This window comes from Falsiruegeria sp. JB4-1 (assembly GCF_055693495.1).
The window spans coordinates 1-57,671 of record NZ_JBVFTZ010000003.1 but is presented as its reverse complement, the minus strand read 5'-3'; the positions used below and the strand labels follow the sequence as shown (position 1 = coordinate 57,671).

Sequence of the window (57,671 nt, the reverse complement as noted above, 5' to 3'; positions counted from 1 at the left end):
TGCGGGCAATGGCCAGCTTGCGCGGGGTGATCTCGACCCCTTCCTTGAACTCGACCAGTTGATGCAGTCCGTCGTTCCAGGACCGCTCCGGCATCAGGCGACCAGTATATTCATCGACAATCACAACCTTGCCCTCTTGCAGGACATATTGATCACCATGTTGAAAAAATCGATGTGCCGTCAGGGCCTGACACGCGGCTTGCTCGCGTTGGACCTTGTTCTGCCACAGCGGCCCAAAGGCCTGTGCCAGAGTGGCCAGGTGGTCCTTGCCCAGATCGGTCAACTCGATCGTACGCCGCTTGGGGTTGGCCTTGTAATGGAGCCTCTCATGCAGGCGGTCAGCCAGTGCATGGGCAGTTTTGGCCCATTCGGCCTCGGCGGCGATATCGGTCTCTTGCGACAGGATCAGCGGGGTTCTGGCATCATCGACCAGAACACTGTCGGCCTCGTCCACGATGGCAAAATGCAGCCCCGTCATCACCGGGCGCCGATCAGGTGTCCCGGCCAGGCGCTGCACCTTGAGCCGCACCTCGCCCGCCCCTGCGCCCATGCGCAGGGTGTCGCGCAAGTAATCGAACGAGATCTCTTTGTTCGAAGCATAGACCACGTCACGTTCATAAATGTCCCGGCGTGCCTCCGGAGTGGCGTCATGCACCACGCACCCCACCCGCAGCTGCAGCCAGGCAAAAAGTGGCTCCATCTCCTCGGCGTCCCGTTCGGCAAGGTAGTCATTGACGGTAACCACGTGGGTCGGGATGCCCGCCAGCCCCGCAGTGGCCGCGGCCAATGCGGCGACCAGGCTTTTGCCCTCGCCTGTCGCCATTTCAGCCAGGCAGCCATCCAGCAGGATCAGGGCCGCGCGGATCTGAACGTCATGCGGCCGCAACCCCAAAGTGCGCCGGGTCGCTTCGCGCACCACAGCAAGCGCCTCACACAGAGGAGCTCCTCGCAATCCGCTGCGCACCAATTGAGCGCGGACCTGTATCAGCTGCGCGCGCAGTTGCGTGTCATCAAGGGCTTTAAAGCGGCCCTCAAGGCGGCAAACCGCACGTTCGCGGGATGCCACCTTGAGGCGCTGCAACAGGGTCAGGCGCCCCCGCACCTGACCCCAGGCTAACTGTGCCGCCTGATCAAATTTGCTCAGGCGCTCGTCGCGCCGGGCCGGAAAGACATAGGTCGATACCGGCCCGACAATGGGGCCCCCGGACCCCATTGGAATGCCTGACGCGCCGGAGCCGTCAGGCATCCGCCTCTTCGGTCTCCGATCCGGCTTCGTCCGCGTTCTCCGCGCGACGGAACATCAGATCTCCGTCAGCACTGTCCGAAACCCGATCGGCCACCTGTCCGAAATGGCGCAGCGAGGCCAGATGCAAGAACACACATTCCAATTCATCGGTCCCCATCATTGCAGCCAGTGTTTCGGAATCGAGTGCTTTCAGTTTTTCACGATCCACGGTCAGGAAACCGGTCAGCGACCGTCTTTCACCGCCAGGAAGCGTGAATTGCGCCTGCATCGGGCGCAGCAGCTCAAGATCCGCCAGACGTTTGCAGAACGCCTGACTGCGCGCAAAGCGCGCCTGGTAATCCTGCAGGAACGCCAGCACGTTCTTCAGGTACTGGGTCTGGTTCCCGTCACTGTCGAACAGACGCTCGCCGCGCCCGTCTTCGTTGCAACCCTCAAAGCTTTCATCGATGTGCAGGATCAATTGGTTTTCACTGGTCTCCTGGCTGAAGACAAATGGATAACGCCGGATGAATGCCGGAATATAGCGTCCACCCCAGCCGCCTTCGCTGGACACGAACGCGTTCTCTTCTCCGGCCACGCCCAGAATGGCGGTCGGGATGACGGCGTCTCCCTCACCGGCAAAAACGATTGGATATTCTGCCCCGGCCTCGGCAAATTCTGCAGCCGTCAAGGGAACCGAATTGACCTTGCTGGCAAAGGCATAACTGTCGCCTGCCTTGACGCAAAGCTTTGCGTGTTTCTTGGCACTGACTGGCACCGCATTTTCGTAAAATAGTAATTGTGTCGCCATAATTTCCTCCCTGGCGTTGGGTTGTTCATCTGCAGAATTCACGCCTGCATAAAGAGCTTCTTTCCCTTATTGAGTGAGCATATTAACAACTGTTGCCGCTCCACTTGAGCAGATCACCCCGATTTTTGCCAATGTTATATGTTAAACTGCCGTAAAAAAACTTGTCTGATGCGGCGGTAGACACGTTCCCCCAAGGACATGGGGTCATGCGCGAAACGAATAAGGACTCTGTCCCCGATTGTTTCAAAATCGTGGCTTTTGTCCAGTTTCAGGTCCAGATGCAGCAGGTTTTGCAGGGTTCGCAGGCCTGACGAATCACCTGGATCAAGCACGATGTTGCCCCCGCCCTGAGTTGCCAGCGCCAGGCTGGGCAAAGAAGCCTCAAGTGCGGGAACCTCGCGAATGACACGCGCCACATAGCTGTTTTCGGGTTGCGTGACGAAGCGCACGTCGATCCCCTGGTCCGCTGCCGGACAAAGTCGGCATCTTGTTCGGGGACCACGGCCCGGATGACGGGATCGCTGAAACTGCTGATGTATCCCAGCAATTGCCCCTTGTTGACAAACCGCCCCGGCAGGTCGGTGGTTTCGATCAAGGCAATCCGTCCAGAGATACCGGCCCGGATGTCGAGCGCCTGTTGCCGTTCTTTTGCCAGGGCCAGGTCGGCCTGCGCGTGTTCCAGTTCACTTGCCGCAATGCGAGCCGCCGCCGGATCGCTGACGGCCATGCTGGCCCGACGCAGGCCGGTTTCTGCAACCGTGGCTTTTAGCAGATCAACCCTGGCGGCCAGCAAAGGATCCTCCATCCGGATCAGGATCTGCTCCGGTTCAACAGCTTGTCCCTGGCGGACGCTCACGGCGGTGACGACCCCACCCTCTTCGGCATGGACGGCGCCGTCTCCCGGCACCCAGACCACGCCTTCGGCAATCGTGGAATAGGGCAACGGCACAAGAAACAGCACCGCACAAAGGGCACCGACAGCACTGACCACCACGCCAAGCGCCCGGGTGCGCCTGTCCCGCAATTTCGGAGATGCCAGCAGGAACCACAGCTGTTTGGACAGCGGGACACCAAACATCAGCACCACGGACCAGATCGCCAGTAAGATGCCCAGTGAGAAAAATTTTGACGACACCAGCAGGATGATCGCCGCGGTGATGAAAATCCGATAGATGAAGGCCGCGATCCCGTAGAGTACGAACCAGCTCCGCTCTCCCCGCGCGGTCGCCGGATTGCGCGCATCCTTCACCCCCAGAGCGTAGCGCTGCACCAGATAGCCGATGTATTGGTTGGCCCGTGCGGCCAGGTTGGGAATTTCGAGCAGATCGCTCAGCACGTAATACCCATCAAAACGCAGCAGCGGGTTGCCGTTGAAGAACAGCGTTGAAACGCCACTGATCAGCATCGTGTTGAACGCAAAGGCCCGCACCAGACCACCTTCGGCATTGACCCAGATGATCATGGCCAGTGCCGCCAGCCCCAGCTCGACCAGAATGCCCGCTGCCGCGACAAAGGCCCGTCGCCACTTGCTGGGAAAGGACAGGCTGTCCGAGGCATCGACATAAGGCACCGGCATGAACACCAGGAACATCACGCCGATTTCATGCACTTCTCCACCCCATCGGGTGATCGAATAGGCATGCCCCAACTCGTGGATGGCCTTGACCACCGGATATGTCACCAGCAACAGCAGCAGGCTTTCGGCACTTAGCACCCGGTCCAGCACGTTTTCGGTCAACCCGCCCCAATGGGTCACCACCAACGTGCCGCCATAGGCCAGCAGCGCAAGATAGGCGATCAGCCCAAAGATCGAAAACAGAGGCCGGACCAACGGCATGGTCACCTTCAGAAAACCTTCGGGGTCCAGCAGGGGAATACGCACGGCCAACGGGTTGAGAAAACTCATGACCCGTTTTTTCCGGCGCATCTTCTGCCCGCGTTCGACCATCTCGACGATATCAGGGGCGCCATCGGCATAGAGCACGTCTGCATTGTGCAACTGGCTGAGCAATTGCAGGATCTCATCCTGTGTCAGGGCATCCTCATCGCTCAACGCGTCGTAGGCAATCTGCCAGATCTCGTCCAGTGTATGCTGACCATCAAGCAGCGATGCGATGAAATAGCTTGCGCCGGAAAACCGATGAAAGCGACCCGATCCACGGTCCTGCAACACATACCAGATCTGCCCGCGGTATTCAGTGCGAAAGAACCGGGCGTGACTGCGCAAACGCGGTCGCTTGTCTTTGACGCGGTACCAGTGCGGGCTATGAAAACTCTTGCTCATGGTGCGCAGATCACGGGCTGAACTGCCAGGCTTTCAGCCGCAGCCAATCTCTCATCCGGCGGGTCCAGACCGCGACCACCAACCGGCTGTCAACCTCGACCCGCGCGACCCCTTCCATGCTGGGGCGCACCCAGTTCTGGCTGTCGGTCAGGCTGGCCTCAACCCGAAAGAAGTTGCGCCCGTCCCGTTGGCGGGCAACCGGGGTGATCCGCTCGATGGCAAAACTCAGACCCTGATCCGGACTGGCCGCCAGCCGCAGCTCGCCGCTTTGTCCGAGCATGATCTCGGCCACATCGGTTTCGTCCACTTCCAACGCCACCCGATAGGCGTCCAGCGGTGCGATCCGAAACAGTTCCTGACCCCGCTCGACTGAGGTGCCAACCAGTTGACTGAGGTCCCCCGATACCACGATACCGTCAAAAGGGGCTGCAATCCGCGTGCGCGACAGCTGCGCATCAATCAATGCCAGCTGGGCGTCAGCCTGGTCGATCTGACTGCGAATGATATTGGCCTCGGCCCGCTCGGCATTGGCCAGGGCCCGGCTGTATTCGATCTCGCGCTGGCTGCGGGCCGTGGTCAGGCGCAGGCGTTCAAGCACCAGATCCTGATCATTGAGCACGGCCAGAACCTCGCCCTCTTCGACCTGCGCGTCGGCGCGTGCCGTTTCGGATTGAATGTAGCCATTGAACGGGGCAACCACGGTCCGCTGCACCGCCCCTTCGACCCGGGCAGGGGCCGTAATCTTGAAGTCGGTATAGGTTGTGGCCCCCAACCAGACCAGAACCACCATGATGATGGTCGCCAGCTTGCGCCCCAGATACCGTGGCCCCAGCAACAGGGTGATCTGTCGCCAGATCGTTGCGAATATCTTGGTAATCAGCCAGCGGTCGTTTTTGCGTTTCTCGGCCAGGATCGGGGCCACCATACTGGCAACCACATCACAAAGCTCGACCGTTTCCTCGTCGAAAGGCCTACCTTCGGCGCGTTCGAAGGTCATCGCACCAAAGGGTTCATCATCAACCCTGAGCGGGATCGTCAGCACTGACCCGACCTTGTGCTGGCGCACCAGATCCTCGTGCATGCGCGTGATCCGATAATCCCAGGTCTCGGGCAGCGGCGCGAGCACGATATCGCCCTGATCCATGGCTTCGTCCATGGCCAGACCCAGATCGCGCACCAGGTTCATACGGGTGCCAAAACCCGAAACATGGCTCAGGGCGGCGACTTTGCAACGCTTGCGGCGCAGCAGCCCCAGCCCGACCTGTTCGCACGACAGCCGCCCGGCCAGTTCGGTCACCAGCGCCGTGGCAGCCTCGTGAAAGCTGCGATGTTCAAGAACAACGGAAACGAAATCGAGCGCTTCCATGGTTCGGCCCCTCAGGGCACTGTCTATGGCACTCTGGTCGCGGCGCAACAGGGCCTCAAGCCACCCTGCCCCCCAACGCAGTTGCCGCAGAACTTCAACGGGGCTGGGCCCTCCCGCCCCCAGCCGGACAGCGACTGCGCCATAAATCCGGCCCTCCATCTCGACCGGCAACGACAGCGTGCGCTCATCCTGCGCGGCTTCGACCACGACGCTTTGGCGTTTGGTGACGGCTTCATTGGCGGCATGCAGCAGATCGGGTGACAGGTCATCATCGCGCGGCCAGGCCGCAACCGGGGTGAACGGCCCGGTTTCGGGTTCGCCCAACACGACGGCCGAAGCCTGCGCTCCCGAAATGTTGCGGCATTGCAGGGCCAACCAGGCCTGTAAGAACCCTTCGGCGGTTTCGGCTTCGTGAAACTGGGCCCACAGCGATTGATCCAGAACGGCAACGCCGTCGGATTGTGCGGCCTGAACCAGGCCCGCGCCCTTATGTGCCTCGCTTCCGGTCATACAAAAACAATTCGCTCAAAAATCAAAAACCATCTCCGGGGCCGTTTCCCGCCCGAAGCTGGCTATGTGATGAGCAAAACATTGCAGGACGGATCGCGCAAGTACCGGTTTCCCCAGCGTCCGCTTCAGGGAAACCGGTATGACATTTGTGCCGCGGCCCATTAACAACCCCAAAAAAGGCCCCGGAGCCGAATGGCTCCGGGCGCGCGCGCGCTAGGGGGGATCAGGATCTGAACAGTGCCGTCAGGCGGTTCATGAAACTGTTGGTCATGCTACGCCACTGACCCACGCCACTGCCATCGCCCGCAGGCGCGCCAGAGGACAGGGTGATCGGAGCAGCGTCACCACCTTCCGAGACATGGCTCAGGGCATCTAGGCCGCGGGCCGTATCCGGATCGACGAATGTTCCCGTGACCTCGTCAAAGACCAGGGTCGACGGAGCATCGAAGCGGGTGCCCGTTTCCAGGGTTTCGCTCATGACGTGGCCCGCATCGGCCTGTTCCAGATGGTCATATCCCAGAGCGTGACCCAGCTCGTGGCTGAGTGTGCTGAGCAGATCCATCCGGTTCTCGGCCTCGCTGCCATCGACAGCGCGCAGAATGCCATCGGCATCTTCGGCAAAGGTTGCAGCCCCGTCCGGACCAACTTCGACGAACCAGCCATGACCAGCAGCGGTTGCATCCAGCTGGATCACATCCCCATCGGTCTGGGCCAGAACCAGGCCATCCAGATCGACAATCTCAATGCTCAGACCATTGAGAACTGCAATCTGCCCGGCGTCCAGATGACCGCTATCGGCCCACAACGTCCGCGCAGCGGCAAGACCGGCTTGTGCGGCCTGGACATCCAGAACCTCAGTCGGGCTGTCTGCATTCGCCAGAGAAGCTGCCGTCAACGCTGCCATTTCAACGGCGTCGTCAGGGCATTTCTCGGGCGCCGGAATAGTGTCGATAAAGGGAACGACCTTGTCCCGCAGAGGCTCGCCATTGGCCGGAACGAAGACGAAATCACTGCGGCCAAAGTCCGCCTCGAAGGCCGTCAGCATGGTCGCGATCAGATCGTCACGTACTGCCGGATCAAGGTTCTGCGCCACTTCGATATCACCAAAGCTGCCGTTGATGTCATCGGGTCCGTCACCACCAACGATGGTGTCAATGCCACGGCCACCCCGGATGCGATCACTACCTCCGCTACCGAAGAGCAAGTCGCTGGACATGTTGATAAAGCCCTGCTCTCCGTCGGCTCCGCCGCCGAAGATCAGGTCGTCGCCTTCTTCGCCATCAACCAGATCGATGCCATTTGACAGGCAGATGTCATCATTACCGGTCCCGCCAAGAGCGACATGACGCCAGACGGTGAACTCATCGGCACCCTCGACGAAGAAGTCCTCGTCTCCGGCGTCCAGACCCATCCAGATCTTGTCGTCGCCCGCCCCGCCATCTGCAAAGTCATGGCCAGCACCCGACATCAGCGTGTCGTTGCCACCCAGACCCATCAGGGCGTTGTTGCGGTCATTGGCCCGGATGATGTCGACATATTCCGAGCCCACAACATCTTCATAGGCGTCAGCCGAGAACAGGCGCACGGCGCCGTTCATGTCGCCCCGGATGACGTCGGTGTTGTAGCTGCGCATTTCGACATTCTGCAGGCGAATGTAGATGCCATGCTCGTAGTCGGAGAAGTCCAGCAAATCACCAGTATCATTGGGCAGGCCAATCGGCACATCGGTCCCTTTGACGCCGTCGCCGTCATCGTCAGGATCGCTGTCGTTGGCCGGGAATGTTCCCGCCTCGACCAAGCTGTCAGAGCCCAGACGCTCACCGGCGAAGATGTAGTTGTCATCGCCAGCGCCGCCCCAGGCCCAGTCGTCACCACGACCGCCTTCGATCACGTCACCCCAGCCCGACGACACATCAATCAACTGCATGCCAGTGGCTGCAAACGGATCAAAGTCGGGCGAGTCCACCAGGGCGCTTGGGTTGCGCTTGGCTTCGTCTGCCACATTGATCTGGATGACCTCGCCGCCGAACAGACGCACGCGGGCGTTGTCACCGGCGGTGACGTCATCGCCCATCTCGGTGTGGATGTAATCGGCACCATCGCCGCCCACAACCACATCGCCATCGTCGCCGGTCAGGATCACGTCACCCGCATAGTCGATGCCACGGGATTCTGACGCCATATCAAAGACCGCGCGGTCCATGATCCGGACATACCCCTGATCACCCAGAACACGATCACTGTCGACATCGCCTTGGGGAACGATGTTGTCCTTATCGGTCCCGCCTACGATCTGCAGACCCGAGATGCTCGGACGGTTGCGTTCGCGGCGATCATAGCCAGCCTCGTCCTCGCCAAGGATCCGGATTTGGAAGGTATCGCCGACCACATCGCGGAACACCACGACATTGGCCCGCGCCAGCGGATCACTGGGATCATAGGCGTCGAAATCGCCTTCGAAATCAGAGGCCCGCAGGGTGTCGACCAAATGCTCGGTGCCGTTTTCGTCGATCAGGACGATATCGCTCGAGAACCGGTCGCGGTTCCCCTGGAACACGACGTAGAGATAGACGTCATAAGACTGATCTTCACCAAAGTGCTGATCCAGCTGTCCGACGTTGATCCCCAGCGTGTCACGGTAGCCAGACCTTACGTACCCGTTGTAGAGGCGGCCATTCTGGGTATCCGGGTCGATATCATCCTGCGCCCAGGTACCAGCGGATTTCGGATCATCACTGTCAAGGCTGTGACCAACCAGAACCGAAATACCCTCGGCGGTGGTGAACAGCTCCGGATTGGCTGTCTTGATCCCGGTTTCATTGTCGATCCCGTCTGTCGGATCGTTGGGATCAGTAAAGCTGCCGGTATCCAGGTTGTTCCAGCCGTTGGCTGCAACATAGCCCAGAGTTCCTTCAACAAAACCTTCGTCCATACCGGCACCGAAGTTGATGCCAACCGAAGTGACGTCGTCGCTCGAGACAGCATCATCGACCGCATTGTGTCCGCGGGTGTCCCCGGTTTCGATGCAATCTTCGCCCTGCCCGCCAATGACGATGTCATCGCCGTTTCCGGTCAGGATGATGTCGTTCATGTTGAACGTATCAAGCACCGAGATGGTCTGCATATTGCGCAGCTCGCCCAACTCGCCACCAAGATAAGTCTCAGGCGCCTGATCCCGCATCAGCGTGGCCCGACCATTGTCGCCAAAGACGGCGTCAAAGTCGGTCGCACCCATATCCGCATCCCCGGCGGTGTCGATCCAGTCGCTGCCGGTGCCACCAAAGACCAGGTCATCTCCTCCACCGGTGTAGATGGCATCATTGCCCCCCACTTCGGCGTCAACGCTTTCGGCCCGGTCGATCGGGTTGGACTTACCAACGATCTGGAAGCCGGCGATCACCGGACGGGAGCCCTTAATCGATCCTTCCGGTACGGACAGTTCAATGACCAGCCTGTCTGTTGTCAGACCACCCACTGCAACATAGTTGCCCTGGGTCGGCGCATTCGGATCCGTCGATGTGGCCTGAATGTACTGCCCGGTAAAGTGCACATTCTCAGGGTCGCTGACATAGTAAGTATTGTCAGGCCCGACAGAGACCACGCGAACTGCGTCACCGCTGTTGGGGGTCTTGCCGTTGTCCGCATCCAGGTAGATGTAGATGTCATATTCCGAGAAGTGCTGGGTCAACCCTTCGAGAACGATTTCAATCGTCTCTTTGCGCGTTACCGTTGTGTAGCCTTCAAAAAGACGATCATCCGAGGTGCTATTATTGTTCTTGATCTGGTTGTGCGCGTCAAACCGGGCTTTGTTTTCTCCGAGATGACGGTCCTCATCAAAGTAGTCCTCCTTGTCCCAAAGCGCATCACGACCATCGTAATCAGCATCGGTATAGCCAAAGCCATCTGTCCGATCATCATCGTCATAGATCGGCAGATCCTCGTTCTTCTGCCGCCACTGGAAGGTGATGCCTTCATGGTGGGTGCCATTCTCGTCGGTGATGAATTCACCGGCTTCATTGCCCCATGTGCCGCCACTGGTGGTGAAATTCATCCAATTGTCGGCGCGTGGCGCAGGTATACCATTGGTTGAGATCGAGTCATTGGTGCCGGCAACGCCGTCCACCGTGGCCTGACCCGGCTTGCTGTCGAAGTTGAAGCTGAGGATCGAGAACTCTTCGCCCGTCACATCCGCTTCGCTTGGCGCATCGAACATCTCGGTGCCGTTCAGCGTCACCCGACCGTTGTCGCCAAAGACGACATCACGCAGGTTCTGCAACAGGCCGGTCTCGATGACGTCGTCGCCCGCACCACCCATCAGGATGTCGCTGCCTTCGCCGCCAAAGATCACGTCATTGCCGCCATTGTCGGAACCAACGCCGATAACCTCGGTCACCAACTCCAGATCCGTGGTCTGGATCCGCTGCAGCGGGATCGGTGGCAGGTTCGGATCCTCGACATTCATCACCACGACACCATGGTCGCCAAAGATGATGTCACGGAACGGCTCTTCGGGGGCCTCGGCGCCACCATCGGTGCTGCCCGGACCATCGCCATAGATCAGGTCATCGCCAGCAACCAGGCTGTCACGCACCGGCGAGGGTGCCGGTTGCAGCGTGGTGCCATCGGACTGGATCGACGGATCCACCGTGGGCAGCGGGCTCTGATCATCCGTGGCAATGTAAAGCGCACGGGTCAGGATATCGACGTTCACACCGCTGTCGCCATAGATGTGATCCGTGCCGCGCTGACCAAAGATGATGTCATTGCCCGATCCACCGGCCAGGTGGTCGCCCGCCTGGCTGCCGATGATCAGATCGTCGCCGCCGCCGCCATAGGCGGTGATGCCGACGCTGGGCAGCTCATCGCTGTCCAGACCCGCAAAGAGCGCGCTGGCGTCGATGATGTCGTTGCCGAAGTGATCGAACGGATTGGCCAGTGGCATGACCCATTCGTCGTCCTCGTTGTCGCCATCAGGCAGCTGCGGGAACGGATCGAACGGTTTCTCGCCATAGTCATAGCCCAAGACAGAGAAGGGCTGACCGGCATACCAGTTGCCGTCCTGGCTGGTGTCACCATAGATGACCAGCGGGCTGTCAGGCCCTGCCCCGCCCAGAACGGTGAAGGTATCGCCACCGATCTCGATGCCGCCATCAAGCCGCGGCTGCAGTGCCGAGACCGTGACCACACCTTCGACGGTCAGACCGATCCGGTCATATTGCGCCGTCAGCGTGTTGCCATCGATCGAGATAACCTCGGCAGTGCCCGGGAAACCCTCGATCGTGATCAGCTGACCAACCTCGAAGCCGAGGGAAGCCCAGTCGTCTTCGCTGACCAGTTCCAGAGTGCCTTCGCCCTTGTCACAGCAATCAAGATCCGGGGTCACCTCGGTCGAGATTTCCTTAGGCTTGGCCACGTGGATCTTGGCGTCTTCCAGGGTTCCGGTTGCTGCCAATGGGCCGCCATCCAGAACCAGTACCGCACCGGCACCCCAGCCACTGGAAGGCATCGTCCGGCTCAAGGCTCGGATCAGCATCGATGATCGCGGTGATCTTGCGGGTTTCGCTTTCACCCTCCAGCTGGATGTAGTCGCCAACGGTGTAACCGTCACCAACCCAGTCGAGCCCGTCGATGCGGGTCAGCTCAACGCCGCCTTCGACATTCTGACCGTCCAGGTCGATGCACAGCTCCAGCGGACGGTTGCCGCCACCATGCAGGACCGTCAGGCCACCATGCGGACCCTGAACCGACAGTTCCAGATCCAGCGCAGAGCTGTCGGACAGCGTTGCGTTCTCCAGAACCAGCGTGGCGCCATCGTCCTCGATGTCGATCAGGCGGACGGACTGATCCTGTCCATCGCCCTGCACGCGCACCAGGTGACCGATGATGAAGTTGTCATCCTCCCAGTCGCCGCCGTCACTGCGGGTGACGCGGGTTTCGGTTCCAGTTGTGGCCACGGCAAAGGTGCCTGCGGTTTCCACCAGAGCGTCTACGCCGATCACGGTGATCTCGCCGGTCAGAACCGGCAGCGGATCACCCGACAGCACCAGGATTGAGTTGTCATTGGGGTCCTGCCCTTCAGGCGTGACCACATCGTCAACCGATTCAACAGTCCAGATTCCGGTCTGGCCTTCGATCTGAATAGTCTGACCCGGCAGGAAGCCCAGGCTCAGCCAGTCGATGCCTTCGCGCGAGATCGTGCCACCATTGCTGCCGTTCGGCGTGATGGTGAATTCGCCCGTGGTGTCAACGCCCGAGACGTTGTTCAGCGTGCCTTCGACCGTCAGGCTGTCATTGCCTTCGCCCAGCATGACGTTGACCACCTCGATGGTGCTCTTGCCGCTGTCGGTCTGGAAGCCACCGCCACCCAAGGTGATCCGGCCAAAGCTGATGCCACCCGGCACCACGGTCGGCTCGCCGAACTCGTTGGCCGATGTTGGACCGAAGTCCAGCGTATCCGCCATGCCAAAGCCCGTCAGCGTGGTTTCGGTCATCAGACCCTCGCCATCTTCGACCGAACTGTCGTTGAAGATGTTGAGCACGTCGATCTGCTGGCTTTCAGGCGGCTGTTCACCGATGGCAAACAGGAAGTCATCCGCCTCGCCCGGCAGTTTCAGGCCGTTCTGCAGCGACCGGTCTGCACCGGTGACACCACCTTCGACCTGAAGCGGTCCGCGCAGGTTCGACAACAGGTGTGCCGACGCCGGGAAGACCTTGCTGCCTTCGCGGGTGATCGGCACATCAAAGTCGCCATCCGCTTCCAGCACGACAGATTTCTGCAGCCAGTAATCGGTGCCATCAAAGCTGACGCTGGCCGCGATACGTTCGATACGGACATTGTCCGCGCTGCCATCAGTCAGCCAGGCAGGCACAGCCACCGTGCTGGTGAATTGCAGCTTTTCATCGTTGTTGTCGTTGTCGCCGCGGATCAGTTCGATCTTCAGCTCGATCTCGTTGGCAGGATTGTCCAGATCGGTGACCCGGACCCACTGTCCTTCGAGGAAGCCATCGGCCAGCCAGCCAGAGCCGTCATTGCGGACCAGCTGTTCACCGTCAAAGGTGCCGCCATCATCGGGGGCGTAGTTCACCTCGCCCTCGAAGAAGCCGATACGGGCCAGGTCGGACAGCAGTGCAATCTCGGACGCAGCCTGACCAGCACCTGCAAAGGCGTCTGTCAGGGTGATGGCCAGATCGGTGACCGAGGCCACGACATAATCACCATTAAAGCCCGCACCAAGGTTTTCGACCCGGATCTGCTGACCGGCTTCGAACCCTTCATCGATGAAGCTGCCATAGGACTGGGCCACACCATCGCGGGTGATGACCCCGACGCCGCCGCTGTTTTCAGCCACGACCTGTCCCTGGAACTGCTGTACGGCACGCAGGCCGCCCACGGCCACATAGTCATCCGGAGTGACGGCCACGCCGTCCACCTCGACCACATTTGCCAGACCATCGGTCAGCAGCGCCACATCGACCTGCGCCGTCGGCGCTCCGGTCAGACGGATGGTATAGTCATCCGTCGGGGCCAGCAGCGTTTCGCCGCCCGACTGCTGCACCAGCGCACCGGCGCTGTCATTGTCCAGAACACGGACTTCGAACAGGCCATTGCCCGAGCGCAGGTTGGGGAAGACATAATCGCCGTCTGTTGTTGCCACCGCGTCCAGTTCAAAGGCAATCACTGCCCCGCCCGGATCCTCGACCCGCGCATCATCGCGTGCCTCGACCGTGACCAGAACGGCATCATCCCAGTTGGTGTGATCAAAGGTGATCTTGGCCACGCCATTCACGATGTTGAAGCGGCCATCAAGGCTGGACAGTTTGATGTCCTTATCAGCCTCTTCACCCAGGTTCAGATCGACCACGACCACGGTGCCATTGGCCGGCGCCTTGGCCAGCTTGACCAGCAGCTCGTCATTGAGCTGGGTTACCGCGTCACCTTCGATGACGGTGGTGTCCTGATCCTCGACGAATGTGCCGTCGCCAGCATTGTAGCTGCCGGCCTCGATCTGGAAGATCTGCACATCCGGCGTGTCGTTGTCGCGCAAGTCGACCTCGACGTTGCGAACCGCGATGCCGTCATATTCCTCGACATTCGAGATTACGCTGTGCTGCGAGACAACCCGCAAATCGCCCTCGGCGCGCAGATCGTCAAAGGCAAACAGGTGCACATCCTGGGCCTGATCCCAATTGGTATGATCAAAGCGCAGAACCAGAGCGCGGTTCTCGCGCTGTGTCGGTACACCGTCAACCGTTACGGTCCGCTGGAAATCGCCGTTGAGCGGGTTCATCGGATCCGCAGGTGCTGCTGCCGACAGCCAGAAGCTGTCGCCCGCGCCACCCGGCAGCGGGAATGGATTGATCAGGGTTCCGTCCTGCTCTTCCTGCGTGCTGCGCGCACCCGAGACAGTAACATAGACCACCTGCCCAATTGTCAGCGCCTGCGCCAGGCGCACGGTGTAGCTGTCGGTTGCGGTTTCGCCGCCACCTTCAAGGATCGAGGTGAAGCCACCGCTTTCCTCGATCACCACCAGACCTTCGTCTTCGGTCGGCACGTTGTAGTCGAACCCGTCAACCAGCAGGCCGTCATAACGCAGATCATCCGAAGTCAGCAGATGGTTGACCGCGCCAGAGGCGCCTTCCAGCTCGCGGGTGACGATGTCTTCGGTCACGTCGCCTACCACGTTGATCGTATCCGAGCCAAGCCCGCCGATCACGCGATAGGCCACACCAAACGCAGTGGACTGGACAAAGAACTCATCATCGCCTTCCAGACCATCAACCTCGATCACCTCGACGGTCGAGTAGCGCACGTTCAGACCCGCGCCCATGATACCGTCCTTGGTGATGACAAAGTCATCGGCAAACTCGGTACCCAGGATCACCACCTTGTCAAAGCCGGTGCCGCCTTCGATCGAAACCGGTGCGTTGACGTTGTAGCGGACCTCGTCATTGCCGCCGCCGGTGCGTACATCCACCGGACGATCGACCGAGAAGCCATCCGCGCCGATGATCGGCTGTGGCAGCCCGTCTTCGCCCAAGATCAGATCGCCGAACTCATCGACCAGCGCCAGCGCAAAGGCCCGCACGGTGAAGATGTCGTTGCCATCGTCGCCCTCAAGGCGCAGCTCGGACTGGTTCGAGTAGACCGTGAACTCGTCCGCGCCGCTGCCACCATGGACCAGAACCGGTGAATTGGTGCCCGCCGACAGGAAGCCGCGCGTGGTCGCAACGACGTTCGGGAAGGCGTCCTGCGGCAGCAGGTTGCCATCGATCTCGTTGCGCTTCAGGCCATAGATCTGACCGATCTGGAACCGATCGTTGCCTGCGCCACCATCCAGCGTGGTGATGACCGAGGTGTCATCGGTAAAGAAGGCATCATTGCCGCCCAGACCCAGCACCGTCAGACGTCCGTTCAGCGCGCTGTCAAAGCCGATGCGCTGCACTTCGGGGCTGCCGCCATTGGCCGGGATTTCATCCCCTTCGGTGACATTGCGGTAGAGCGATTCATCGCCATGCACCAGCGCCACGTAACCCGGATTGTCCGCTGTCTCATTCGGCAGGAAGGCCGCCTGACGCAGCAGGAAGATGTCATCCGCCGGATAGGCCTCGTCCGTGGCAGGATCGATGCCATTGTCGGTGCCGTCATTGCCGTAGACAAACAGCTCGTCCACACCATCGTCAGACGCGCCAGTGTCCAGCACGTTGATGATGTAATTCCGCTGATCCGGCCCGTTTGAACCCAGCGTGAACACTTCGAACGTATCGGTGCCTTGCTGACCATCCAGACGCAGGGTGTGTTCCGCATCCTCGTGACCCAATGCCGTCAGCGCAGCCAGCTGCGCTGGCGAGGTCACGGTGGCGGTATCCTGCAGGAAGTAGACCTTGACGTTATCCTCGTTGCCGCCCGCAAAGACCTGGGTCTTGGAGCCGAGGAAGACATAGCCGTCTTCACCTTGCGTGGTGGTGCCCGCCGCCCCGGTCGTATCACCGAACTGGATCAGGTCCACATCGGAACCACCATAGATCACCGTGCCGAATTGCGGCGCCGTAAAGGTCGGCACGGCCACGCCCATCGGGTCGCCACCGGACTGGCTGCCCGGGGTCACATCGGCCCCGGCAATGATCCGACCACGCAGGATGATGTCGGTCCCATGACCCGCATCCGCGTTGAAGGCATCGCCAACGATGATAATGTTTCCAGACGCCAGAATATCGCTGTTGTCATCGGTGATGACATCATCACCCGCACGCAGGCTCACAGTACCACTTTCGGCAAAGATGCTGCCATTGGAAATGATCCGGTTGGCATCGGCCTGGTTGGCCGGTCCGCGGTTGTTGCTTTCGGCAAAGCGCGCCGCACCGCTTTCAACGAGGATCAGATCCTCGTCCAGATCGGCGCTTTCACGTACATCCAGCCTGATATTGCCGGTAAAGCTGTGCGCCAGCACAAGCCGCAAGTAGCCATCTGTCTCTTCGACATAGATGTCGCCGCTTGCCTCGAGCGCCACGTCATCGCCACCCGGCGCCGTGCCGGTTGGCGCAGGCGAGCCGCGCGAAGTGTCCACCTCGAGTTCCTGCGAAAGTTGCCCGATCGAGCCGCCATGGGCGTCGATATCAAGGCTTTGGGCGCGTACATTGACGACAGTGTCGTTTCGTCCATCCAGAACCGAACCGGCCACTGTGCGCAGCGACACGTCTGCCTTCGAGAAGACCTGATCAACGGGCATGCTGCCCACGATCTCGTCAAGGAAGATACCGCGGCTCGTCACATTGGAGCTGGTGTCATAAGCCTTGAGAACGCCGGTCGAAGAGTTGCGGTCGGTGTTGATCTCGAGGAAGTTGCTGGACGCGCCAATGCCGCCCACGCCGCCACCGACATTGTCGGTGCCCGACGTCATGGTGATGTTGGTGCCGGTCACGTCGATGGTGACCGCGCCATCCGCATCAGTGATGTAGCGTGGCGAATTCAGCACCACGTCACCCAGTGTCGAATGGATATGACCAACCTGCATGCTGCCCACCAGCTCGGTCGCGGTGATGTTGCCATTGGTGGTCAGGAAGATCTGCTCGGCATCATCGTCCGAGCTGCCACCGCTCCAGTTCACATCCGTGTTGATGATGAAATTGATCGTGGTGTCCGGAATATCGGCCGCAGCCTCGCTGCCGTATGGCACACCACCGATGCTGGTGGTGGCATAGGTGCGCGGCTCGCCGCCCACCGCATCGCCATTCACATGGCCGATATCGATATCGTCCCCGGCCCGCACAGCGAGGAAGGTCCAGTTGGAGTCTATCTCGGTGGCATCGGTGCCAAAGGCGCGCAGGATGTTCATGTAATCCGGACCCGGATTGTCATCGGGACGGAAGTGGTTGGCCACGACCCGCTCATCTTCCGAGGTGCCGCGATCCGCAACAGTCAGAACGCCCAGCGAACCACCTGCGGTGCCTTCGCGCATGTCATTGACCACGATGGAAACATCGTCGCCCGCCTGGATATGGCGGATCGTGGCACCCTGCGAGAAGTCCCCGCCAGCACTGCTGTCGGCGCGATCCATGTAGGAAATATCCAGCACGACATCACCGGTTGCATCGGCTTCGATATCCGGGGTGTAGATCTGGTTCGGCGTCAGGCTGGGCGTCAGCTTGGCCAGACCCGCATCCTGGAACCGGACCAGTTCGATGGAAATCGGTGTGCGGTTGTTCGACCCCACCGCATCGCCCACATCGCCAACGGTTCCGACAGAACCACCGATGGCGTCCAGATCAATCTCGTTGGTGCGGATCACTTCGATGTCCGTATCCCCGTCGGCAAAGACATTGCCACGCTCGTTGCGGATGTTGGTGATGCCGATCGGGTTCTGGATCCAACCATCAAGGATGATGTCAGACGGAGCTGTCCCGTTGGTCTGCAAGTTCAGAATGTCGATGACCGTGCGGGTCCAGTTGTTCAGCACGTCAAATTCAAACGTATTGCCAACCGGGTCTGCAAGCAGCGAATTATTGTTATTGCTGCCATCCATCTCATCCGGGCCTGGCACATTGTTCAGACGTATTTCGATATCGGCCGGGTCGAAACCCGAAGCAACAGGCGTATCCAGAACCGGGTCGATGATGTTGACCACCAGATCCTTGTCCGAGGCATTCTGCAACAGCACGTTGCCCCAGGTACGTTCGATCTCGAACACACCGCGGTTGCCCCAGATATTCGACGCTTTGCCGCTAATATTGGTGGCAAAGAACTCGGCCTTGCCCACCTCGTCATAGATCAGGTCGTCGACGACAATTTGCGCCAGACCCGACAGATCAGTGCCCACATCCTCGCCGCTGATGCCCAGAATGTTCACATTGGTGATCTTCTGGATGATGCCGTTTTCATCGACCACCAGTTCCGGGTTCGGTTCACCCAGCAGGAAGACATGGCTTTCCCAGAAGATGTCGCGATCCTGCGTGGCCGAGATGCTGCCACCCGTGCGGCGTGGACCGATATAGCCTCCGCCTGCGCTGCGCGACCGGGTGTTGCTGGTGTTGTTCTCGATCACATCGACATCCAGCCGTGCGGTCGTCAGCGTGGATTCCCAGAACCCTTCGACCTTACCCTGATTGCTCAGTGTTGATGTCGAGTTCGCCCGGGTCGAGCCGCCAATCGCATAGAGCCGCGCCTTGGAGCGGGAATAGTTGTTGGTCTGCGAATATTTCGACTCGATCAGGATGCTGTCGTTGCCAACGATGTTCGACCCGTTCAGCAGCTGAATCAGGTTGTCGGCATCGATCCGGCTGGTCGAGTAGGATTCGGCTACACCACCAGCCCCACCCGCCGTGGTGTCGGTATAAGAGCGGGTCCGCTGTTTCTTGATCTCGGAGGACACGGTCACCATGTCACCGCGCAGATCCGCATTGTCGCGCAGCTCAATCTCGCTGCCCTCAAAACCGGATTCCGCATTGATCAATGAGGTTGCATGCACTTCGGTGTCGGCACCCAGGCCACCACCATAGGCGCGCGCATCAGAATCGGCATTGGTGTCGACACCGGTGGTAACTGCCACATTGCGTCCCGCAATCAGGCTGCCATCGACGATGAGCTTGGTGCCAAAGTCCAGATCCGAATGTGACGTTGAATCGGTCACGGCCACAACGCCGCCACGGGTCGATTGTGCCTTGGTGGTGACGCTCGATGTCTGATTGGCGTTAACCGTCAGATCATTCAGCGCCTCAATCTCGGCGTTGTCACCGATGGTCAGGGTGCTTTCGTTGACACCGTCAGCCTCGGCATAGGCACCGCCAACGGCCACCAGACCGCCGCCCGCACCATCAGAGATGGCGGTGACGCCCATGGTGGAGTTGCTTTCGATGGTAACGTTCTGACCCTTCAGGTGCGCCCCACCCGCAATGGTCAGGTTTGTTGTCACCGCGCCGTCGGCCTCGGAGCTGGCCCCGCCGACCTCGACGATGCCGCCGCCGGCACCCGTGGCCGAAGCCGTATAGGTGCCATCGCCTGCCGCCGGGTTCGTGAACCCGACCGCGCCGCCGATGCCATCAAACACGCCGGACACATTGCCGGTGATATCCAGCACCAGATACTGGTTCGCACCCGGTCCGCTATCTTGCAGGTCAATGCCTTCGGCAATGAAGCGGTGCGTGCCACCGCCGGTGTTACCACCAAGATTCAGAGGGATCGCCGCCCCGCCCTGGGTCAGTGAAAGCTGGTTCCCACCAACCACATAATAGACGTTGCCTTCGATCAGCCCGCCAATCGGCTCGTCATCGATATTGCGCAGCGAATGCTCGACCTGTTTGCCTGCACTACTGTTGTCGTAGATCAGGTTTTTGACCGAAGGCGGAATCCAGACGTCTGGGTCCGGCCCAGTGTCGAGCTCACCAATGGCTTCCTCCAGAGTATCCGCCAAACGGATATAGTCGTTGTGGGCCGTGTAAGTCGGCTGCGACCCGCCCGAGAGGTTCTGGCTGCCACCTGCAACGTAATAGATAGCACCGTCGCTCAACCCGCCGAGTGCACCGCCGCCCGAGGCGCGATACCGGACCTGCTCACCGATGGTGAACCCGTGATCTTGCATGAAGATCCGGTTACGACTGTCAATGTTGATGGTGAAATCCGTGTCAGGATTGACCACGTCCACATCCACCAGGTTGCTGCTAAAGAGCTTGGCCTCAGCCGGACGATACGTGACCGGCTGATTGGCCGCGAAGCCGCCCAGGCCCGAGATTGTCTCGGCACCGTCATCGACATTGCCACGCGAGATGGTTGCCGACTGCTCCGAGAAGCCCACGGTCTGCAGCTTGATCGTATCCAGATCAATCACCTTGACCTCATAGCGTGTGCCATTGCTCAGGCCATTGATCACGTCACCCGAATTCGAGTGGTAGTAGACCAGATCACCATCTTCCAGCAGGTGGTTGGCAATGGTGATGGTGTCGCGTGCGGTATTCACGCCGCCGCCGCCAAAGACATTGCCCAAGTGAATGGTCGAGGCATCCCGGCGAATGACATTGTATTCGCGATCATTCTCGACCCCGCCGGCAGTCGAGCCGGTGAAGGTGATGGACGCCCCATTCTGCAACAGGTGATCCAACCCGAAGTTGATGCTGTTGGACGCACCCGGCGCACTCGCGCCGCCACCCGGGTTGCCGGAATTGACGCTGATGATCGTGCCATCCGAGAACGCTTGCCCCGGCGCACCGTGGTTGGCTGTCAGGGTGACATCACCACCGGCTTCGACACGTTCCGAATTGCCCATGTTGAAGTTGACCGTCCCGGTCCCGTTCGACGATGGGTTGATGTTGCTGACCCGAACGGCACCGCCGCCCGCCGATCTGGATTTGCTGTCGGCATCGGTAATCAGGTTCGCGGAAACATTGATGTTACCGCCCACGCGCATGATGCTGCCAAGACCGGCAAACGTCAGGTTCTGGGTGGTATTGGTGGTGGCCGCAATCGTGCCGCCGCTGTCAACCGACACACCGCCGCCCCCGGCGCCTGACATGATCGCCTCGGAAGTGGATTCCGTTTCCGCCAGAACATTGAGGTTGTTGGCACTGTCATCGACACCACGGTTCACATCGCCTTCGAACTTCACGGTGCTCGAACCACCTGCGTCAGCCCGTACCGTACCGGTCGAAACCTGAACCAGGCCGCCGCCCGCGTTGGACAGGCTGGCAATGGCCGTGTTGGCGTGGCGACCTGCAATGTTGACGTTGCCACCATCAGAAGTCAGCGACAAGTCGGTGCCCACTGTCAGGGTCAGGACCGATGCGGCATCCACATCCACATTGCCCGACTGCACGGCTCCGATACCGCCAGAAGTATTGTCGGCCGTCCCGATAGCGCCACGCCCTGTCAGCGCACCGCCATTGTTCGACAGGAAGTTGGTGCCGTTATGGTTCAGCAACGCCGTCAGATTGACATTGCTGTCCGCATGGATCGAACCGCCGGTGCCGGTGGTGAAATCGACATTGGCATTGAAATCTGCATCGGCCTTGGCCACGTCGACCGCAATCGCACCGCCGCCCACATTTGTGGCCGAAGCAACCGCATCACCAATCAGCATGGCCTGCATGTCAAAGGCCCCTGCCGAAGTAATATCGACATTGTTACCGATCCGGCCGGTTGCCTTGGCCGTGTTCTCGGCTTTCGAGGTCACGTTGCCAACTGCCACAAGGCTGAACTTGGTCGCCTTGGAGATCGAAGACACATCCGATGTCAGTTCGGCATCGGCATCGATACCACCCGACGTCGTGGTGACCTTGGCACCCGAACCGGTACCACCAATCGCCACATTGACCGAGCCCTTGTCACGCGCGATCGCATCGAGATCGCTGATGGCGACAACCAATGAGCCCGAAGCAGCCGTAGCCGCAGCCGCAGCGTTGTGATCGGCATCGGCATCAAGACGGATCGATCCTGCTGTGATGTCGACCCCGTCCCCGATTGCAGCAGTAGTGTCGCTGTCAATCTCGGTAATCAGGTCGGCGGAACCATAGCTGACGATACCGGCACCACTTCCACGAGACGAGAACGGCGTGGCCGTGGTGACCGCATCGGCGGTCATGTTCAGCGCACCCGTGACAGTCATCACGGTGTTGTTGCCCACCGTCGCTTCGGTGTCATGCGCAGCACTGCCTATGATCGTAGTGATATTGATGTCGGCAATACCGGCGCCAGAGCCCGAATTGATGATTGCACTCGCTTCGGTGTTGGAATCTGCGTCCAGATCGACCGTTGCCGCCGTGATATCAGCACTTGCACCCACAAAGGCACGCGTGGCCGACAGCCGGCGCGGTGCCGGTCACAGTGCGGTTGGCCGTACTCGCGGCCAGCGCGCTGCCACCAACCAGGTGCAGCACAGCATTGACGTTGTCCTCGGCTGTCGGGCCGTTGCCGTCAGAGATATTCGCCACGGTCCAGGAACCACTCAGCCCGCTGATGGTCACAACCTGACCAATTGCGAACCCTTCCTGCCGCCAGTCGGTGCCAAGCGAAGTTACAGTGCCGCCACCGGCGCTGCCAGCCAGCGTCACCGACCCCGTTGCAGCAACAGGCGCATCGTTCTGACCAACGACCGACGTTGCCTTGAGATCGGAAACCCCCACGACGCCGGCGATATTGATCGACTCCACGACCGCATTGGACAGCGGAGTGGCCAAGACCGTATTTGCGGTCGCATCAAGATTGCCTGACAGCAAGAGCGTCGCGTTGTTGCCAACAAAGGCATCGGTCTGACGCGATCCGTAAGCCGAGCTTTCCAGGAACGAGAGGGCTCCGATCAAGGCGCCAGACACGCTCTCGACATTGGAATTGGCCGTCGCAGTACGCTCTCGGGCATCAAGATCGACATTGACCGCTGTAACGTCTGCATTGGGGCCAACATAAGCACGGGTACCACCTGTGAGGTTGGCCTCGGCATCCACCACGTTGACCGCGACACCAGCAGCCATGCCCACGCCGAACGAGGTGGCATTGGCAACACTGTCGGCCACGGCATCGATGTCGACGCTGCCCGCGATATTGATGTTGAGCGTATCGGTCGAGGTGCTGAGACGGTTGTGTCCCAGGTAGGCTTCGACCTCGTTGTTGGTGCGCGCAATAGGCTTGAGAATGTTGACCGCCGCACCACCAGCAAGCGTGATCGCCAACAGGTTTGCATTCGACAGCGCGTCGCCATCCGCCAGAAGCCGCAGATCGGGTCCTTGCAGATCAACTCCACCACCCGCAAAGGCACGCGTGGCCCCACCGGCCGCAGCCGTTGGACGGAAGGAATTGACGGTGCCCACGAACGAGCCGCCGCCGCCAGTGACGGTGGCCGTTGCATCAATGTCCGAGAAGGACTGCACAACCAGCGGACCGGCACCGGAAATATCGATCTGGGCATTCGGATCGCCGCCGTCAGCGCGGTTGGTGGCACTGCCGAGGAAGGCCTCGGTGACACCCGAAACAATGGCTTCGGGCGCAATGTCCTGAACCACGATACCGAAGGAGATCCCGATCGCATTACCGATCGCCGTCGCGGTGTAATCGACCTCTTCGGCTTCGTCACCTGCCGTGACCGACAGGCTCTGGGCTGTCACATCAACCCCGTCCCGCAGATACGCACGGGTCGCGCCCTCTACAGTGGCTTGAGGCCGGAAGAGTGTCATCGTTGCCAGGCCGCCAAAACCGCCGCCTTTGGATTCTGCAGTCGCAGACATATTGGCATCGGCGTCGATCACGATCGCGCCTGTCGAGCCCACATTGATGCCCATCGGAACGGTGGACGCAACAAAGTCGGCACCCGCACCTGCATAGGCCTCGGTGCGGCTGGAGACGCGCGCAATGGTCTCAGATACGACCACAGCGGCGATACCGCCTGCCGCAACCACATCGTTTCTGGCGACTGCCGTATCGTTCGAGAATGCGGTGATTTCCACACCGCCTGCATTGACCTGCTGGCCTTCGCCCACATAGGCCAATGTGCGGCCTTCGACGATCGCTGTCGAACGCGACGCCGCGCCACCACCCAGAAGGCCGAAACCACCCGCGAAGTTGTCAGCCGTCGCGTTCAAAGTCGCGTTGGAGCGCAGGTTAAGCTGCTGGGAGCCCAGGTTGATCGCACCAAGTGCCGAAGCAGCCTCGCCGGTCCGGGTGCCAACATAAGCTGCAGTCTCGCGATCGACTTGTGCCAGGAACTCGGACAGCGCAACGCCGCCAACCAATCCAACAGCGATGGATTCACCCGTTGGTGTCGCAAAGGCCACGCTGTCGGCCGTGACGTTCAGAGCGCCTGCCGAGGAAATGGTGCTCGCCCCGTCGACGAAGGCGCGCGTCGCGCCACCAATCTGCGCTTCGGCCACAGTGACCGAAACCGAAAGACCCGTCGAACCAGCCAGACCAAAGATATAGGGTTCGGCATAATGCTGGCTGTCCGCATCCACGGTCACCGCACCGGATGCGGTCAGGTTGGCGTTGCTGGCCTTGGCCTCGACCGTGTTGTCGATGGCCACGATCGAGCGACCACCTGCGGCGGCCACGCCGCCAATGGCGATAGCAGCAGCAACAACGTAGACTTCTGTGGTGATGTCATTTGTCAGATGGGTGCTGTCGGCATCAATCGTGATCGTACCGTTCTGTGCTTCGGCATCGCTGTCCTCGATCGAGGCGGACACATCAGACGTGATGCGGTTTTCGCCGATCCCTACACCGATGGCCGCGGCCCCGGTGGGTGCCCCTGCCACTGCAACGGAAATCAGTTCAACTTCAGATGTCAGATCATCGAGCGCCTTGACCTCGACCGACGTTGCCGCCGTTACGTCCGAGCCATCGCCGATCCGCGCCGTCACTTCTTGGGTCACCGTTGTGATACCCGACACACCTGCGCCCGCGACCGAGAAGCCGCCAAGAGCCACTGTAGCCGCGACCGAGAAGGCCCAAGGCTTATTTTCAAGATCGGACGTAGTGCGTGCATCCACGGTCACCATACCCGAGGTGGCAGTGACCTCACTTCCATCGATGACGGCACGCGTCACACCATTGAGACGCAGGTTCGAAACTGCAGCAGCAATCGACAGTGCGCCGCCGCCAAAACCCACGGCCAAAGAGACCGAGACCGCGCGTGCTACGGCAGTGGCAGTAATGTGATCTTCGGCCATGACCGAGACCGCGCTGCCCGAGACATTGGCATCCATGATCCGAGCTTCGACCGTCTGACCGATATCGCTGTTGACGACACCGGCGGCGATACCAAAGCTTGCAGCTCCGGAGCCCACCGACAGGGCGAAGGACAACCCGAAGGCGTCAGCCGCGACATTCGTGGTCGCATCGGCCAGCACGCTCACTGTACCGCTTGCATCAGCGTCGCTGCCATCGATCGCGGCCCGCACGGTACCGTCATAATCGTTATCGACTTCGGTCACCGTCACGGCCCCGCCACCGGCGAAACCCAAGGACGCACTGATTGCAATCGTCACACCAACAACGTCGGTATCAAGAACGCGACTGTCATCAGCATCAAGCAGGATTGCGCCTTGCTGCGCATCCACGTCAGAACCGTTCCGGATCGCCGCTTCGGTCAGGCTCGAAGAGTTGACCCGTGCGATCGCACCCACGCCGGCACCCGAAAGCGACACGCCAGTCGATGCGGTAATCGAGATCGCCGCCGCAGCAGCGTCCACATCCATCAGGCCAGTCGAAAGCGCGCGCAGTGTGATGTTGCCGCTCTCTGCCGTGACCATCGAATTGTCGATCAGGGCCTGCGTCGAAGTGCCATAATCAACCTCGGCCAGCGAGACCGAGATCGCGAGACTGACCGCACCACCTGCGGAAATACCCACCGCAGCAGAAACCGCCACCACCAGAGACTCCACCGTCGACTGGTCAGTTGCCTCGATTGACACTGCACCATCGGAATCCACGTCCGAGCCGTTTACGACCGAAGCTTCGACCGTGTTGTTCATCGTATTACGCGACACAGCACCAGTGCCCGCGCCCGAGAGCGAGAACCCACCCGAAGCCGAGACCGAGACCGCGGCCGCAATGGCCTCGGTGCTGATCGTGGCCGTGCTGTCCGCATCGACCGTGACCGTGCTGGCATCAACGTCCGAATTGTCGATGGACGCGATCGTGCTACCGGTCAGCACGTTTTCGGCCAACGTCACACTGATCGCGATGGCAATACCCGCCGCACCGCCAAGTCCGAGCGAGATTGAGGCCGAGACAAGCGTTGCGTCAATGGTCGAGTCGTCCAGCGCGTTCACAGTGACCGCGCCTCCGGCATCCACCGTCGAATCCTCAATCAGCGCGCTGGTGGAACTGCCCACAACATTGCGCGCCTCGACACCTGCGCCGGCACCGGAGACACCGACACCACCCGAAGCCGACAGCGCAAAGGCTGCCGCGACACCAACAACGTCAACCGTACCGGTGCTGCGCGCATCAACTGTCACCAGCCCGCCCGCATCAACAGTCGACCCGTCGATCTTGGCAGTGGCTCCACCCGTCAACACGTTCTCGGCCAGTGTCACGCTGACCGCAACCGAAACGGACACTCCACCCGAAAGCGACAAGGCCACAGAGGCCGAAACCAACGTCGCGTCGATCTGTGCGCTGTCGCGCGCATCGACCGTGACCGCACCGGTGGTGGTCACTTCGGATTCGCGAATACGCGCCTCGGTCTTACCCGAAATCTCGTTGCGCGCTTTGACGCCCGCGCCTGCACCCGAGATTGCAACGCCACCCGAGCCGCCACCCGAGAAGCCCACAGCCACGCCAATCGCATCAATCACCGTCGAATTTGTCGCGTCGATATCAACGCTTGGCGCCACAACAACGGTGCCGTCCGAACCGGACGCCTTGCCGATTCCGGCGATCACATCGCTGCCGATGGTATTTTCGGCCAAGGCCAGACCCACGGCGATGTTCAACGCAGCGCTCGAGCTGCCACCCACGCTGACCGCAACCGCAACCAGCTCGGCATCGATGGTCGAACTGTCAGATGCCGCAATGGTCACTGCGCCGCCCGCATTCACATCCGAGCCGTTTCTGATCGTGGCTTTGGTCGAATTCGTGGTGGTGTTCTTGGCTTCGACCGCTGCGACCGAAATGCCCACTGCAACACCGCCAGAGGCGGTAATCGACGCAGAAACCGCAGCCGAGGTTGCATCAACCGTATTCGCTGTTGTTGCGGTGACCGTAACGGCTCCATCCGCATCAACATCAGTGCCTCTGATGGTGGCGGCCGTATTCGACCCAATCACGTTTTCCGCCAGCGTCACGCTGACCGAAACACCCACACCAGCCGAACCACCAACCCCGATCGAGGCCGAAACAGATACGTTGGTCGCGGTAATGACAGAGGTGTCACTGGCTGTGACCGAAACGAAGTCACCTGAATCCACGCTGCTGCCTCCGGAGATCGAGGCCTCAAGCGTATTGCCCAGCTCGTTGCGTGCGATCACGCCGGTAACGGCCGCGGCAATGCCCGCCCCGCCAGAGCCGGCAATCGACAGAGACACAGCAACACCGGTCGAGGTGATCTGGTTCATGGCATCCGCACTGACCGTCACCCCACCCGTGTTCGTTGTCACGTCAGAGGACGAGATCGCCGCGCGATGGGTTCCGTTCAATACGTTTTCGGTCAACGTCACCGCCACGGCACCCGAGATCGCGGCAGTGCCCGAGAAGGCAAGCCCGACCGAGGCCGCCACGATGGTGGCGTCGATGGACGACGTGTCATCCGAGGTGACTGCAACACGGTCAGCCGCCGTCACAGTCGAACCGGTCACATCGGCAGCAACCACATTGGTCAGTACGTTGCGCGAGATCCGCGCCCGAGCCAGCACCGCTCAGCGCCAGCGTGCCCGACCCGCTCAGGCTGATCGAAGCTGCGACCGCAACCGCGTCGATATTGTTGGCACTATCGGCCCCAACGATCACATCGCTGCCCGCGCCATTGGCTGTAACGGTGGAATCCTCGATCCGCGCCAGGGTCTGCCCGCCCAGACGGTTCTCGGAAAGCGTGACCGCCACGGCAATGGAGCCCGCAACACTCGACGACACGCCGACAGAGATTGCCGCTGCAACTACGTCGGATTTGATATGGGCCCCATCAAGCGCATTGACGCTGACGGTACCGCCCGCTGTCACAGTACTGGGGTTGATGACCGCCTCGGACAGGCCGGTGATCTCGTTCTCTGCCGAAGCAAGACCCACCGCGCCCGAAAGGGCCACGCCGTTGGAGCTTGCGCCCACGCTGATCGCCACGGCCACGGTGGTCGCGTCGATCGTGCTGGAGGAGATGACGTCGATATCAACCGCACCGCCCGCTTCGACAACCGAGTTCTGGATGCCCGCACGGGTGGTCTGGGTGATCGTGTTGGTGGCAAATGTCAGCGCGCCTGCAAAGGCGAGGCTGAGTGCACCGGTGCCCGCGGCCACCGAGACCGAGGCTGCAACGCCCACGGCGTCAATGTCGCTGGTATTGTCGGCCAGAATTCTCAGGCCACCGCTGGTAAAGACGCCCTGCACATCGCCCGCATCAGCATCGCTGACCAGCGCTGTCACCGTACCACCAATTTCATTGATAAGCTGCGTGACGCCAATCGCGCCCGCAAGATTAAGCTGACCCGAGCCAGCCGTAATCGCAATCGAAGCAGAAACATTGACCGCGTCGATGTCCTTCTGCGACAGCGCACGCACCACAACCAAGCCACCCGCATCAAGACGGGAATCGTCGACCTTGGCCGAAACCGAGTTGTTGATCGTGTTCTGCGCCAGCGCCACGCCAACAGCGAGCGAAACGGCAAGATTGTTCGACCCGGCCGTGACCGAGGCAGCCGCCGAAACCACGGTGGCAGAGACCGCTGCGCTGTCATTGGCCCGGATCTCGGAACCCGCATTGCTGGTGCCCGTCGATCCGTTCAACAAGCCCGCTTCGACCGTGTTGTTGATCGTGTTGACCGCATTGGCACCTGCACCGGCACCGGCGAAGCCCACGGTTCCCGAGCCCGCAGACACCGCAACCGAAGCAGCAACCGCCACGGCCTCGATATCGCCGGACGAGGTCGCGAGCACGTCAAGACGCCCGCCTGCCCCGTTTGCTGCTGCCGTCGAATTGTCGACCACGGCCCGCGTGGTGTTGGCGACGGTATTCGTTGTCAGCGCCACTGCGATGGCGATCGAAACAGAAAGCTGCGACGAGCCAACCGCGACCGAAACCGCCGCGGCGACCCCGGTTGCCGTGATGGCCGAACTGTCGGTGGCCGCGATGCCAATGCCACCATTGGTGGCGGTGACATCGGAGTCGTTGATGATCCCTGCCTCGACCGTATTGCCGATCGAGTTGATCAGGTTGGTGCCCGCACCGGCACCTGCAAAGTTCACGTTGCCCGAGGAGGCCGAGACCGAAATCGAAGCAGACACCGCCACGACCGAGATATCACCCATCGAGGATGCCGTGATGTCGATGGCCCCACCCGTCACCGTCAGCGAGGATGCATCCACCAGCGCGCGAGTCGTGCTGCCGGTGGTGTTCTGCGCATAGGACGCCGCCAGCGCCACGGTGATCGTCACATTGCTGGACCCAGCACCGATGCTCGCTGCTGCTGCGGTGACCGAGCCGGAGATGGCGCCGGAATCCGTTGCCGTAATCTGGCCCGTGCCAGTGGCATCGACCGTTGAACCCTCGAAGATACCCGCCGTGACATCGCGGTTGATCTCATTGAGCGCAACCGCGCCCGCACCGTTGCCGGTAACCGAAAGCTGACCCGAGCCGGAGCCGAAGCCCACCGAGACCGCCACCGCGACAACCGAGATGTCGCCAGAGGCCTCGGCGCGCGCACGGAAGTCGCCGCCATTGGCATCCACGTCGCTGCCGCCCTCGACCACCGCGCGAGTGGTGTTGTCGATGTCATTGGTCGCGACCGCCGCGCCCATGTCGATGCTCACGCCATTGCCCGAGCCGCCGACCGATACGCCGAGGCTGGCGGTGACAATGGTGGTCGAGATCGCGCCGGTTTCCTCGGCATCAAGCGTGACCGCCCCGCCCGAGGTGACGGTCGCATCGTCGATGATCGCCTCATTGGTGTTGGAGATCTCGTTGAGACCCACGGCCGCCATCAGCGACACGCCCACATTTGTGCCCGAGCCCGAGCTGGTGTCGACGGCAAAGCCCGCCGATACCACATTCGACGTGATCGCCTTGGTCGAGCTCGCGTCGATATCCACGCTGCCGCCTGCCGTCGTATCGACGCCCAGGATGCCCGCGCGGGTGGTGTTGGAAATATCGTTCTTGGCAATCGAAGCCTGGATATCGACCCCGATATTGCTGCCCGAACCGGAGCCGACCGAGATATCGGCCGAGGCCGAAACCGCGTTGGCGTTGATCGTGCCGGTATCAGCTGCACTCAGCGTGACCCCGCCGGTCGCCTGGACGGACTCGTCCCCGGAATCGTCGCTGTCGACGATCTCGGCACGGGTGGTGTTGTTGATCTCGTTGACGGTCACCGCCACGATGGCGCCGACGTTGATCGACGTGCCCGAACCGCTGTTGGTCCCGATGCTCAGATCCGCAGCAAAGGCGGTGGCGTCGATGTCAGCATTTGACTGCGCATCAAGGGTGACCGCGCCACCGGCCACAACGTTGCTGTCCTGCAAGAGCGCCAGGGCCGAGTTGGAAATCTCGTTGATCGAGACCGCACCCCCAAGATCGACACCCACATTGGTGCCCGAGCCGCTGTCTACGGTGATGCTCAAGGCGGCATTCCCCGCCAGCGCCTCGATTGTGGAATTGTCGGCGGCTGTCGCGACGACATCGCCAAAGGCGTCAAGATCGGACCGATACGCACCCGCGCGGATCGTGTTGTTGATCAGGTTGCCATTGCCCGCACCCGATCCGTTGATCGCAACGGAATTGCCCGAACCCGAGCTTTGCGAGATCGACCCCGCAACAGCCAGTGCGAATGTGTCAATCGTGGCCGTGGATTCCGCCTCTGTCCGGATGTCACCGGTTGTGGCAGTCACGTCGCTGTCTTCGATGACCGCCTCGATTGTGCCCAGCACATCATTGGTGGCCGCCGCTGCGCCAACCGCGATATCAGCGTCGGTTCCGGAACCGCCACCGGTCGAAATCGTCAATGCGCCAGAGCCCGCATCCGAGGTGATGTCGCTGTTGTCGGTGGCCGTCACCGTGACTTCTGTCCCTGTGACGGTTGAATCGCCGATGCGCGCGATCACATCCTGGGTGATCTTGTTGCCCGAACCCGAGCTAAGCACCGCCGAAGGCAACACTGCTGTTGCTGCTTCCACCGCCGCCGCCGCCACCACCGCCGCCACCGCCACCGCCACCTGCGGAGACGCCAGCCGATCCGGCCACGGTCAGAATGTCGATCTTGGCATCGCTGACCGCCTCGGCAGAGACGCTGCCGCCAGCCACAACCGTGCTGTCATCAATCTCGGCAACAATACCCAGAGTGATGAAGTTGATACCAATCGAAGCGCCGACCGCTCCGGTGTCGTCACCGCCGGTCGAAATTGCAATCGCAACACCGCCGGCATCGCCGGTGATGTCACTGGAATCCTTCGCCGACAGGGTAACGTCTCCGTCGGTGTTGACCGTGCTGCCCGCACCGATGGTGGCACGCACCGAATTGTCCACGGTATTGCCAACGGCTGATCCGGCCCCGGCAAAGGAGAACGAACTGTTCGAGCTTTGACCGCCGCCGCCACCTGGACCCATACCGGAATTGCCCGAACCCGTGCCGCCCGAGCCGGTCGACGAGGAGGACGCGCCGGTATCGCTACCGGTCGAGATCGTACCGGACACGGCGATTGCCACCGCGTCGATTTCTGTCTTGGAATCCGCATCCAGCGTCACACCGCCGCCCGCGGTGTTGATGGTGTTTTCACCAAGGGCCTCGGCATGGGCCTGATTGGACACGATCGCCACGCCAACCGCGCCGGCAACCGCACCGGAATCGCCTGACAAGGCCAGACCGCCGATGATCGACTGAATGTTGGTTTCATCCGAGGAACGCAGCAGGGCACCCTGCCCCGCATTGGCGCCGGTGTTGTCGGCATTGACCGTCGCGCGGTTGCCCAGCGTCGCTTTGGTGCGGCCTTGCACCACGCCGACCACAACCGACAGCGCCACGCCGGTACCATCAAGCGCGCCTGAGCCGCCGATCGCCAGCAGGAAATGATCCTCGAAAGAGGTGGATCCGATGGCCAAACCGCGGACGGACTCCGTCCCTTGATTGCCGTCGCCATCAAAGACGCCATTGTTCACATCAACCGCGGCACTGTTGCCCAAAGCAGTGACAACCGCATCGTCTCCGATAAAGGCAATCGTGTCGTCAAGGTCGACCAACACGGTGACCGCGACGCCAATGCTGTCCGCTGAGAGCGACACTGCCAGCGCACCGGCGCTGGCCTCGGTGATGGTCTTGCTATCGGCCGTGACAACCACGGAACCGCCCGCATCCAGCACCACATTGCCATCAGCCGCGTCGGCGATGTCTCCGTCATGACCGGCATAAGCCAGCGTTTCGGTGTCAAAGACCAGCACAACCACACTGCCGCCAACGGCCGTGGAATCGCCAATGCCGACATTGATCGACAAGGTAAACAGGTCCTCAACCGCATTCGCACGGATCGCAATGGTACCGCCCGCTTCAAGCGTCGTGTTGTTGCCCCCGGTCGCAGCCGAGATCACCGCAGCTTCGGTGGTCTTGGTCAGCACGGTGACATCCAGCCCCGCACCGATGCCCTTGCCGCTCAGCGAGGCACCCACCGCACCAACGACGTTGATAATCTCCGAGATGTCTTCGGCCAGGACGGAAATGTCCCCTGCCGCGGCAACCTGAGATCCCTGACCGATGATCGCACGGGTGATCGGGGTGATCACGTTGATCGCCGCCGATCCGGCACCGCCATCACCGCCCGAACCGGACCCACCAGACCCTGCATTGATGCCCGCACCAATGATCATGTTGGTGACCGGCTTGTCGAAAATATCCAGTTCGATCTGATCACCGACAATCGGGATCTCGAAATCGATCGGGTTGAGCGAAGCCTCGGCCGAGACAGTGACACTGCCCGCTGTCGCGTTGATGCCGGTATTCTCGCCAACCAGTGCCTCGGTCGTGGCATCCACGATGTTGACGCCCACGGCAGCACCCACAGAGGTGCTGCTGCCGCTGCCACTGGATTTGACGAAGGACGCACCGCCTGTAAGGTTCTGCAGGCCAACATCCTGGCGTGCCTTGACCTCGATATCGTTTGCGTGCGCGTCGACGGTTGCGTCCGAAGCAATTTCCGCCTTGGTGTCCGAAACGACCACATTGACGCCTGCTGCACCGGCAACCGAGGTTGTGGAGCTACCACCACCACCGCCGCCGCCGCCGCCGCCGCCGCCGCCGCCGCCGCCGCCGCCGCCGGAAGAGTTCTGCGTCGAGCCCGCCCCGGCAAGTGCCAGGGTCTTGAATTCATTCACTTCACCTTCGGTGGTACCGGCTTCGACTGTAACCGAACCACCTTCGGTGCCTCCGTTGCCCAAATAGGCGGTGGTTTCCATCACGCCCACGTTGACCGACACGGCCGCACTGACCGTGGTGCCACCGGATTTAGACATCGCCAGCCCGGTGGACTGGGTATCGGCATCGGCGTCACTGATCGCGGCAACACGCACATCGCCATCGGCAATCACTGTGCGACCGTCGGCAATCGTGGCCGAAACCTCAGGGGTGAACACCGTGGCACCGATGGCCGCCGCCACCTGCACACTGCCGCCCTGGGTTTGCTGGGTGGAGTTCTGGGTGTTGTTGCCACCACCCGGGTTCGAGGTCTGGTTCTGCGAGGTTGTGTTGGCGCTTTGCACCTGCGTCGCAGGCTGCGGATCCGACAGGCTGCTGTTCGAGCGCGTGTCGACAAAGCTGCTTTCCTGCTGCGTACGCTGGTTCGCGGATTGACCACCGTTGGATTGCTTCTTGGCACCTTCGGCACTGCCGGTCACCAGCGTGGTCGCATCGATGTTGCCGCTGGCCGTGACGGCCACGTCACCGGCCACCGCGTCACCGGTCGAAACATCCCGATCCAACAGGGCAGACGTGTCGTCTTCGGCCCAGCTGAGCGCGATGGCAATGCCCACACCGGTCTTGCCGCCCTTGGTGTCGGCATCCGCTTCGGTCTGCAGGCGCAGCGTGCTGTCCGCAGACACCGTCAGGTTGCCATCAACATCCAGAACATTGTCGCTGGTCGCAACTGTGGCGTCGGTGCTGTTTTCCGCAACCGACAGACCCACGGCCCCGCCAACGCCAGTGCCGCTGGCGGCAACGGTGGCCCCGGCCTGCGCCAGGGTCAGCATCACGTGATCACCCTTGGCCGCGATCTCCAGATCCTCGGCCCCGTCTACCGTGGCCCCTGCGGCCAGGGTTGCGTCAGTATCATGCCCGGCAATGCCCAGGGCAAAGGAAATACCGATGCCCGTGCTGGTGCCCGTGGTTGCAATGGATGGTGTCGCGCGGGTCAGAACCAGCGTATCGGCCTCGCCTTTGATCGAGGATGCGCCGGTGCCGTCCACGGTTACTTCGGCGGTTTCGCCAAACTTACCCTCGGTCGTGCCGCGGGCGATGTTGATCGCCACCGATCCGGCCACGCCGGTCTTGCCGCCGCCCGCGCCCGATTTGGCGCTCGTGATCACGCTGTGGCTGGCATTGGTCAGCGTATGCGTGTCGTCAGAGGCCGCACTGGTCAGTTCGATCCCCTCGCCCTTGACCGCCTCTTCATAGGTTTCGGCCAGTTTCAGGACATCATCTTCAAGGAACACAAAGTAGGGATCGCCATCGGTCAGCCCGCCAATCGCGGCCCCATCGGTGGCATAAACAACCTTGTCACCCGTCACCAATCCATAGGGTGTATCGAAATCCACCTCGAAGCGGCTCTCGTCCGGATCGAACTCGACCGGATCCTCACCGCTCACGGTCAGGGTATGCGCATCACCCGATCCCTGGCCCGTCAGGTCAATTGGATCCCCACCGTCCGTGTCGGACAGTTTGATCAGACCATCTTCGTTGGAGACGACAAAGTAGTTGTTGGTGTTGGTCAGCCCCTCGACGTCGCTGCCACCGCCATTCGAATAGGCAACCTCGTCACCCACTTCGAGGTCCGCATCGCCGACAAAAATCGTGTTTTCTTCGACATCCACCACCTGGCGCTCGGTCACTTCGAACTCAAGCGCGCGCTCGGCCATAACCGCGTCGGCGCTGACACCGTCGCCGCTGACCACGGCGTTGTCGATGGTCGCCAGGTTGTCCACATCCGAGACATTGACCGCCACGGCGGCCCCCACCGTGGTACCGGTGGTTTCATTGGTGGCCGAGCCACTTGCAACCGCACCGGCATCGGCATTGGCCGCGGATTTCGCAGCCACTGCGCCATCCGCATCCACTTGGGCCGGATCGCCATCAGCACCTTCGATCAGGGCCTGCACACTCAGGGTCGAGACATTGACCGCGATCGAAGCCGCAACGCTGACCGCACCGCCGCCATTGTTCTGGTTCGACGAGGTATCGGTGTTGGGCGAGGAGGCATTGGTACCACCGCGCGTGTTGGCGGTGCCAACCTGCTGATCGGTGGTCTGTTGCGTGGTCGGACCATCGGTGGTGCCGTCCTCGTTTTCACCTTTGCTGCCCGTCGCGCTGGAGGTCGCATCTGCACGCGATGACGCGATACCGGTGGCCGATACATCGACCCCGCCCGTTGCCGTCACCTCGCCTGCGATCATGGCCAGGACCACATCTTCGCTGACGGTTACGCCAACGCTGACACCCACGGCAGCATTGGTGCCATCGGCGCTGCCTTCGCCGTCACTGGAGCTGTCGGCCACAAGTTTGGCCGTAACCGCCACATCGCCGGTCGCCCCTACGGAAGCGTCGCTGTCGATGGCGGCGCGCACGTTGTTCTGTACGGCGGTGATCGACACCACCGGTGTGATCGCGTTGCCACCTTCGGCGCCGCCCACGGCCTTGCTGATCGCCTTGTGCGATCCATCCGCGCTGACAGTCGTATTGCCAGCCCCGGTCAGGGCGGCGTCATCAGTAATCTCGGCCGTTGCGGACATATCCGCGATATTGAGGGCAAAGGACGCGCCGATACCCAGCGTATTGCCGGACTGTTCGGTATTGGTCTCACCACCATTGCCGCTGCCCTGCTGAGGCTGCTGGTTCTCTTCGGCTTCCTCTTCGGCTTCGGTTTTTTCCTGCGCCGCTGATGCGATGGCATCGCTTTCCATCGCATTGGCCGCCGCAACGGTCACCGCACCGGCATCGTCACCGGTATAGGTCACACCGCTGCCGACCCGCGCGGTCGCGTCCACGGCGGACAGATTCAGGGCAAAGGAGCCCGCAACGCCCAACCCGCTGCCGGACGCGCCAGAGGTGGCGCCCGCCTCGGAACGGCTCTTGCCGTCGCCGCCATCTTCGTAGTTCAGCGCCTGAACGCTGAGCCCGCCACCGGTGATGGTCGCGTTGTCCAGATCGGCGGTCACATTGGCGTCGGCCTTGACGATCGCAACACCTGCCCCGATCGAGCCGCCGTCACCCATTGCAGCCGACCCATCGGCGCGCGCCTTGCCATCTGCATTGCCGCGAGCGGTCATGCCTACGGCGCCACCTGCGGTGATCACCAAACCATCGGCAATCACGGCCGTGGCATCAAAGCTGCCCAGGTCGATTGCAATCGCCGCCGCAACGGTGATCGCGCCGCCATTGTCACCCTCACCCGTCGAGGCATCCGGTGTCGTGTTCTGATCGCTGCCGGTGCCGGAGCTCCGGCGGTCGCCCGCCTGGGTATTGGCGTTGGTCAGTTGCGCCTGGTTGGTGTCGTTTACATCTGGATCATCCGACGGATCCTCGTCTTCACCTTCCGCGCCGGTGGCTGAGGCTTCGGCCTCGGTTCGGGTCGCGGCAAAGCCCTGTGCCAGCAAGGTCACCCCGCCGCCCGCATCCACGTTGCGCAGCAGCGTCGCGGTCACATCATCCTCGGCAACAGTCAACCCAAAGGCGATCCCAACGGCCGCACTGGTCCCAGTGGTATCGCCCTTGGCGACCGTCACGGTTTCCGCCTCATGCGTGGCCGAGATGGTCAGGTCACCGCCCAGGGTCAGCTGACCGCCGGTACCAACAACCGCTTCGGTCAGGTTGCGGGTGATCGACAAGGCCACGACCGGAGCAATCGCCGTGCCACCCTCGGCGCCACCTTCGACATCGGTTCGTGCGTCGTAAGTGCCTTTGGCAGTTACGGAAATATCATCTGCATCCGTGATTGTCGCGCCATCTGCAATCGCCGCGCGGGTCGCGTGATCGGTGATGGTCAGACCAAAGCTGGCGCCAATACCAAAGGCGCCATCTTCTTCAGAACTCTGGCCCGCTGCGGCCTTTGCGGCGGCAAAACTGGCCGCCTCGGCAGACACGGCAACATCGCCGTCATTGATCATCGTGACAGAGGCCGCACCGTCGATTTCAGCCAAGGCACGAGTCTCGCCCAGGTTGATTGCAACCGAACCCGCGATGCCAGTGTTGCCACCGCCTGCGCCGGATGTGGCATCTGCCGCTGAACGGTGGATGGATTCCGTGACAGTGTGCTCTTCGTCGGTGCCGGTGCCAGTGATCTCGATCGCATCGCCCGACATCGCATCGTCGCGGCTTTCGGCCAGCGCAAAGCCGCCCTCACCATCGGTAATCGCGAAATAGGTGGTGCCGTCTTCCAGCCCGCCGATATCATCACCGGCGCCACTGGTATAGGTCAGCGCATCACCGGTGCGGAAGTCATCGGCATCATCCGAGGCCAGGTTGAACAGGTCCTTGTCCGGGTCAAAGGTCACCGCTTCGCTGTCCGGCTCGATCGAGGTCAGCGAATGTTCGTCACCGGCAGGCTGATCACCCAATTCGATGGCCTCGCCATCAGCGGCCTTTGTGGCGTCTTCGGCCAGCTGAACCTTGCCATCTTCGCCCTTGATGATGAAGTAATTCACACCATCCGTCAGCCCGTCGATCGCGGTGCCACCGGTGCCTTGGGCATAGGTGACTTCATCCCCGGTCGAGAACCCGTGGTCCTCGTCCAGCTGGATGGTGTTTTCATCCGTATCAACCACCTGCCGGGTTTCGACAGAGATACCCGCGCTGCGTTCGGTCATGCCCGCCTCGACGGTCAGACCCTCGCCAGTAATGGTTCCGGCATTGGTCAGCGCAATAACGTCCACATCAGAAACGTTGAGGCCAACAGCCGCCCCGATCCCGGTGGAACCCGCATCGACCGCTTCGCCTGTGGCCGCGGCCCAACCATCGGCATTGGCCTTGGCGCGCAGCACCACGGCACCACCTGCGGCCACGGTCACCGCGCCCACCAGTTCGGCGCGGAAGAGCGCATCATTCAGATTGATCGCAACCGCCGCCGCAACAGACAGCGATCCGCCGCTGTCGCCTTCGCCGGTCGATGCCTCGGGGGTCTCGGTTTCACCCGAGCCCTCGCCCGAGCTGCGTCGATCCGCTGCTTGGGTGTTGGCATTGCCCAACTGGCGTTCGTTTTCAGCATCCACCGCACCTTCGTCGGTGTCAGGCTCGTCATCGCCCGCCGCACCCGCAGCCGAGGCTCCCGAGGTCGTCTTGCTGACAGCCGAGCCCGTGGCTTCCAGCGTCACGCCGCCACCTGCGGTCACATCGCGTTCCAGCAGAGCGCTGGCCTGATCGTCGACCACGCCCAGACCGAGGGCCAGACCCACGGCCGCGCTGGCACCCTTGGTGTCGCCCGAGGCCGCCGTCACGGTGTTGGCATCATGGCTTGCCGTGATTTCCAGATCGCCCGTCAGGGTCAGGGCATCACCCGCCTCGACAATGGCTTCGGTGACATTGCGCACCACACTGATGGACACGACCGGAGAAACGGCCGTGCCGCCTTCGGCACCGCCTTCGGTAACGGTTTCAGTGTCATAGCTGCCGGTCGCCGACACGGTCAGGTCTGCACCACCGGTGATGGCTGCGGTCCCGGACACCCGCGCTTGGGTCACGTGATCGGTCACACTGAGGGCAAAGCTGGCACCCACGCCGGTGGCACCGTCATCTTCGGAGCTTTGGGCCGCCTTGGCAGTGGTTGCAGTCAGATTATGGGACTCTGCCGACACCAGGATCGGGTCCACATCCGTGTCGCCATCGGTGCCATCGGCCAGCGCTAGGCTGACCCCGTCGCTAAGCTCGGCGCGGGCTTCGGTTTCGGCCACGTTGATGCCGACCGAACCGGCAATGCCCAGACCGCCGCCCGAGGCGCCGGAAGTGGCATCGGCTGCGGCACGGTGGACGGATTCCGACAATGAGTGGTCATCACCCGTACCGGCCGAGGTGATCTCGATTGCATTGCCCTCTTCGGCATCAGCGGCGCTTTCGGCCAGCTGAATGCCACCTTCGCCGTCGGCAATGACATAATAGGTTGTGCCGTCTTCCAGCCCGCCGATATCATCGCCGCCGCCATTGGAATAGGTCACCTCATCCCCGGTGCGCAGGGCCAGACCGTCACCGTCGAGCGCAAAAAGATCACCATCGGGATCAAAGGTGATGTCGTCCTCGCCCGCACGTTCCAGCGCGTGGCCGGTGCCCGCGCCGGTGCTGGTCAGATCAACCGCTGTGCCATCCGTGGCGTCCTGCGCCGATGCGGCCAGCTTGATACGACCATCTTCGCCCTCGATGACAAAATAATTGCCCGCGGCCAGATTGCCAATTTCAGTGCCGCCATTGGCATTATACGTGACCGCGTCACCGGTGCTGAGCCCGTGATCGTCGCCCAGGAAGATCGAGTCATCCTCGGTATCGACGACTTTGCTTTCCTCGACCGACAGGCCGGTCTGGGCCTCGGTCATACCCGCCAGAACGGTCACACCGTCAGCGTTGATCGTGGTGTCGTTGGTGCGGGCCAGAATATCAGGCGTACTGACATTCACCGCCACCGCGGCACCAACTGTGCCGGACGATCCATTGGCCGCCTCGCCGGTGGCTTCGGCAAAGGAATCCTGATTGCCGCGTGCACGCAGTTCAACCGCCTCAGAGGCGGTGACCGTCACACCGTCGGCCAGTTCTGCCAGGACCTGAGTGCTGTGAATATTGATGGCAATGGCAGCCGCCACCGCCAGCGAGCCATCCCCGGTCGAGGCATCGGGGGCCTCGGTTTCCGATGCGGATTCACCGGTGCGGTCCGCCGCCTGTCCGGTGGCAAAATCCTGCTGTTCCTGGTTGCCGTCATCGACGTCACCCTCGGACCCTGAATCGCTCGCCCCTGCCGCCGAGGCAGCTGCAAAACTGCGCGTGCGCATGGCCCCGCTTGCCGCCAGTCCAACAGCCCCTGCCGTCGCCGTGGCATCGCGCAACAGACGCGCGGTCGAGGTTTCTTCGGACAGAGTCAGGGCAAAGGAAATACCCACGGCGGTGCTGCCGCCCTCGGCATCGCCAACCGCACGGCTGGTGGTGTTTCCGCTATGAGTTGCTACTGCATCCAGCGAGCCGAATGTCAGGGCATCCCCGGTCCCAACAAAGACCGAAGTGTCGTTGAAATTCAATGTGGTTGCCGCAACCGCAGCCGCCACGGTGCCACCGCCTGCAGCCGCGCCCTTGGCCAGTGTGTCGGCGGCATGGGTGCCGGTGGCCGCAAGGCTGATGGCCCCTGCCCCGGTCACGACCGCATCATCGGCGATCCCGGCACTTGTGTCCTGATCCAGAATGGTCAGCGCCACCGAGGCACCAATGCCAAGACTTTCACCCGTGGCCCCATCCTCGTCCGGGACAGCATGGGTTTTCACTGCCGTCGCCGCCAGTGCCGTCACGCTCAGGTCGGATCCATTGAGCGCCAGCCCAGCCCCGTCGCCATTGGCAACAAGCGCCTCGACCGTGTTCATCACCACATGAATGGCCAACGATCCGGCAATCCCGGTCTGTGCCCCACCACCGGCGCCGGAAACGGCCTCGATGGCAAAGGTTGCATCCGCATCCATTTCGGCGCGCACGGTGATGCCATTGGCGGCCGTCAGGCTGCCCTGATCCATGATCGAGGCCCGGTTGACCGTATCGACCACGCCGACAACCACGGCCACGCCCACGCCAGTGGAACCCGAACCGGTGTTCGAGCCGTTGGCCTGTGCCGTCACGCTGTCGGTCGACATCGAGGTCAGCATCAGCGCGCCATCGGTTTCCAAAGCACCGCTGGTGTCGATGATCGCCTGCGTCGAGGGCCGATAATCCGAGACCACGACTGCACCGGCAAAGCTTACGCCGCCATCCGAGGTCTGGGCCTGATCGGAATCATCGCCGTCCTGGTTTGGGTCTTCCAGACGTTCCTGGCTCTGGCTGCTGCCATCGCCTTCCTGCGAGCCACCTGCGGTCGAGGTGGCAATGGTTTCCACCTCGGCGGTCAGGGTCGCTGCAGCCGTGATGCTGTCGGTCGCATCGCCGCCATTGGCCCCGATCGAGGTGCTGCCGCTGATTTCGACATCGGTATCGGCAGAAATTTCGGTCACGGCCAGAGTCGCACCCACGGCGCTGCCCTCGGCCCCGCCATCGGCAGTGGATTTGATATCCAGGTTGGTGGTGGCATTCAGCGCCACATCGCCGCCCGAGAAAATCGCGGTCGCACCTGTGGCGGTGACATCGCTTTCAGACACCACGACAACCACCGACACAGCTGCATCGGCAGTGGCATCTGTGGTGTCATCGGTATCGGCCTCATCCTCGAAGGCCGCGGTCACATTAACCGTTGCATCTGCCGCAACCGAAGCCGCAGTCAGCGAAGTGCCGTCCAGAAGGATGTTGGCCTTGGGCAGAAGGGTCAGGACCGTGGCATCAACCACGCCGCCCAGTGAACTGGCCATCGTATTTATGGTCGCCGTGGCGGTGGCATCCATATCCACTGCACCGCTGGCAGTGATGTTGGCGCCGGTCAGATCAATACTGGCTTCGGGCAAGGCCACAAAGAGGCCATCAAACAAGCCACCCAATTCGCCATTTGGCACAACGATACCATCGTCTTCGGCCAGAGCATTGAACGTGAGGTCTTCGGTCGCGAGCGTACCGCTGACAGTGATGGTCTCGGCGTTGACCTCCAGGTTGCCGGTGGTCACATCGCCGGTGAATTCAACGGTGTCCTCGCCATCCTCGCCATTGATGGTCAGGGTTACACCACTCAGATCAATGGCGTTGCCGGTGCCATCCACGGTCAGGATATCGCGCGACAGGAAGGGGATTTCCTGGCCTGACAGCTCTTCAACGCTGGTGCCCATGTTGATGGTCAAGCTGGTCGCAGGCTTGGCAAAGGTGACGGACTCGAAGGTCATCAGCGCCCCGGCCGTGGTGCCCACGGTCAGCATCCCGCCGCCATCCTGACTCAGGGTGGCAGTGTCGGAATCGCTGGACAGATCAATGACCCGATTGGTCACATCGGTGTTGTCGACAATGGGCTCGAGCCCGGAATATTCGATGATATTCGCGTCACGGGCCACTGTGCCGGAGTGCTCGTTGAAAGCGACATAGGTAATGCTGTCAAACGTGCCGCCGGTGAATTCCATCACGTCATAGCCGCCATCGCCGCCATCGGCGACACCGTCCAGACCACCCTCGGCAGCGACGAGGAAAATATCCTCGTTGTCAGCTGCCCCAACCAGGTTCTCAACCGCGACAAAGGCGACGCCTGCTGCATCGCCTTCATTCTCGCCCGTGATGTTCCATGTGGTGTCGTCCGGTGGCCCGGTCAGCGTGTCACTGCCCGCCCCGCCTTGCACCACGACCTTGCCCAGCAGGGTCTGGTCCATACTGTCGTTGGCAATCGTGTCATCGCCGTCACCAGCGTCGATCACAAGCTCGGTGCCGGGTGTGTCGAACGTGTAGTCCAGAAGCGCACCACCGGTGGAGATCCGCGACACGCCATCCGAAGTACTGCCCGTGTCCTGCAGCCTGAGGGTGTTGCCCGCGCCGCTGCGATCGGCAAAGACGCGTGTAGCAGCCTCGGTCCGGTCCTCGACAGCTTCGGTGCCGGAGAGTTGCACCTGGATACTATCGGATCCGTCTTCGAGCAGAACATCGCCGCTGCCTGCACCATCGGCGTTGATCACGACGCTGTCGACACCACCGCCGGTCAGAACCAGGGTATCGTTGCCGTCGCCACCTTCGAACTGGATTTCAAGGGGGAATACGTAATCGTCGCTGAAATCGAGCTCCAGAAGGTCATCGCCGGAGGTCCCGTTCACACGCACATATTCAAGCTGCTGCACCAGCCGATGTCCAATCTGTGTCCCGGTGGTGCGGTCAAACAGTTGGACGGATTCAGTCAGGCGATCATATTTGAGGGAAAGGTCATCGCCATCAAGCTGCATATCGACGAGGAACGGCATGGCGTCCGCCGACAAAAGGTACCGCGGTTCCAGGGCTTCGATCCGGAACCCATCGCCCCCCTGTTTTCCCCGTCTGCTACGACGTCGCCGAAAGAGCCCCCCTCTCGAATAGATCGTTCCGTATTTGGAAACAATTTTTCCACGTTCTGGAAACGACCGGATTTAAAGAATGACTTCTCACCACCAAATGGGAAAGACATGGTTCTCTCCAAACATCGCAGCCTTAAAAACAAGGCTATATGACCCTAAAACAAACCACACCCCAGAAGCTGCTTATTGCAGACGCAACCATGGAGTGCGGTCATTCCCCGAAATTATCTCTCGATAGTATCGACGAATGGTGATCCAAGATGTCCCCATTTGGGAGTATCCCCCGGCAAATCCACGGGCACACCATCAGTAGAATCAAAGACTACCTGCTGTTTGTGAGCACCTGATGATTACCCCGCCCGACCCCGGTGACGCACGGCAGGGAACAGCAAGGTCTCGGACATAATCGGCAGAGAAATGCGCAATCCGGCCGCGTTTCGACCTAATTGCTGACACCTCCAACTGATCCGGTATGGAGTGCTTTCAGACCCGGTCAGTTTGCCCTGGTCGGGTTTCGAAACGTCTCTTTGCGTACCCTGTGCGCAAAGTCATCAGGAGCTGAAGTACATGCCATTACCGGTGTATACAATCGACCAGATCGCCGACTACCTCGTGAGCGGGTACTGGGACGACAAGAACGGCGGTGACTGGCGCGCTTTCGACGTCGGGGCGGGCGGCACCATCACAGTCAACCTTACCGGGTTGAATGCAATCGGTCTGACGCTGACACGCGCTGCACTGGAGGCATGGGAGAACGTTATTGACGTTCAATTTCAAGAAGTTGCCGCAGGGGGCAACTCACGATCGGACATGCCGCAAGCGGTGCCAGCGGCGGGCACGGCTTTTCTGGCAACACGATCAGCAACGCCTACGCCAATGTCTCGACATCCTGGTTCAGCTTCGGAGGCACCGCGCTCGGCAGTTATTCGATGCAGACCTTCATGCACGAAATCGGACATGCTCTGGGGCTGGGACATTCCGGCGACTATGACGGCGGAGCCACCTACGGCACCGGCAATTCTGCCGACAACCACTATCTGAACGATAGTTGGCAGATGACGCTCATGTCCTATTTCGATCAGGAAGAGAACACCCATGTCCAAGCAGATAAGGCTGAAACCGCAACCTTGATGGCAGCCGATATCGTGGCGGCTCAACGGCTGTATGGCGCATCACAAAAGCAGGCAGGCGATACAACATATGGCGCCGGGTCCAACGTCGGGGGCTATCTTGAAACGCTCTTTGATGGAGCTTTTGGCCAAGGCACGGCTGCGACAGGGAACGCATTCACCCTGTATGACGCAGGCGGCAAGGATCTGTTGAACCTGAAATATGAGACGGCCGACCAACGGATCGACCTCACCCCCGAGGCGATCTCCGACATCGCGGGGAAAACTGGCAACCTGATTATTGCCCGTGGAACAATCATCGAAGATGTCCGCGGGGGCTTTGGTCAGGATGACATTCAAGGCAACTCAGCACACAACACACTGAAGGGGCTTGATGGGAACGACACGCTTCAGGGCGAAGACGGCAACGACTTCCTCAACGGTGGTTCAGATCAAGATGAACTGCACGGAGGCCGTGGAAACGACACTCTGAAAGGCGGTAGTGGCGACGATAAATTGTTCGGCATGCAGGATGATGACCGGCTATGGGGCAATGATGGAGAGGACAGCCTGTCCGGAGAAGCCGGAAATGACCGGCTATGGGGCGGCGGTAAAGACGATGACTTGTACGGTGGTACAGGCAACGACCGCCTCAAAGGGGAAAACGACAACGACACCCTGTGGGGTAATGAAGGTCAAGACACGCTTTGGGGCGGTAATGGAAATGACACCCTGGTCGGAGGCGAGGGAGACGATCGACTGAGAGGGGGTGCTGGCGCTGATCGCCTGGATGGTAATGGCAGCCTAAGTAGCCCCAACGGGAACGATAAATTGACGGGCGGAGACGGCGCAGATGTCTTTATTTTTTCCGGAGGCCAAGATGTCATCACCGACTTCGAAGACGACATAGACACGCTGGACTTGGATCGGGATCTGTGGGTTGGCACCTTGAGTGTGGATGAAGTGATTGACACATATGCTTCTGCCGATACCAGTGGCACAACATTCGATTTCGGCAGCGGCCTAACCCTGTTCCTGAAGGGGATCACCACCACAAGCTTGCTGCAAAACGACTTGGATTTCACCTAAAGCTTTTGATGAAATCCCGAAACTCCGACCGACGCATAATGCATTAAAATCAAACGATTTTTAGAGAGTTTCGCAATTACCTTACATCGCGAAATTTCACGTTTCACGGGATCGGTCAGGTAATTTATTAGCCAAAAGTAAAAGAGGCAAAACCGCCGATCACGAGGCCACAGGGATCGTTCCCTGCAGCCTCGGGTCAAGGATCTCATCAGATATCAAAATCGAAATCGGATGCCGAATAGGCAAGGCCAATCCCAATTTCAGAAATGTCGATCCCATCCAGTCGGATCGAATTGGCACCATCCGTGATCACGGCTGAGCCATCCACCTCGGTCAGGTGGAAATTGATCAGATCATCGAAATCGGTGATCTCGGTGACGCCGGACAGGTCAATCTTCTCGCTGTCATTGCTCGAGAAATCGGTGATCGTATCCGCACCAAACCCATCCGAGAAGATGAAGGTATCGAACCCGCCTCCACCCGAGATGAGGTCATCACCGCTGCCGCCTAGGATCGTGTCGGTTCCCCTGCCGCCTTCGATGGTGTCATTGCCACCTGCACCATCGATGCTGTCGCGACCGTCGCCACCATCCAGGTTATTGGCATCATTGGTGCCGGTGATGGTGTTGTTCCCCGAGGTCCCGATCAGGTTCTCGAAGTTCTCCATCGTCTCAGTCCGGCTACCGAAGGTGGCGACACCCGTGGACAGGTCGAAGTCCGCAGTCGAAGACGAGAAGGTGTAATCGACCGTATCGTTACCGATACCCCCATCGAGGTCATCCAACCCGCCTCCACCCGAGATGAAGTCATCACCGCTGCCACCCAGGATCGTGTCGGTTCCGTTGCCGCCTTCGATGGTGTCATTACCACCTGCACCGTCGATGCTGTCGCGACCGTCGCCACCATCCAGGTTATTGGCATCATCGGTGCCGGTGATGGTGTTGTTCCCCGAGGTCCCGATCAGGTTCTCGAAGTTCTCCATCGTCTCAACCCGGCTACCGAAGGTGGCGACACCCGTGGACAGGTCGAAGTCCGCTGTCGAAGACGAGGAGGTGTAATCGACCGTATCGTTACCGATACCCCCATCAAGACTATCGAAACCACCTCCACCCGAGATGAAGTCATCACCGCTGCCACCCAGGATCGTGTCGGTTCCGTTGCCGCCTTCGATGGTGTCATTACCACCTGCACCGTCGATGCTGTCGCGACCGTCGCCACCATCCAGGTTATTGGCATCATCGGTGCCGGTGATGGTGTTGTTCCCCGAGGTCCCGATCAGGTTCTCGAAGTTCTCCATCGTCTCAACCCGGCTACCGAAGGTGGCGACACCCGTGGACAGGTCAAGGTCCGCTGTCGAGGACGAGAAGGAGTAATCGACCGTATCGTTACCGATACCCCCATCAAGACTGTCAAACCCACGACCACCTGAGATGAAGTCATCACCGCTGCCGCCCAGGATCGTGTCGGTTCCCCGACCACCATCAATGGTGTCGTCGCCAGCCGCCCCATCCAGCATGTCCCGTCCGTCGGTGCCGATCAGGGTGCTGTTCTGCGCCGCGCCGACGGTCAGAGTCAGCGTACCGGAAGATGCCTTAGAGCCATCAGAGGCTTCGACCGTTGCTATGAACACGCCCTCTGCTTCACCAGCAGCAAATGTCACACTGTCCAGTTCGGCACGGGTCAGAACACTGCCCGAAGCCAAGAGCGCATCATTCAGATAGAGCGCACCGATCGCTGAAGCAGCAAACGTCACGGTAAACGTCAGATCTTCGCCTTCCGGATCGCTTGCAATGAATTCAGGCGTGATCACACCACGATGTGTTCCTGCTTCGATTGGATCAGGTGTCCAATCCTGAACAACAGGCGCTTCATTCACCACGTTCACCGTCACGGTCACCGTGCCGCCATCCGACAGCATCGCACCGGTGTCATCCGTCACCGTGTAGCTGATCGTCGCATCCCCGGTGAAGTTCGCCGCTGGCGTGAAGCTGATCACCGTGCCAGACACCGTCACAGTGCCCTCGGCAACATCAACACTTGCCGTCACGATCACATCATCGCCGTCCACTTCCGTGATCAGGCTGGCAACATCGATCGTCGTGCCGGTGTCTTCGTCCGTCGACGCCGTGTCATCCGCCGCAACCGGCGCATCATCAACCGCGTTCACCGTCACCGTCACCGTGCCGCCATCCGACAGCATCGCACCGGTGTCATCCGTCACCGTGTAGCTGATCGTCGCATCCCCGGTGAAGTTCGCCGCTGGCGTGAAGCTGATCACCGTGCCAGACACCGTCACAGTGCCCTCGGCCACATCAACGCTCGCCGTCACGATCACTGCGTCGCTATCCACTTCCGTGATCAGGCTGGCAACATCGATCGTTGTGCCGGTGTCTTCGTCCGTCGACGCCGTGTCATCCGCCGCAACCGGCGCATCATCAACCGCGTTCACCGTCACCGTCACCGTGCCGCCATCCGACAGCATCGCACCGGTGTCATCCGTCACCGTGTAGCTGATCGAGGCATCCCCGTTGAAGTTCGCCGCTGGCGTGAAGCTGATCACCGTGCCAGACACCGTCACAGTGCCCTCGGCCACATCAACGCTCGCCGTCACGATCACTGCGTCGCTATCCACTTCCGTGATCAGGCTGGCAACATCGATCGTTGTGCCGGTGTCTTCGTCCGTCGACGCCGTGTCATCCGCCGCAACCGGCGCATCATCAACCGCGTTCACCGTCACCGTCACCGTGCCGCCATCCGACAGCATCGCACCGGTGTCATCCGTCACCGTGTAGCTGATCGAGGCATCCCCGTTGAAGTTCGCCGCTGGCGTGAAGCTGATCACCGTGCCAGACACCGTCACAGTGCCCTCGGCCACATCAACGCTCGCCGTCACGATCACTGCGTCGCTATCCACTTCCGTGATCAGGCTGGCAACATCGATCGTTGTGCCGGTGTCTTCGTCCGTCGACGCCGTGTCATCCGCCGCAACCGGCGCATCATCAACCGCGTTCACCGTCACCGTCACCGTGCCGCCATCCGACAGCATCGCACCGGTGTCATCCGTCACCGTGTAGCTGATCGAGGCATCCCCGTTGAAGTTCGCCGCTGGCGTGAAGCTGATCACCGTGCCAGACACCGTCACAGTGCCCTCGGCCACATCAACGCTCGCCGTCACGATCACTGCGTCGCTATCCACTTCCGTGATCAGGCTGGCAACATCGATCGTTGTGCCGGTGTCTTCGTCCGTCGACGCCGTGTCATCCGCCGCAACCGGCGCATCATCAACCGCGTTCACCGTCACCGTCACCGTGCCGCCATCCGACAGCATCGCACCGGTGTCATCCGTCACCGTGTAGCTGATCGAGGCATCCCCGTTGAAGTTCGCCGCTGGCGTGAAGCTGATCACCGTGCCAGACACCGTCACAGTGCCCTCGGCCACATCAACGCTCGCCGTCACGATCACTGCGTCGCTATCCACTTCCGTGATCAGGCTGGCAACATCGATCGTTGTGCCGGTGTCTTCGTCCGTCGACGCCGTGTCATCCGCCGCAACCGGCGCATCATCAACCGCGTTCACCGTCACCGTCACCGTGCCACCATCCGACAGCATCGCACCGGTGTCATCCGTCACCGTGTAGCTGATCGAGGCATCCCCGTTGAAGTTCGCCGCTGGCGTGAAGCTGATCACCGTGCCAGACACCGTCACAGTGCCCTCGGCCACATCAACGCTCGCCGTCACGATCACTGCGTCGCTATCCACTTCCGTGATCAGGCTGGCAACATCGATCGTTGTGCCGGTGTCTTCGTCCGTCGACGCCGTGTCATCCGCCGCAACCGGCGCATCATCAACCGCGTTCACCGTCACCGTCACCGTGCCGCCATCCGACAGCATCGCACCGGTGTCATCCGTCACCGTGTAGCTGATCGTGGCATCACCGTTGAAGTTCGCCGCTGGCGTGAAGCTGATCACCGTGCCAGACACCGTCACAGTGCCCTCGGCCACATCAACGCTCGCCGTCACGATCACTGCGTCGCTATCCACTTCCGTGATCAGGCTGGCAACATCGATCGTTGTGCCGGTGTCTTCGTCCGTCGACGCCGTGTCATCCGCCGCAACCGGCGCATCATCAACCGCGTTCACCGTCACCGTCACCGTGCCGCCATCCGACAGCATCGCACCGGTGTCATCCGTCACCGTGTAGCTGATCGTGGCATCACCGTTGAAGTTCGCCGCTGGCGTGAAGCTGATCACCGTGCCAGACACCGTCACAGTGCCCTCGGCCACATCAACGCTCGCCGTCACGATCACTGCGTCGCTATCCACTTCCGTGATCAGGCTGGCAACATCGATCGTTGTGCCGGTGTCTTCGTCCGTCGACGCCGTGTCATCCGCCGCAACCGGCGCATCATCAACCGCGTTCACCGTCACCGTCACCGTGCCGCCATCCGACAGCATCGCACCGGTGTCATCCGTCACCGTGTAGCTGATCGTGGCATCACCGTTGAAGTTCGCCGCTGGCGTGAAGCTGATCACCGTGCCAGACACCGTCACAGTGCCCTCGGCAACATCAACGCTCGCCGTCACGATCACTGCGTCGCTATCCACTTCCGTGATCAGGCTGGCAACATCGATCGTTGTGCCGGTGTCTTCGTCCGTCGAGCCGGTGCCGTCCGCCGCAACTGGTGCATCGTCAACAGGAAGCAGATCCAGGGTTGCCGTGGACGAAGCCGACAGGATTCCGTCCGACGCCGTATAGCTGAAGGTCACAGCGCTGTTGTCATTCAGATCCGGCGTATAGGTCCAGGTGCCGTCCATGTTGTCGACCAACATGCCACCGCCCGACGTCAAGGTAAGGGCCGTAACCTCCAGAGATGGATTTGCATCCGGATCCGTTACACCAGTCAGGACTTCGGCTTCGGTGATGATCCGGGTTGCGTCCTCATCAGAGGCGGTCAGGGTCACTGTGCCCGCAGTCGGGCCATCGTTGTCCCCGGTTACCTCGATCACCACAGTCGCGGTGGATTGCGAGGAGCCGCCATCCTGAACCGTGTACTGGAAGCTGGCCGTATAAATCTGACCACCATCCAGGCTGTCCGGCGCACTGACAGTATAAGAGCCATCGGTTGCCAGTTGGATCACAACACCGTCCACAGTGGTGATCTGGTAGCCACCAACTGTCGCAATCGCAGTTGCCGTGACCGAGCTGCCGACATTCACGATCGAGCGGGTGTCGTTGACATCCACATCCGTGTCGTTTGCCAGAAGGTTACCGGTGACCGAGCCAGCGGTTTCCTCGGTTGTTGTGATCATGTCACCCACTGCGACGATACCGTCGTTTGTACCGGTGATCGTAACCTCAACGGTTGCCGTCGTTTCAGCCCCGCTGTCATCCGAAACGGTGTAGGTGAAGCTGTCAACCGCGGTCTCTCCAGCAGCCAGTTCATTGAACCGGGCCGTGGTCGAGGTCAGGTTGTAGAACAGCTGACCGTTCTGTTGCAGCGTAACTTCTGCACCCCAATCCGTGGTGATGACACCAGCCGAACCGCCGACACTTGCCGAACCACCAACGGGTTCTTCACCATCTGCCACATCGGCAACAGCAACCACCTGCAAGGGGTCGTTTTCCGGATCGCTATCGGCTGTTCCGAAGTTCAGGACATTCACGGTCGAGGCAAAAGCCCCTTCGGATGCGTTGAACGCGTCGTCTTCGGGGGTCGGGCTGTCGTTCGATGCCGTGATATTCACCGACACGGTTTTCTGTGCTGCAGACGCCCCATCTCCATCGCTCAGGTTCAGATCGATGTCGCGTGCACCAACCGGTGTGTCATCGGTGGTTGCATAGGTCAGCGCATTGATAACTACCTGTACATCCGCCGCCAAAGCACCGGCCGCAAAGGTGATGCTCAGCGTAGGCGTACCTTGCCCCGTCATTGTACCGACGACGGTGCCGTCGACGGTGACATCACCGCCAGAAACGCCCACGAGCCCAGAGGTGTTCAGGGCAAGCTGATCGGTGGCATCGCCGCCGTCAACTGCCGCCGAGAAGACACCGGTCTCATAGTCCAGCCCATCCACATCAAACAGCGTTACGCTGTCTGCAACCAGGGTGGGTACAGGCGCCGCATCATCCACGGCCTCTGTATGAGTGGATGTCCCCTGAGTGGTAATATCGATCTCGGTCGGATCGTTGACCGGGTTGACCGTCACCGTCACCGTGCCACCGTCCGACAGCATCGTCCCGGTGTCATCCGTCACCGTGTAGCTGATCGTGGCTTCGCCGTTGAAGTTCACCGCTGGCGTGAAGCTGATCACCGTGCCAGACACCGTCACAGTGCCCTCGGCCACATCAACGCTCGCCGTCACGATCACATCGTCGCCATCCACTTCCGTGATCAGGCTGGCAACATCGATCGTCGTGCCGGTGTCTTCGTCCGTCGACGCCGTGTCATCCGCCGCAACAGGCGCATCATCAACCGCGTTCACCGTCACCGTCACCGTGCCGCCATCCGACAGCATCTCGCCGGTGTCATCCGTCACCGTGTAGCTGATCGAGGCATCCCCGTTGAAGTTCGCCGCTGGCGTGAAGCTGATCACCGTGCCAGACACCGTCACAGTGCCCTCGGCAACATCAACGCTCGCCGTCACGATCACATCATCGCCGTCCACTTCCGTGATCAGGCTGGCAACATCGATCGTTGTGCCGGTGTCTTCGTCCGTCGACGCCGTGTCATCCGCGGCAACTGGTGCATCGTCGACAGGTGCAATCGTGATCGTCACCATATCCACGACAGGCGCGCCGCCTCCGCTGCCGGTATTGCCATTGTCCGTTGTGCTCATGGTCAACGTCACATCGCCATTGGCGTTGGCGACCGGCGTATAGACCGGCTGTGTCGCAACATTGGCAAGGTAGGCGTTGATGTCAGCCAAGGTGCCATCCAGCGTGACAGAATTCGTCCCTGTGCCGGACGCGGTCACACCGCCAGCGCTGGTTGCCGCGATGGTGCCGTTACCGGACCCAACCGAAAGGGTCACGGTGATCGCACCTGTCGCCACATCCACATCCGAGACGGACAGGCCCGCCAAGGCAACGTCGGTGTCTTCATCGGTGCCAAAGCTGACAGGCAGAGTGTTGACCGGATCGTCGTTGACCGGGGCAACCGTCACATTGACTGTAACCGTATCGGTCAGATCGCCATCGGACACTTCGACCGTGAAGCTGTCGGAACCGTTGAAGTCCCCGGCCGGGGTATAGGTGTAGTCTGCACCGTCGAAGGTGACAGTCCCATTTGTAGGCTCACCACCCGTCGCGAGGGCATAGCTGAGCATGTCGCCCATGTCCTCATCATTGGCCACGATGGTGCCGGTGATTGCAGTGTCTTCATCGCCGCTTGCCGCCAGATCCGATGAGTCTTCGTCAATGACGGGGGCATCGTTCACATCGGTCACGGTCAGCGTGAAGGCAACCGAGGTGTCAACCGGGCCACCAACAGTGGCGTCATCGACCTGAACAGTAACGTCATAGACGCCATCCATGTTGGCATCCGCTTCGTTTTCAAAGTCGGGTGAAGCGCCCACAAAGTGCAGTTCCAATCCGCCTTCGGTGGATACAACCATGAAGTCAGCCGCATCTGCACCGGCCAGGGTGACATCCTCTTCGCCCAGGGCGTCGTCGGTGATGGCAATGTCCGCCACCTTGATGCCACCGTCGATCGCCGTGTTTTCGGCAATTGTGGTCTGCTGATTTTGCAGCGTCACATCGGTAGGTGCTTCGTTCACGTCCGTGACCGTCACGGTCAGCGCCTGCATGGTGGTGCTTGCGCCGTCAAACACTGCAACGGTGACGTCATAGACGCCGTCCGTGCCGGTGTCGGTGGGCACTTCAAAGTCCGGCGCGGATTTGAATTGCAGCGTGTTTCCTGACAATTCAAACAGACCCGCGTCGTCACCGCCAGCAATCGAGAAGGTCAGCGTGGCATCGTCCGTGTCGACATCGGTAGCCGCCAGTTCCACCACCTGGGTGCTGTTCTCGGCCACGGTCTGGGCCGCCGAGATGGTGAAGGTCGGAGCCGTATCATCCGCATCAAGAATATTGATGGTAAAGTCGGCAGTCGCCGTCGACCCGTCCGTGCTTTCGGCCTGAACGGTGATCATGTGGCTTGTATCGGTTTCAAAATCCGGACGCGGCGCACCCGGCGCCTGCGACAGGCGCACTTCGCCTGTGGTCGGATCAACCTCGAAGATACCGCCAGCGCTGTTGGTCAGCGTATAGGTCACACCGTTGTTGGTGGCATCACCATCTGCCGCAAGCGCGACAACGCCAACCGCCGTACCCGGTGCCGCGTTCTCCGAAACCTCGTTGGCTGCGGCGTTGTCATCGGTCGGCGCCGTGACATCGAATTCATCCAGATCATTGATCGTGATCGTGAAGGTCGATGTTACGCTTGACGCGCCATTTGTCGGCGTCGCCTGCACCTCGATGGTGTAATCCGCTGCCGCTTCGCGGTTGATATCCGCCCCGCTCGCAACAGTCACCACACCCGTCTCGCTGTCGATGTCAAACAGCGCAGCGCCGGTGCCGCCGGTGATGGCGTAGCTGATATTACCCGATGTCACATCCGCATCCGTAGAGGCCGCCGTGATGCCTACAGCCGTGTCAGCCGCAGCGTTTTCATCGACATTGCCGCCCTCGGCGCCATCCGTGTCAGCCGGTGCCGTTGTCGGATTGTCATCCACATCCGAGACGTTGATGGTGATTTGCTGGGTATCGGTCCCGGTGTTCCCATCGGAAACGGTCACGGTCAGGACATGTTGCAGATCATTTTCGGCATCCAGGGACTGACCCGTGGCCAGAGTGATTTCACCTGTCATGCCATTGATGTCGAACAACCCGGCATCGTTGCCTGCGGTGATCGCATAGCTCAGCGTGTCGCTGTCATCGACATCGGTGCCCGACGCCGTGGCCAGAACGGTCACATCATCTGTATCCTCGGCAATCGTCACTGCAACGGCCGCATCCGCCACCGGGCTGTCATTGGTGCCGGTGATTGTGATGGTCACGGTTTGGGTGTCACTTGCGTTGCTGGTGCTCGAACCGTCATCAGCAGTCAGGAGATATTCGATTTCCAGCGTCTCTCCGACAGCCAGGAAATCAAACGAGGCATCGCCAGATGCACCCGAGGTGAAGGACCAGGTGAAATCCGAACCGGCCCCATCGGCTCCGACCGTAGCCGATGACCCGAACCCGGTTGCCGCGGCAGTGCCCGCAGCCACCTGCATCATCGCATGAAGGGCGGCTGAATCCAGTGGTGACGTTCCACCAAAGGTTCCGCCGGTGATGGTCGCCGTTGTGACCGAAATCGTAACATCGTCACTTGTATCTTCATCCGCGACAGACAAGGTGCCCGAGGTCGAGATGGTCGCATCCACTGCGCCATCTGCAGCTTCGGTAATGGCACCGGTATCGGCCACTGCCCCGCCTCCGAGCGCACCGGAGATCACCGGCGCATCATTGGTGCCAACAATGCTGATCGACAACCTCTGAACAACCGATCCGCCATCCCCGTCGCTGATCGTGATGTCATAAATCTGTGGGCTCGAACTCAGGGCTTCTCCCTCTGCAAGCGCATTCAGGATTGCATCGTCGATCTGGAAGCTCCAGCTGACCGAACCGCTGTCGACACCGCCGCTGGAGGGGCTGAAGAAGATGGTGCCTTGGTATCCGGCCCCTTGCGGGTTGAACCCGAAGGTCGGCACATTGGTGCTGTCAACGTCTTCGAAATCGATTGTACCGGATACGGTAACCAGATCACCTTCGTCTGCTTCGGCCTGTTCTTTTGCCTGCGCTTCGACAACACCTTCTACGGCCGCACGGAGTCGTGCCGATGACCACCGGATTGTCATTGGCCCCGGTGATGTCGATCGTCAGGGCTGTTTCGTCGAATGCGCCCTGCGGATCCTCGGCGCGCAGGGTCGTTGTCACCTGCGGTGTTTCCCCTGCCCGCAGGCTGTTGATCCCCGCATCATCTGGTTCGAAGCTGTAGCTGCCGTCAGTGTTGACGGTTAGCGTGCCCAGCTCAATCAGCCCTGCCCCTGCCGTGGTGCCCACGGTTCCGGCATCGCGATCAAAATAGAAAGTCTGCGATGTTTCACCGTCCGTGACGGTTTCACCCGAGATCGAATACTCCATTCCGGCAACATGCCCGGCATCCCGGTCCGTTGCGCTGAGCGTTCCGTTGATGGCAGCAAAGTCATCGCTTGCGTCCGTGTCGGTAATGCCGGTTGGCGCAACCGCTGCCAGTTCCGGCGTGTCATTTGCCGGGGTAATGTCGATGGTCAGCGTGGCCGTATCGTTGTCACCCTGATCGTCCGTCACCACAACGGTGAAGGTCTCGCCCGGTGCTGCACCGGCAGGCAGCGCCTGCAGCGCCGCCGGGTCGACAACATAGGTATAGCTGCCATCGTCCTGCAGGGTCAGCGTGCCGTATTGACCCGCCAGCGAGGTCTCGCCGTCAGTGACGGTTTGCCCCTGGATGCTGTAGCCCAGAACCGCATTGGAATCCGCATCGGTCCCCACCAGCGTGCCGGTCACATCAGCAAAGCTGTCATCGGCTGCCGTATCCGTAACGACAGGAGTGGTTGTCACGTCCGACAGAACCGGAGCATCATTCGTGCCCGTGATCGTGATGACCACGTCCTGCGTGTTCGTCGCGCCATTGTCGTCCAGTGCCGTGACCGTGTAGGTCAGCACCAGCGTCGCATCCGCTGGCAGGTGGTCGAACGCCTCGGAACCGCTGTCGAAGGTCCAGGTCACGGACCCCGAGGTCTCGGTGCCAGACAGGCCGCCCGACACGCTCAGCATGCTCGAGATGTCCACGCCGTTCGCGTCGCCCGACGTCACAGCTGTGTTGGTCACGCTCACGCTCACAACATCGCTGGTGTCCACATCCGACAGGCTCAGCGTGTCGCTGGTGACCAGACCCGAATTGGTCTCGTCCAGGTCCCCGCTGGCCGCGTCATCCTCGCCCGACGCATCCAGAACCGGATCGTCATTGGCGCCATGGATCGTCACCGTGATGGTTTCCGTCGCCGTGCCATCAACCGAAGTCACGTCAATCGTGTCGGTCAGCGTGTCACCAACGCCAAGCGCCTGAACATCGCTGTCCATGTTGTCCAGCGTATAGGTCCACGCACCCGAGGCATCCATCTCGAACGTGCCATGACCGTTGTCGCCCGCCGTGTTCGCAGCAACAGGCGTAAAGACGGATTCCCCCGTGTCCGCGTCCGTCACATCCAGATCGCCAGACACCGTGTTCATCACCGCGTCTTCGGTCACAGAACCCGAAACAGTCCCCGAAATCGATGCCGTATCATTCGTGCCCGTGATCGTGATGACCACGTCCTGCGTGTTCGTCGCGCCATTGTCGTCCAGTGCCGTGACCGTGTAGGTCAGCACCAGCGTCGCATCCGCTGGCAGGTGGTCGAACGCCTCGGAACCGCTGTCGAAGGTCCAGGTCACGGACCCCGAGGTCTCGGTGCCAGACAGGCCGCCCGACACGCTCAGCATGCTCGAGATGTCCACGCCGTTCGCGTCGCCCGACGTCACAGCTGTGTTGGTCACGCTCACGCTCACAACATCGCTGGTGTCCACATCCGACAGGCTCAGCGTGTCGCTGGTGACCAGACCCGAATTGGTCTCGTCCAGGTCCCCGCTGGCCGCGTCATCCTCGCCCGACGCATCCAGAACCGGATCGTCATTGGCGCCATGGATCGTCACCGTGATGGTTTCCGTC

General features: G+C 61.0%; 12 protein-coding genes (1 of these 12 running past the window's edge). 1 reads left to right on the top strand and 11 read right to left on the bottom strand.

Annotated features, from left to right (window positions below; genetic code table 11):
• From ACZ1HE_RS23345 to ACZ1HE_RS23305, 9 genes are all read right to left on the bottom strand, one after another.
• Positions 1 to 1,246: the 5' portion of a preprotein translocase subunit SecA gene (locus ACZ1HE_RS23345; protein ID WP_472625099.1), read on the bottom strand. 767 nt of this gene lie to the left of the window's left edge; 1,246 of the gene's 2,013 nt are visible here — the first part of the coding sequence; its start codon is at positions 1,244 to 1,246; the stop codon falls past the left edge of the window.
• Positions 1,239 to 2,036: a SapC family protein gene (locus ACZ1HE_RS23340; RefSeq protein ID WP_472625097.1), complete on the bottom strand. Its 798-nt coding sequence runs from the start codon at positions 2,034 to 2,036 to the stop codon at positions 1,239 to 1,241. Before ACZ1HE_RS23340 ends, ACZ1HE_RS23345 begins: the two co-directional genes overlap by 8 nt.
• Before the next feature lie 268 nt (positions 2,037 to 2,304).
• Positions 2,305 to 4,320: a peptidase M50 gene (locus ACZ1HE_RS23335; protein WP_472625095.1), complete on the bottom strand. Its 2,016-nt coding sequence runs from the start codon at positions 4,318 to 4,320 to the stop codon at positions 2,305 to 2,307.
• Positions 4,321 to 4,330: 10 nt separating this feature from the next.
• Entirely contained in the window at positions 4,331 to 6,196 is a 1,866-nt protein-coding gene (locus tag ACZ1HE_RS23330; protein WP_472625093.1) for a GAF domain-containing protein, read from the bottom strand.
• A gap of 223 nt (positions 6,197 to 6,419) precedes the next feature.
• Positions 6,420 to 11,702: a calcium-binding protein gene (locus tag ACZ1HE_RS23325; RefSeq protein ID WP_472625091.1), complete on the bottom strand. Its 5,283-nt coding sequence runs from the start codon at positions 11,700 to 11,702 to the stop codon at positions 6,420 to 6,422.
• A complete protein-coding gene (locus ACZ1HE_RS23320) occupies positions 11,596 to 22,461 on the bottom strand; it encodes a beta strand repeat-containing protein (RefSeq protein WP_472625089.1) in 10,866 nt (3,621 codons plus the stop codon). Before ACZ1HE_RS23320 ends, ACZ1HE_RS23325 begins: the two co-directional genes overlap by 107 nt.
• Positions 22,445 to 28,021, bottom strand: coding sequence for a beta strand repeat-containing protein (locus tag ACZ1HE_RS23315; RefSeq protein WP_472625087.1), 5,577 nt, complete (start codon positions 28,019 to 28,021; stop codon positions 22,445 to 22,447). Before ACZ1HE_RS23315 ends, ACZ1HE_RS23320 begins: the two co-directional genes overlap by 17 nt.
• Complete coding sequence (locus ACZ1HE_RS23310) at positions 27,936 to 31,523, bottom strand: beta strand repeat-containing protein (RefSeq protein WP_472625085.1); 3,588 nt, start codon at positions 31,521 to 31,523, stop codon at positions 27,936 to 27,938. Before ACZ1HE_RS23310 ends, ACZ1HE_RS23315 begins: the two co-directional genes overlap by 86 nt.
• A complete protein-coding gene (locus tag ACZ1HE_RS23305) occupies positions 31,444 to 43,635 on the bottom strand; it encodes an LEPR-XLL domain-containing protein (RefSeq protein WP_472625195.1) in 12,192 nt (4,063 codons plus the stop codon). Before ACZ1HE_RS23305 ends, ACZ1HE_RS23310 begins: the two co-directional genes overlap by 80 nt.
• Positions 43,636 to 44,453: 818 nt before the next feature.
• Here ACZ1HE_RS23305 and ACZ1HE_RS23300 point away from each other — a divergent pair.
• Complete coding sequence (locus tag ACZ1HE_RS23300) at positions 44,454 to 45,881, top strand: M10 family metallopeptidase C-terminal domain-containing protein (RefSeq protein WP_472625193.1); 1,428 nt, start codon at positions 44,454 to 44,456, stop codon at positions 45,879 to 45,881.
• A gap of 208 nt (positions 45,882 to 46,089) precedes the next feature.
• Here ACZ1HE_RS23300 and ACZ1HE_RS23295 read toward each other — a convergent pair whose 3' ends face one another.
• Both ACZ1HE_RS23295 and ACZ1HE_RS23290 read right to left on the bottom strand, forming a co-directional pair.
• Entirely contained in the window at positions 46,090 to 55,782 is a 9,693-nt protein-coding gene (locus ACZ1HE_RS23295) for a tandem-95 repeat protein (protein WP_472625083.1), read from the bottom strand.
• On the bottom strand, positions 55,688 to 57,671 hold a 1,984-nt coding region (locus ACZ1HE_RS23290), incomplete at its 5' end, for a VCBS domain-containing protein (RefSeq protein WP_472625081.1). The genes ACZ1HE_RS23295 and ACZ1HE_RS23290, both read right to left, overlap by 95 nt.

Bases quoted from the DNA above. Each gene is read 5' to 3' on its own strand.
- ACZ1HE_RS23340 (WP_472625097.1), bottom strand. From the start codon at position 2,036: ATGGCGACACAATTACTATTTTACGAAAATGCGGTGCCAGTCAGTGCC.
- ACZ1HE_RS23335 (WP_472625095.1), bottom strand. From the start codon at position 4,320: ATGAGCAAGAGTTTTCATAGCCCGCACTGGTACCGCGTCAAAGACAAG.
- ACZ1HE_RS23330 (WP_472625093.1), bottom strand. From the start codon at position 6,196: ATGACCGGAAGCGAGGCACATAAGGGCGCGGGCCTGGTTCAGGCCGCA.
- ACZ1HE_RS23325 (WP_472625091.1), bottom strand. From the start codon at position 11,702: ATGCCTTCCAGTGGCTGGGGTGCCGGTGCGGTACTGGTTCTGGATGGC.
- ACZ1HE_RS23295 (WP_472625083.1), bottom strand. From the start codon at position 55,782: ATGACAATCCGGTGGTCATCGGCACGACTCCGTGCGGCCGTAGAAGGT.